A 57,671-nucleotide genomic window follows, 5' to 3' on the forward strand; every position below is an offset into this window, starting at 1 on the left:
GTTCGGCCACCGCGTGATGTTCGTCAAGGCCGACGACGTCGTGGTCTCCATCGCCTGAGCGTCCCGGGACGGCTCGGGCGGGACCGCGGGCCGGCCGGGGGACTTCCGCTCCCCCGGCCGGCCCGCCGGTCTCAACCGGCCGGTCCCCGGCTCAGCGCAGGGTGCCGTTGGTCATGCCCGCGGGCTCCTCCGGCACGGCCACCAGGCCCAGCTCGGAGGGGGCGACCACGAGAGGGTGGTCGGGGACGACCCGGACGGTGTAACCGAAGGACCCGGTGCGGTCCAGCGGGATGGTGCCGCTGAAGACCGCCTTGCCGTCGTCGCCGTCCGCCTCCAGCGTCAGGTCCGTGTAGGCCGGGCCGACCAGCTCGTCATGGAGCCCGACCAGGCCGTAGGCGGCCTGGACCCGGATGTCCTGGGGTTGCAGCTCGCCCAGGGCGATGGTCGCCCGCAGCTCCAGGGCCGCCCCCACCTCGGGGGTGTCGCCCAGGTTCGCGGCCTCCACGTGCTCGACCCGGATCCCCGGCCACGCCTGGCTCACCCGTAGCTTCCAGGCGGCGAAGCTCTTGGCCGGCTCGTAGCCGTCGGCCACCAGGGCACGCGCCGACCTGGCCGCCGGGGTGTAGAGGTCGACCACGTAGTCGCGGAGCATCCGGCCGGCCAGGACCTTGGGGCCGAGGGAGGTCAGGGTGTGCCGGACCATCTCCAGCCAGCGCAGCGGCAGGCCGTCGGAGGCGCGGTCGTAGAACCGGTCGGCCACCTCGTGCTCGATCAGGTCGTAGAGCGCGCCGGCCTCCAGCTCGTCGCGGCGGTCGGGGTCGGCGACACCGTCGGCGGTGGGGATGGCCCAGCCGTTGGTGCCGTCGTACCACTCGTCCCACCATCCGTCGCGGATGGACAGGTTGAGCCCGCCGTTCAGCGCGGCCTTCATCCCGGAGGTGCCGCTCGCCTCCAGCGGCCGGATCGGGTTGTTCATCCACACGTCGGAGCCCTGGACGAGCAGCTGCCCCAGGGCCATGTCGTAGTCGGGCAGGAAGACGATGCGGTGCCGCACGTCCTCCCGGTCGGCGAACTTCACGATCTGCTGGATGAGCTTCTTGCCGCCCTCGTCGGCGGGGTGGGCCTTGCCCGCGATCACGATCTGGACCGGCTTGTCCGGATCGAGCAGCAGCCCGCGGAGCCGCTCGGGATCGCTCAGCATCAGGGTGAGCCGCTTGTAGGAGGGGACCCGGCGGGCGAAGCCGATGGTCAGCACGTCGGGGTCGAGGGCGTCGTCGATCCAGCCGAGCTCGGCGCGGGAGGCGCCCCGGTCGATCCAGGAGCGGCGCAGCCGCTCGCGCGCGGCCTCGACCAGCCGCCCGCGCAGCTGCCCGCGGATCCTCCAGATGTCGGCGTCGGAGATCTTGTTGACGCCCTCCCAGCCCTGGGCCCGCTCGACCAGCGTGGGCAGCTCCCTGCCCGCCAGCTCCATGATCTCGCGGCCCACCCAGCTGGGCGCGTGCACGCCGTTGGTGATCGAGCCGATCGGGATCTCCTCGGCGTCGAAGCCCGGCCACAGCCCCTGGAACATCTCCCGGCTGACCGCGCCGTGCAGCTCCGAGACCCCGTTGACCCGCTGGGCCAGCCGCATGCCCATCGCGGCCATGTTGAACTTGCCCGGCTCCTCCTCGGCGCCGAGCGCCAGGATGCGCTCCACCGGGACCGTGGGCCACGCGTTGTCCCCGCCGAACTGGCGGGCGATCATCTCGGCCGGGAAACGGTCGATCCCCGCGGGGACGGGTGTGTGGGTGGTGAAGACCGTCCCGGCGCGGACCGCCTCCAGGGCCTCCTCGAAGGAGAGCCTGCTCTCGGTCAGCTCGCGGATGCGCTCCAGGCCCAGGAAGCCCGCGTGCCCCTCGTTGGTGTGGAACACCTCGGGCTCGGGATGGCCGCTGACCCGGGAGTAGGCGCGGATGGCGCGGACGCCGCCGACGCCCAGCAGCAGCTCCTGCAGCAGCCGGTGGTCGGTGCCCCCGCCGTACAGGCGGTCGGTGACGTCACGGGCGGCGGTGTCGTTCTCGGCCACGTCGGAGTCGAGCAGCAGCAGCGGGACCCGCCCCACCTGGGCCACCCAGATCTGGGCGTGCAGGACGCGCCCCTCGGGCAGGCCGAGGGCGATCCGCACCGGCGTGCCGTCCTCCTCCTTCAGGAGGGTCAGCGGCAGGCCGCCGGGGTCGAGGGACGGGTAGTGCTCCAGCTGCCAGCCCTCGGGCGACAGGGACTGGGTGAAGTAGCCGTGCCGGTACAGCAGGCCGACCGCCAGGATCGGCACGCCGAGGTCGCTGGCGGTCTTCAGATGGTCGCCGGCGAGGATGCCCAGCCCGCCGGAGTATTGCGGCAGGGCCGCGGCGATGCCGTACTCGGGCGAGAAGTAGGCGATGGCCCGGGGCGCGTCGGGGATGGTCTGGTACCACCTCGGCGCGGTCATGTATTCACGGAGGTCGTCCGCCGCGTCGGCGACCCGTCTCAGGAAACGGCGGTCGGCGGCCAGCTCGCGGAGCCGGCCCGCGTCGACCGCGCCGAGCAGGGCGACGGGGTCGTGGCCTACGCGCTCCCAGACGACCGGATCGACCTCGGCGAACAGGTCGATCGTCTCGGGATGCCATGACCAGCGCAGATTGTGCACAAGCTCGCCGAGGGAGGCCAGCTCCGGAGGAAGGACGGTGCGGACGGTGAACCTGCGGATTGCTCTCACGCTGCCAGACCCTAGTTACTCAGCGCCACGAGGGCGACCTAAACACTCACGCGTCTCCCCCTCACCGCTATCAATCAGCCCCAAACACATCAAAGCCGGGTTGATCACGTCTTCGGGCAACTCGCCGGAGAGTGAGAGGTCCCGCACTCTTCCACCCACACGCATGAAGATGGACTATTGGGGCAACGCATCTATGGGCCGCAATACTCCGCCTCCCGGAACCGGCCATCCACGCGGAGGCGGGACGTAGTCCTGCCCGAGGCCGGTCGCGGGATGTTTGAAAAAGCAAAGATCTTTTTACTGACTTTTTTCCGGCGGTACCGGGCGTGCCGTCGCTACCTTGAGACGCGATGATCGGACGAATCCCAATCCAGGACATCCAGCCCACGGTCGACTGCGGGCGCCGCCCCGCCAAGGCCGCCGCGGGCGAGACCTTCGAGATCACCGCCACCGTGTTCCGGGAGGGACACGACGCGGTGGCCGCCGGAGCCGTGCTGACCGGCCCGGACGGCGTGCGCGGACCGCTGCTGCGCATGAGGGAGCTGGCTCCCGGCACCGACCGCTGGGGCGTGGAGGTGACGCTGCCCGCCGAGGGCGACTGGCACTTCCGCGTCGAGGCGTGGAGCGACCCCATGGCCACCTGGTTCCACGACGCGGGCATCAAGATCCCGCGCGACATGGACGCCGAACTCATGTGCGAGGAGGGCGCCCGGCTCTTCGAACGCGCGGCCAAGGCCGTACGGCCCGCCGACTGTGGGAGCGTGGCCCGCAAGCCCGCGAAGGCGGCGGCGGGCGGCGCGACGGCGCCGGGCCCCCGGGCGGCCGGGCGGGAGGCGGTCACGGAGTTCCACGTCTGCGGGCACCGGGCCGCGCTGCTGTCGGTGGCGGCCAAGCTGCGCGACAAGGAGCTCGACCCGCGCGCCCGGTTCTCGGTGGCCCAGCTCCCGGACACGGCGGAGCTGCTGCGCGCGCACCCGCTCCGGGATCTGGTGACCAGGTCGGCCAGACACGTGATCAGGGTCGACCGGCGCAGGGCGCTGTTCGGCTCCTGGTATGAGTTCTTCCCCCGGTCCGAGGGGGCGATCGTCGACCGGGACACCGCCCCTAAATCTGGAAATTTCACGACTGCAGCGAGGCGGCTGCCCGCCGTCGCGAAGATGGGCTTCGACGTCGTCTACCTGCCGCCGATCCACCCGATCGGGCACAGCTACCGCAAGGGCCGCAACAACACCCTGACACCGGAGCCGTACGATCCGGGCTCCCCCTGGGCGATCGGCTCCGAGGAGGGCGGGCACGACGCCATCCACCCCGACCTCGGCACCTTCGAGGACTTCGACGCCTTCGTGGCCAAGGCCCGCGAGCTGGGCATGGAGGTCGCCCTCGACCTGGCCCTGCAGTGCGCGCCCGACCACCCGTGGGTCAAGGAGCACCCGGAGTGGTTCAACATCCGCGCCGACGGCTCGATCGCCTACGCGGAGAACCCGCCGAAGAAGTATCAGGACATCTACCCCCTGAACTTCGACAAGGACCCGGAGGGCATCTACGCCGAGGTCAAGCGGGTGGTGCGGCTCTGGATGGACCACGGCGTGCGGATCTTCCGGGTGGACAACCCGCACACCAAGCCGGTGGCGTTCTGGGAGCGGCTGCTGGCCGACGTCAACTCCACCGACCCGGACGTGCTGTTCCTGGCGGAGGCGTTCACCCGGCCGGCCATGATGCAGGCGCTGGCCAAGGTGGGTTACCACCAGTCCTACACCTACTTCACATGGAAGAACTCGCGGCAGGAGGTCGAGGACTACCTGGGCGAGCTCTCCCACGAGACGTCGCATTTCCTGCGGCCGAACGTTTTCGTCAACACCCCTGACATCCTCCACGAATACCTCCAACACGGGGGAGTCCCGGCATTCCGGATCAGAGCGGTCCTCGCGGCGATGGCGATGCCGACCTGGGGGGTGTATGCCGGATATGAACTTGCGGAGAATGTCCCAGTTCGACCGGGCAGCGAAGAATACCTAGATAGCGAGAAATATCAGTACAGACCTCGCGATTGGGTGGAGGCCGAGCGGGAAGGCCGTAGCCTCGCCCCCTTCATCACGCAACTTAATTTGTTCCGAAGAGCACACCCGGCGCTCCAGGAACTGCGTAACCTACGGTTCCATAGCGTCGACCATCCGGACGTGGTCTGCTTCTCCAAGCGGCTGCCCGGCGCCTACGACACGGCCACACGACGGCACGGCCTGGGCGATGTGGTGCTGACGGTCGTGAATCTCGATCCACACAACACCCATGAGGCGACGGTGTCGCTGGACATGCCGTCTCTCGGTCTCGACTGGCATGCCGAGTTCTTCGTCGACGACGAGCTGTCAGGCGAGTCCTATCGCTGGCGACAGAACAACTACGTGCGCCTCGATCCCCATATCCACCCAGCACACATCTTCACTTTGCGTGCCGCGACGGCGAACCAGCGGTGAGCCGGCCGGGTGCGCGATACCGGCAGAACAGCGGGGAGTCCACTGGTGAGTCAGCTACCTGAGCCAATCCCGAACACTTTCGACGAGGAGAAGCCGCGCGACCCGTACTGGTTCAAGCGCGCCGTCTTCTACGAGGTGCTCATCCGGGGATTCGCCGACTCCAACGGAGACGGCACCGGAGACATCCGTGGTCTCATCGACAAACTCGACTATCTCCAGTGGCTCGGTGTGGACTGCCTCTGGCTGCTGCCCCTGTACGAGTCACCGCTCCGCGACGGCGGTTACGACATCGCGGATTTCATGAAAATCCTTCCCGAGTTCGGCGATCTCGGAGATTTCGTGAAATTGGTGGATGAGGCTCACAAGCGAGGTATGCGAGTCATCGCCGACCTGGTGATGAACCACACCAGCGACCAGCACCCCTGGTTCCAGTCCTCCCGCCACGACCCCGACGGCCCGTTCGGCGACTTCTACGTCTGGAACGACGACGACGAGCGCTACAAGGACGCCCGGATCATCTTCGTCGACACCGAGACGTCCAACTGGACCTACGACCCGGTGCGGCAGCAGTACTACTGGCACCGGTTCTTCTCCCACCAGCCGGACCTCAACTACGAGAACCCGGACGTCCAGGACGCGATGCTGGAGGTGCTGCGGTTCTGGCTGGACCTCGGCATCGACGGGTTCCGGATGGACGCCATCCCCTACCTGTTCGAGCAGGACGGCACCAACTGCGAGAACCTGCCCAGGACCCACGAATACCTCAAGCGGGTCAGGGCCGAGGTCGACCGCCTCTACCCCGACCGGGTGCTGCTGGCCGAGGCCAACCAGTGGCCGGCCGACGTCGTGGAATACTTCGGCGACCCGGCCACCGGCGGCGACGAGTGCCACATGGCCTTCCACTTCCCGTTGATGCCGCGCATCTTCATGGCCGTCAGGCGGGAGTCCCGCTACCCGATCTCGGAGATCATGGCCCAGACGCCGAAGATCCCCGAGAACTGCCAGTGGGGCATCTTCCTGCGCAACCACGACGAGCTCACGCTCGAGATGGTGACCGACGACGAGCGCGACTACATGTACTCCGAGTACGCCAAGGATCCCCGGATGCGGGCCAACGTCGGCATCCGGCGGCGGCTGGCCCCGCTGCTGGAGAACGACCGCAACCAGATCGAGCTGTTCACCGCGCTGCTGCTGTCGCTGCCCGGGTCGCCGGTGCTCTACTACGGCGACGAGATCGGGATGGGCGACAACATCTGGCTGGGCGACCGCGACGGCGTCCGCACCCCGATGCAGTGGAGTCCGGACCGCAACGCCGGATTCTCCAACTGCGACCCCGGCCGGCTGTACCTGCCGGTCATCATGGACCCGATCTACGGCTACCAGGCGATCAACGTCGAGGCGCAGCAGAAGAGCTCCGGCTCGCTGCTGCACTGGACCAAGCGGATGATCGACATCCGCAAGCGCCACCCGGTCTTCGGCCTGGGGGCGTTCACCGAGCTGAACTCCTCCAACCCGAGCGTCCTGGCCTACGTGCGCGAGTTCGGCGACGACCGCATCCTGTGCGTCAACAACCTCTCGCGCTTCCCGCAGCCGGTGGAGCTGGACCTGCGCCGGTTCGAGGGCTCGGTGCCCGTGGAGACCATGGGCGGAGTTCCGTTCCCACCGATTGGCGAACTTCCGTATCTTTTGACGCTTCCTGGGCATGGGTTCTACTGGTTCACCCTGCCGCCCGTAACCCAGGAGGCGTAAAGCCGTGTTGACGCAGCTCCTTACCGGCTGGATCACCCATCAACGATGGTTCGCCGGTAAGGGGCGGCCGATAGACGAGCTCGGCATCGATTCCGACATCGAGCTCGCCCCCGGCCTGCGCCATCTGATCATCTCGGTCCACCAGGCCGGGACGCACGACCGCTACCAGCTCCTGCTCGGTACCGACGGGCACACCTCCGGCCGCTACAGCCACGCCCGGATCGGTGAGGGCTACTACGACGCCGCCTACGACCCCGACCTCACCGGCACCCTGCTCACCGGGATGGCCGACGGCCACGACCTCGGCCCGCTCCGCTTCCGCCACCTGGAGGGGGTGGAGATCGACACCTCCCTGCGGAGCCTGGTGCTCGGCGCGGAGCAGTCCAACACCTCCCTGGTGTACGGCGAGACCTACATCTGCAAGCTGTTCCGCCGCCTGATCCCCGGCGTCAACCCCGAGCTGGAGATCGTCACCGCCCTGGCCCGGCACGGCGCCCACCACATCGCGCAGCCGTACGGCTGGATCGAGACCGACCTCGACGGCGAGCCCACCACCCTGGCCATGACCCAGGAGTTCCTCGCCACCGCCAACGACGGCTGGGCCCTGGCCCTGGCCAGCGTCCGCGACCTGTACGCCAGCTTCGACCCCTCGGCCTGCGACGCGGGCGGCGACTTCAGCTCCGAGGCCTACCGGCTCGGCGTGGCCACCGCCGAGGTCCACCGCGAGCTGGCCACCGCCTTCCCCACCGACGTGATGGAGTCGCAGGACGTCAAACAGATGGTCGAGGACCACCGCCGCCGCCTGGCCGGCGCGATCGCCGAGGTGCCCCAGCTCGCCGCGTACGCGCCGGTGGCTCAGGAGGCCTACCAGCGGGTCGCCGACGTGGTCTCCGAGATCCCCGTCCAGCGCGTCCACGGCGACTACCACCTCGGTCAGGTGATGCGCACGACCACCGACTGGGTCGTCCTCGACTTCGAGGGCGAGCCCGGCCAGCCCCTCGCCGAACGCCGCGCCCTGTCCTCCCCGCTGCGGGACGTGGCCGGCATGCTCCGCTCCTTCGACTACGCCGCCCGCCACCTGCTGGCCGACCATCCCGACGCGGGCGAGCTGCGCCCCCGCGCCATCGAATGGGCCGAGCTCAACCGCTCCTCCTTCCTGGCCGGCTACTCCGCCGGCGGCGGCCGCCTGCAGGCCGAGGACGCCGTCCTGCTGCGCGCCCTGGAGCTGGTGAAGGCCGTCTACGAGGTCACCTACGAGGCCCGCAACCGCCCGGCCTGGCTGCCCATCCCGATGGCCGCCTTCCAGGCCGAGCGGTAGAGGGCCGCCGGGCGCCCCCCATCGGCGCCGCCTGTCAGGACCTGGCTCCGCGCCCCGCTTCCGCGCCCCGGTTGCGTGAGCCGTCCGGAAGGACCGGTCCCGGGAGCGGGCTTGCACTTGACGTAAGCGTCAAGCTTTAACGTCGTCGGCGACAGCCTTCAAATCCCGTGCGGGACTGTCCTGCGCGGCGTCCGGCCTGCCGAGGAGCCACCATGACCGTCGCCGTCCCAGCCACCCATCGCGAGGTACGCCTGGCCGCTCGCCCGGAAGGGGCGCTCAGCACCGATCACTTCCACGTCGTCGAGGTTCCGGTCCCCGAGCCCGGCGCCGGCCAGGTGCTCGTGCGCAACCGGCTCATGAGCGTCGTCGCCGTGATGCGCACCCTGGTGGGGGACGGCGCCGGCCTGCCCATGCCGCCGTACGGACTGGGCGAGACCCCGTGGGCCCCGGCCCTCGGCGAAGTGGTCGCCGCGCCGGGCGCCGGCCTGAGCGTCGGCGATCTCGTCACGCACAATCAAGGCTGGCGCGAGTACGCGGCCGTCGACGCGGCCGGCGCGCAGCGCGTCGACCCCGAGGCGCTGCCCGATGTGGCCGCCCATCTCTCGCAGGGATTCACCGCCTGGCTGGGCATCGTACGGGCTGCCGAGGTGCGGCCCGGCGACACGGTGTTCGTGTCCGGTGCGGCGGGCGGCGTCGGCTCCCTCGCCGGGCAGTTCGCCCGCCTGCGTGGCGCGACGCGAGTGATCGGCAGCACCGGTTCCCGGCTCAAGGGCCGCTATCTGGTCGAGGAGCTGGGTTACGACGCCGCCGTCATCCGGGGGGCGGGTCCCATCGAGGAGCAACTGCGGGAGGCGGCCCCCGACGGCGTCGACGCGGTCTTCGACAACGTCGGCGGCGAGCAGCTGTCGGCCGCGCTGGCGGTGGCCCGCCGCGGCGCCCGCGTCGCGCTTGTCGGCGCGCTGTCCAGCCAGCTGTCCGGGGGCTTCAACGCCCCGGTCGAGATCGACAGCGGCTCTCTCATCCTGCGAGGGATCACGCTGCGCGGAATGTCAGGCAGCGATCATCTGGACGCGATCCCGCAGGCGATGCGGGACCTGGGCCGTGGGCTGCGCGAGGGCACCATCACCTTCCCGCACGCCCGCCTGTCGGGCATCGACCAAGCACCGCGGGCGTTGTGCGAGTTGCTTGAAGGACGTCACATCGGTGCGGTACTGGTGGAGCTGTGAGCCAGCCCGAAAGGACCTGAAAATGCGCATCGGCGAGGCGGCGGCGGCCGCGGGTCTCACCTCCAGGGCACTGCGCTACTACGAGCAGCGGGGCCTGATCGCGGCCCGGCGCACGCCGTCGGGCCACCGCGAATACAGCCATGATGACGTCCACCGGCTGCGGGTCGTACGCGAGCTGCTGGAGGCGGGCCTGACGATCGGCGACATACAGGACTTCGTCCACGTCCTCGACATGCGGTTCCCGTCGGACGGTGAAGTCTCCGCGACCGTCACGGACGGATCGAGCCGCTGCCCGGTCGCCGAGGTCACCGGCCGGCGGCTGGCGGATCTCGACAGGCGCATCGAGCGGCTGACCGAGCTGCGCGCCCGCCTCACCGACGCGCTCACCCACCGGTTCGGCGAGCTGTTCCTCGGCCCCGGCCAGGCGCGTGACCACAGGCCGGACCAGGCAGCCTGATGATCGGCGGGGCGGGGCCGGGCGCGGCCGGCCGAGGGCCCGCGCCGGGCGGCGGACCCGCCGGGAGCCGGCCGTGACCGCCCGCCCCCGGCGGACGGCCCCGGGCACGGCGGACGGCCCCGGGCACGGCGGGTGTCCGGGACGCCGTGACGCGGGTGTCAGCAGATGACGAGCAGACCTGTGATGGCGGAGCAGGTGGCCGAGGCCGTGTCGTTGGCCGGCCGGGTGTCGGCCGGGGCGCTGTCGAGGCGTCCGGCCGTGACGGTGAGGCGGTTGCTGATGGTCAGCAGCTGGGTGTGCAGGCCCAGGGACCTGGTCACCGAGCCGCCCGCGGGCAGGGAGCCGAGGTCACAGGTGACGGTGCGGGCCCCGGTGTCGGCGGCGCAGCCCGGGGCCGCCGGCCGGGCGAAGCCCGCCGGGTAGGTGAAACGCAGCCGCGCCGCGGTGGCGGCGGCCGGTCCCCGGTTGGTGACGGTGGCGGTGAAGGTCGCGTAGACGACGCCCAGCCCCTTGGGGGAGGCCGCCAGCGAGACGGCGAGGTCGGCGGCGGGCGGGGTCTCGTTGATCGTCAGGTCGCCGAGGTCGGTGGTGACGGGGCCGTCGCCGAAGTTCTCGGTCAGGGTGGCGTGCAGAGGGACCTGGCCCGACGCGGTGGGCTTGAAAGGGAGATAGATCAGCGTGCGGTTCGTGTCGCCCGGATCGAAGTCGCCCCAGTCGACGGTGACGGTGCGGCTCGCGGTGTCGCCGGTGACGGCCCGCGTGTGGCCCTCCACATCGGACGACCACCAGGACAGGCCGCCCGCGTCGAGACTGCCGTCGGCCTCGGGGGCGAAGGTGATGGTCAGCGGGGCCGTCTCGATCCTGCGGTCCGAGGTGTTGGTGTAGACGAGGTCCAGCAGGGCCTCGGCGCCGGGGGCGACGGTCCTGGACGCGGTGAGCGTGATGTGTCCGGGCTGCCCGATGGTGATCGTGGTGGCCTCTTCGGCTGCGGCGCGCTGCGGGCCCGCCAGTCCGGCGGCGACCAGGAGCGCCAGCAGCAGGCCCGACACCACGGATGTCCGGTGCGCACGGCCTGGCGCGATGCCTGTCGTCGGGAACATGCCTTCTCCTTCATGGCTTCATGCGGCGAAGAACAACACCTGGATGATCGCCGGGCGGGGCCCGCCGGTCTCCGGTCGGCACGGGGCCGGGACAGACTGGCAGGACCGCTCCGTACAGGGCGATATGCAGAGTGTGACGGATCTTCGTGAAACATGAGGCGGTTCCGGCATATCAGATGAGATCAGCATGAATTCCGCTTCGGCCGGAGAAGGCCGCCCGGCCCGCCGTCGAGGCTGGTGAACCACTCGGCGCGGAGCGGGGTCAGCTGTCGGTCTCCTCCGCCGCCCCGGCCGCCAACGCGATCGCGGCCCGCCGTTCGATGGCGTTCTCGGCGACGTCCGCCTGGTCGGAGATGGCACCGCCCACGTCGAATCCGAGGTCGCGCAGCCCCTGGGCCTCCCGGGGACTCAGTACGGCGTGCACCTCGAAACCGCCGTCGACGGGCTTCTTGTACTCGGCGAGGTCGACTCCCATGGAGTTGAGCCGGTCGACGCCGGCCTGGTCGGGGACGACGACGCGGAGCAGTGCCACGCCGTGCTGCCCGGCGCCGGGCAGCCGGTCGGGCGCGACCTCGCCGGGTGGCGGGGACGGGTCGGCCAGGACGGGGACCGAGCTGAGACCGAGGGCGACGGGCAGGGCGAGCAGGGCCGCGAGGCGGCCGGCTCTCCTGCCGTTGCGAGAGCCCACATAAGAGATTCCTCCAGTTGGCGTACGGCCCCGGACAGCAGGTCACCCGGTAGGAAATGCGCAATCGGCAAGAATCTTCACAAAATGGTGGATCACCGTCAAGGACCGGAGTAAACGCGTCCGATGCCGGGTGCCGCCCCGCTCCCGGCGCTCGCGCGGCCGGCGGCGGCCTTCCACCCATCACCCGGATCCGCAGTTTATCCGCCACCGTGATCAATACGGCGGACAATCGCCGATGTCGCGGCCCGGACCGGCCGGATCCGTTATCCGGCGCCGATCACCTGACTCCGGAGGATGATTTCCGATCCACCACCGGATTTCCTGGAAAACTATTCAAAGCCGGGAGAGATCGACAAAATGGATCTTCTGGCTCCCCGCACGGTCCTGTCGGCTCCGGAAGAAGGCACGGTCCCGCATGTCTCCCACCCGCAGCGAGAATCCACCGGACGGCCACCCCGAGACCTCCCCCGACGACACTCGGGCCACGGCCCCGGCGAGGCCGGACCGCGTCACCACCTGGATCACCGTCGTGGGGACGGTCGTCGGGACGCTGATCACCGCCTCGGGAGCGATCTACGTCGCCGCCGTCAACAATCCCGGCAGGGCCGCCGAGGTGGCGGCCGGCGTGATCGGCGAGAAGGCGGTCGTGACGCGGAGCGTCACCGCGACGGTGACGGCCACGGCGACGGTCACCGCCCCGGCGGACGGGAGGCCGCAGGCGCAGAGCAGCCCGGCCCCGGGAGGCACCCCACTCAAGATCGGCGACGCCGCGGCCACCAAGGAGTGCGCTCCGGAGCACTACGGCCGGGGCTACTGGGAGGACGGGTCAGCGGCCCTCGCCGGGGCCGAGGACAAGTTCCCCGCGATGATCTGCACCGTGGAGGACCCGGGAGCGATCACCGGATGGCTCGACTACCCGGTGCCGGACGGGGCGACCGGACTGACCGCCCGCGTGGGCATCGACCGCCAGTCGCCCAATCCCACGGTGCGCCTGCAGTTCAGCGTCCTCACTCTGGACGGCAAGGCCCTGGTCAGGAAGGACGTCGACTACCGGACACCGACGACGATCGAGGCCGGCGTGTCGGGACAGCCGCGCGTGCGGCTCCAGGTCTCCCTGCTGGGCGGCGATGACATCGACGAGGGCAACGGCGCGACGGCCGCCTGGATCGACACCCAGTTCGTCTCCTGACGAGTCGGACGGCGGGAGCCCGCCGGTGAGAGGCCAGAGAGCGGGAGCGCGCCGGCGAGAGGCCGGACGGCGGCAGCCCACTCCCGTCCGTCCCGCCCAGGAGGCACGGCGCCCGGCCGGTCATCTCCGGAGAGCGGCCCTCCGCGATTCACGGTCACCCTCCACGGGCCGATGTGACATGAAATTCTCCTCACAACGCGCCCGGAGCACCTGTTGGATCCGAATCATCGAATTCGATCGCAGGAGAACCGTTCCCGCAGACAGGGCGCCGGGAACGCCGTCACCCGAATTACTCCGGACCGGTAAAACACAGCTCCCAATCCCGGCATACGGCAATGTTTAATATCGCCTTACTTTCCGTTAAGCGATCTGTCAAGCCATTGATTCCCCCATAACACCATGAAATACCGGATTCCTCACCTCAAACCCCGCAAGGAGGAAATCCCGGTGGAAACTCCCCCCACCATCGAATGGGCGAGCCGGTTCACCCGCCGTCTCGCGATCGCACTGGGAGCCACCCTGGTGGCCACGGCGATCGGTGGCGCTCAGGCCGCCGTCGCGCAGGAGCCCGCCAAGGACACCCGCACGCAGGCCATCGAGCAGGCCGGTCCGGTACCGGGCGGCTTCGCCTCGTGGAAGGAGCTGCTGGCCACCCAGGAACGGCTGGTCCGCGCCGCCGACCGCATCTCCGCGGCGACCCTGGAGCCGGGCGCCGACGGCTACGCCGGCATCATCGCCGCACCGGAGAACCACGGACTACGCCTTTACTGGAAGGGCGACATTCCCGAAGCGGTCGACGCCCTCCTCGGCGAGCTCCGCGGCGACGTCGCCGTCAGCGTCCTGCCGGCGCGCTACTCCGCGCGCGAGCTGGCACGCGAGACCGCCCGGATCACCCGGAAGGCCGGCGGTGTGATCACATCGGTCGCGCCCCAGCCCGACGGCTCCGGCCTGACCGTGACCGGCCTGAGCGCCAAGTCGACCCGCTCCGCCCTCACCGACGTGACGGTACCGGTCACCGTGGAGGTCGGCGTCCGCCCGACCCTGGCGACCCGCTGGGACGACTCGCCGCCGTGGTGGGGCGGGGGCGCCTGGCGCAACACCAGCGGCGGCGGCTGCTCCACCGGCTTCGCCGTCTCGCACGGAGGCGTGACCAAGATGCTCTCCGCCGGTCACTGCGGGGCGGTGGGCAACACGGCCACCGATCCGACCGGCCAGGTCATCGGGAACATCTCCGAGGACGACAACGGCCGCGACATGCTGCTGATCAACGCGGGATCGCAGGGCCGGGTCTTCAACAACGTCGTCGGCAACACCGCCAGCGAGTTCAGCAACCCGGTGATCGGCACCTTCGGCAGCTACGTCGGCCTGTGGGTGTGCACCTCCGGGGCCTACTCGGGCACCAACTGCAGCATCCAGGTCCAGCAGACCGGCGTGAGCATCAACGTCGGATACTGGATCACCGGCACCGTCCGGGCGGAGCAGTCCGCGCACACCAACGCCGTCGGGCAGGGCGACAGCGGCGGCTCGGTCGAGGTCATCAACTCCGCCAACACCGCCCAGGTGTACGCGGCGGGCGTCAACACCGCCATCGACGGCGGCACCGCGGTGCCGTGCACCGGCTACGTCACCAGCGGCCGGACCTGCGCCTGGCGGATGTACTACACCCCGTGGAGCAACGCGGTGGCCTCCTTCCCCGGAATATCGATCGTCCTGGGATGAGCCCCCGGCACGGCTGAGAGCAGGCGGGGCCGGTGCGACTCGCACCGGCCCCGCCCCCGCCCCCGCCCCGGCAGCCCGGCACCCTCATCCTGAGCAAAAGGCCCCGCCCAAGAAAGACCTCACCACCGGGCAATATTTCTTATCCGTTTATAACTTCGACGCCTATGGGCGACGGCCGCCTTCTCCGCCTGCTCCTCTTCGATGGAGCCGACCAGGCTCGCGCTGAATTGGATGGCCTCCGCCAGGTGCTCTATGGGGATATCGGCCCTTTTCCGATCCGTGCGTGGTCCGGTGTCCAGGAGGACCAGGGGCCACAGCGGGGTCAGGTTCAGGGAACACCGAGGTTTCACCCGATAGACGGCACACCGGGCCGTGCCGTCCGTGATTCGGGGATCCGCTCCGGAAGCGAGAGCGGGGCCCACCACGGCAGGGAACGCCGGGGCGAGCCCCTTGACCGGACGCAGGAGGTCCGATCCGATGCAGACCCTAGCCGAAGACCCAGGCCGATCCGGGGCCGTTGGTCCGCTGACCAGCCGCCGGTACGGCTCGGCCGCCGCCGGCGCGGGCACCGCCGTACGCCCACGAGGCCGCGAGCCTGCCGCACCGGGCCCGTCACGACCGGTCCGGTTATCGGTGGGCGCGGAGCGCCGCGATGAACCATTCGAACGCCGCGGCGCTGGGCGGGAACGGCGACAGGCCGTTGACGGCCCCGAGCAGCTGCCAGTACCGCTCCACCCGCCGGTCGGTGAACGTCTCCAGCTCGTCGGCCTGCCGGAGGCGTTCCCCGGCGGGGGTGTCCGCGCCGATGATCCGGTGCAGGACCGCCCCGCCCTCGGCGGACTCGGGGGCGATCCCGGCGGCCAGCGCGCCGCCGGCGTGCTCCAGGATCGGCCCGTGGTCGTAGTGCTGCGGCTGCTCGCCCGGCTCCGCGCCCGCCACCGCCATCTGGCGCACGCGCTGCCGGAAGGACTCGTCGGCGACGAGCTCGGCGAGCTCCACCCAGGCGTCCACCTGCTCGGCGGTGGGGTCGTCCGGCAGCTCCGCCGGCATCTGGCGCATCATCCGCGCGATGTGGGCCCCCGGCGCGTCAGGGTCGAGGCCGGCGAAGGTGTGGTCGACGAAGTCGTCGATGACGCGCTGCCGCTCCTGGGCGGACAGTCTGGCCAGTCTGTGCATGAGTCTCATCTCCTCGGTGGTGCTTCCTCGTCGGGCGACCGACCGCAGCACCGCGCGCCGCAGTTGCAGGACGCGGATCTCCGCGTCCAGGGCATCGGCGTGCGCTCCGGCGATCTCGGCGACGGTGCCCTGCCTGCGCAGGATCCGCTGGACCGTCTCCAGGTCCAGGCCCAGCTCGCGGAGCGTCCGCACCAGGTCCAGCCGGGCCACCGCCGTCACGTCGTAGAGCCGGTAGCCACCGGCCGAACGGCACGTCGGCGGGACGATCCCCAGGTCGGACCAGAAGCGGATGGTGCGCACCGGCAGAGCGGTACGGCGGGCGAGCTGCCCGATGGTGAACAGCTCGGTGCGGTCGTCCATGGGACCAGCTTCGACCTTCCAGCCGCTGGAGACTCAAGTCCTGAGGCCGACATCACTGTCGGTCACCGCGGTCGCGACGGGCTTCATCGGCAGGGGCCGCAGGACCACGGCCCGACGGCCGGGACGCTCACGGACCGGTCGCGTGGCCGGCCAGCGCGCGCAGGGCGTCGGCGGTGAATCTGTCGAGGGGGTAGAACAGCTCGATCGCCAGCTCCGACAGCGTCACATCGGCCGGAGCGCCGAACGTGGCCATGGTGCCGAACATCGACAGCTCGCCGTACGGAGTGCGGATTCTCAACGGCACCTGCACCGGGCTCGGCCGCTGTTCCGGGCCGCCGGTCTCCCCCGCCTCCTCGTCCGCGGGGACGGGGTAGCGGCACACCTCCTCGTAGAGCGCGCGCAGTTGCGCGTCTCCGGTGGCGTTGACCTGGCGGCGCAGCCGTTCGAGGGAGAGGGATCGGACCTCGCCCAGGTTGGCCAGGTGCGCGGCCAGCCCGTCGGGGTGCAGCAGCAGCCGGAACACGTTCGGCCGCGGCTCCAGCAGATGCGGCGGTATGCCGTCCATCAGGACGGACATGGCCCGGTTGCCGGTCAGCACGTTCCAGAGCCGGTCGACCACGACGGCGGGGTACGGCTCGTGCGCCGCCAGCATGGTGTCCAGAGCCGAGCGGATCGACGCCATGTATTCGTCGTCGAGGCTGCTCTCCCGGTAGGCCGGTGCGTAGTCGGCGGCCAGCAGCAAGGTGTTGCGCTCACGCAGGGGGACGTCCAAGGCGGCGGACAGGCGCAGCACCATCGCCCGGCTCGGGCGTGCCCGGCCGGTCTCCACATATGACAGGTGCCGCGCGGAGGTGTCGGCCAGGAGGGCGAGGTCGAGCTGGCTGAGCCTGCGGCGCTGCCGCCACTCCCGTAGCAGGGCACCCACCCGGGACGGTCGCTCCACATCCATGCCCGGGAGACTAGCCACCGTGAGGTCACCGCTGCCATCACCTCGGAGGTCATTGAGCCCATGACCGGGATGGTGGCAACGTCTCCTCCGGCCAGGGCCCGACCGGGCCCGTCCACGGAAGGAGACCTGTATGAGCAGCGTGACCAGGGCCGCCCGACCCCCGGCGGCCGGCGGTGGCGGGTCGGACCTGCTGCGCACGGTCCTGCGGATCGACGGCTGGAGCACCGCCGTCTTCGGCGTCGTCCTGCTCGCCGGCAGCGGGCCGCTCAGCGGTCCGCTCGGCCTGCCGACCACCTGGTCCGTCCCGTTCGGGGTCGCCATGCTGGGCGGGGCCGCCGCTCTCGGCCTCATCGCCGGCTACCCGCGGATCCCCCCGCGCCACGCCGCCTCCGTCGTCGCGGGCAACGCGCTGTCGTGCGCGGCGCTCCTGCTGCTCACCTTCGCGGGCGTGATACCGCTCACCGGCCTGGGGGTCGCCTTCATGCTCGTCGGAGCGCTGGTGGTCGCGGTCTACGCCGGGGTCGAGTTCATCGGCCTGCGACGCTCCATGAGAGCCGGCGACCGGGAAGCCATGGTCTGAGAGCCCGCCGGGGCCCGCATGCCGGGTGCCCCCGCAGCGCCGGTCCGCCGGGTGTGCCCCGGTCCGCCGGGGGCGCGGCGGTCGAGCGCCGGTAATGTCGGGCCCATGCTGCGCTGCGCCATTCTCGACGACTACCAAGGAGCCGCTCTCGGCCTGGCCGACTGGTCACCGGTGGAGGCGACGAGCTTCCGGGAGCACTTCGCCTCCCCGGACGACCTCGTGGACGCGGTCGAGGACTACGAGATCGTGGTGATCATGCGGGAGCGGACGCCGTTCCCCGCGTCGCTGTTCGCCAGGCTGCCGAAACTCAGGCTGCTGATCACCTCCGGGATGCGCAACGCCTCCATCGACCTGGACGCCGCCAGGGCGCACGGCGTGACCGTCTGCGGTACGGGGAGCGGCTCCACCCCGCCCACCGAGCTGACCTGGGCGCTGATCCTCGGCCTGAGCAGGCACCTGGTCTCCGAGAGCACCGCGATGCGGCACGACGGCCCCTGGCAGAGCACCGTGGGCATGGACCTGCACGGCGCGACCCTCGGGCTGCTCGGCCTCGGCAAGATCGGCGCCCAGGTCGCGAAGGTCGGTCAGGCCTTCGGCATGGACGTGACCGCCTGGAGCCGGAACCTCACCGAGGAGCGGACCGGCGAGCTGGGAGTACGGCTCGCGCCTTCGAAGGAGGCGCTCCTGGCCGAGGCCGACGTCGTCTCCGTCCACCTCGTCCTCGGTGACCGCACACGTGGCCTGGTGGGCGAGAGAGAGCTGGCCCTGATGCGCCCGACCGCCTACCTGGTCAACACCTCCCGGGCGGCCATCGTCGACCAGCGCGCCCTGGTCGAGGCGCTGCGCACGGGCCGGATCGCCGGCGCGGGGCTGGACGTCTTCGAGACCGAGCCGCTCCCCCACGGCCATGACCTGCGCACGCTGCCCAACGTGCTGGCCACCCCGCACCTCGGATACGTCACCCGGGCCAACTACCGCACCTACTTCCGCGAGGCCGTACAGGACATCGAGGCGTTCCTCGCCGGGGAGCCGGTCCGCCGCCTGGCCTGACCCGGTCCCCCCACATCGGAGGGCCTCACGCGGGGACCGCCTTCCGGGCTCGACCTGACCCGGCAATGTGCATCAACAACGCAATACACCTTTTGAACTGACCAGACGCCCCGGTGCGACTACACTGCGCGACCATAGGTCAACAATCAGTAAAGAAGGTGCTCGTGGGCCAACGGCGGATCATGATGGCGCTCGCGGGAGCGGGGGCGGCGGCCGTCACGGGGACGGCGCTCCTGCTGTCCGGCGGGCAGGGGTCGCAGGCGGCGGGGGCCGTGCCGGCGGTGCCCGCCCCGGGAGATCCGCTGACCGGCGAGGAGGTCACCAGGGCGGGCGACATCGCCTCGGCCGTCTCCCGGGCGCACCTGGCCGCCGGACGGGTCAAGCTGCTCTACGTCGAGCGCGACGACGGCAAGGACGCCGAGGAGCGGCGGCGGGCCGACGCCTACCTGTACGACTACGCCACCGACAGGCTGATCGTGCGGACCGTGGACCTCGGCCAGGGCAGGGTCGTGGCGGAGAGCGTGACGCGGGGCGTGCAGCCGCCGCCGTCCGGGGCGGAGGAGCTCAGAGCCGCCGAGCTGCTGCTGGCCGACCCGGAGTACGGCAGGGGCGTGCGCGAGTCCTATGCCAGGGCGGCCGGCCGGCCGCTGCGGTCCGCCTCCGACCTGGGACTCCGAGGGCTGATCTTCACCCCCGGCCAGGAGGGCGGGGCCCGCCGGTGTGAGACCCACCGCTGCGTGCGGCTGTTCGTCCGGCTCCCCGGCAACACCTGGCTGGACACCAGCCGGATCGTCGTCGACCTGTCCGCCAAGCAGATCTACACCCTGGAGTGGTGACCGTGTCCCTGCCGCCGGCCCTGTCCCGGTCCCCGCGCCTGGCCCTCGCCTGCGCCGTGCTGCTCGCCTGCGGTCTCGGTCCGGCGCCGGCCGCGCGGGCCGCGCCGGGCCCCCACTCCGCCCCCGCCCGCTCCGGGCCCGTCGCGCGGGCCTCCACCGCGCACGCCGCGCCGGCCGCGCAGCCCCCGTGCAGCGCGCCGTACCGGATCGACAGGACCCTGCCGAACGGCGCGCGCTGGCAGCTCTGCTGGGAGATGCGCAACATCGAGGGGCTGGTCCTCACCAAGGTCGTCTACACCCCCAGGGGCAACAGCCCGGTCAGCGTGCTGCGCAGCACCGCACTGGCCCAGATCCACGTCCCCTACGACAGCGGCAGCCCCCGCTACCACGACATCGGGGCCCTCGGCGACTCCGCCATCCCGCTGCAGGCCGCCGACTGCCCGGCCGGCGAGCGCCGCCTGCAGTACGTCTGCGTGACGACGCGGGCGCGCGGCCACGCCTACCTGAAGCCCGGTTACGAGGAGCCGAACATCTCGGCCCAGGGGCAGGATCTGGTGGTGTTCGCCGCCTTCCAGGTCGGCTGGTACACCTATCTGGCCGAGTGGGCCTTCTCCGACGACGGGGCGATCACTCCCCGCGTGGGCGCGACCGGCTCGCTGGCCGGGTCCACCACCACGCCCGAGCACGGCTGGCCGATCGGCGTGGGCAGCACGGACTTCGAGGAGAGCCACAGCCACAACATCTTCTGGCGTCTCGACTTCGACATCCAGGGCGAGAGCGGCGACGTCGTCGAGCAGTACGACTTCTCGGGGTCCGGCACGGCCAAGCGGAGTCTCACGCGCACGGCCTTCGCCCGGGAGGGCAAGGCCGTCAACGGCCGGATGCGCTGGTGGCGCGTGGTCGACCGCGGGGTCCGCAACGCCGACGGGCACCCCGTCTCCTGGGAGCTCAACAACTCCGACAGCGCCGAATACCGCGGCCCGGCCGGCGAGGCGTTCACCCGCGCCGACCTCTACGTCACCGACTACCGCTCCTGCGAGCGCCTGGCGACCACCAACCCCGCGCCCGGGTGCGCGGAGTCCGTCGACCGTTACGTCAACGGCGAGACGGTCACCGACCCCGTGCTCTGGGTCAACGTCGGCTTCCACCACGTCGCCCGCGACGAGGACGCCGACCCCATGCCGACCCACTGGCAGGGCTTCCGCATCACCCCCCGCGACGTCACGGCCAAGAACCCCCGTTGAGCCGCGCGCCCCATGGCGCTCCCGTGAAAGCCGGTCCTACGGCGCAGGCGGCCGGTCGGGCTCCCCGGAGCTCCGGCCCGGCTCGTCGGCGAGGAGGCCGAAGCGGGCCCGCCGGTCCGGGGGCACCAGATCGAGGTAGCCGGGGTGTCGCTGGATGTAGCCACGGATGAACGGGCAGAACGGCAGGACCGACATCCCGGCGGCGCGGGCGGCGTCGAGCGCGCCGCGCGCGAGGATCGAGCCGAGCCCGCGGCCTTCGAAACGAGGGTCTATCTCCGTGTGGGTGAACGACAGCTTCTTACCGGCCCGCCTGTACATGGCGGACCCGGCGGTCTCCCCGTCGACGACGATCTCGAACCGGTCGGCCCGAGGGTTGTCGACGACCTGCGGTTCCGTCTGGCCCATGCTCGCCGCTCCCAAGGTCGACATGTGTCCGTGCTCCTCTTCTCGCGGCGGGGTCAGGCGGCGATGGCCGCGTGCATCTCCCACACCAGGATCTCGGCGGGCTCGGTGGCGGTGACCCGCTGGCCGCCGGTGGCGGTGAAGCGGACGGCGTCACCGGTGCCCAGCGCCCCGGCGCCTTCGAGGGTGACCGTGCCTCGGGGCACGAACAGGTGCAGGAACGGCGCCTCGGGAAGCTCGACGCTCTGGCCGGGCCGCAGGCGGGCGGCGTGCAGGGCGGCGTAGCGGTTCTTGATGCGGATGGCGGAGGCTCCGTCGTGCTCGGCCATCCCGGACGCGACCGGCACCAGGCCGCCGGCCAGCAGTTCGTCCTCGATCTCCAGCTGCTCGTAGCCGGGGGCGATCCCGGGCTCGTCCGGCACCACCCACATCTGCACGAAGTGCACCGGCTCGTCGTGGGGGGCGTCGCCTCGCAGCCGCCAGGAGTCGTTCTTCTCCGAGTGCAGGATGCCGGTGCCGGCGCTCATGCGCTGGGCCAGTCCCGGATAGATGACGCCGTTGTGGCCCTCGGAGTCCTGGTGCACGAGGGAGCCCTGGAGCACCCAGGTCACGATCTCCATGTCGCGGTGCGGGTGGGTGTCGAACCCGGTGCCGGGGCGCACGATGTCGTCGTTGTTGACCAGCAGCACCCCGTGATGGGTGTTGCCCGCGTCGTAGTGGCCTCCGAACGAGAAGGAGTGCTTGGAATCCAGCCAGGCGATGTCGGTGACGGACCGCTCGTCGGCGCGGCGGACGTCCACGGTCGGGGTCGGCGGGAACACGGTCATGAGATGAATCCCCTTTCGGGTCCGGAAAGGCGCACGGGCGTGGAAGACGCGGGTGCCGGTGACGGCCGCGTCAGGCGTTCTTGACGGCGGAGACCTCGAACTCCAGCACGATCTTCTCGCTGACCAGGACGCCGCCGGTCTCGAGCGCGGCGTTCCAGGTGACGCCGTAGTCCTTACGGTTGATCGTCACAGCGCCCTCGAAGCCGACGCGCACGTTGCCGAACGGGTCGGTCGCCGCGCCCTCGTAGGTGAAGGGGATCGTCACCGTGTTGGTGACGCCCTTGATGGTCAGATCACCGGTCAGCTCGAAGTCGGCGTCGCCGGTCTGGCGGACGGCGGTGGAGACGAAGGTGATCTCCGGGTAGGACTCCATCGCCAGGAAGTCGTTGCTGCGCAGGTGCTCGTCGCGCTGGGCGTTGCGGGTGTCGATGCTCGCGGCGCTGATGGTCACCGTGGCGGTCGAGTTGGCCGGGTTGTCGCCGTCGAGCACGGCGGTGCCCTCGAACTCGTTGAACGCGCCGCGGACCTTCGTCACCATCGCGTGCCGGGCGACGAACCCGATGCGGGTGTGAGCCGGATCGATGGTGTAGGTGCCGGTGAGCTTGGCGAAGTCAGTGGCGGTGGTCGTCATGGCGGTCTCCTCCTGCGGTTCGGCCATCCAGTGGATGACGTGTCATCTATGCGCCTCAACTTACATGACGCATCATCTATTCCGCAATTTCCATGACACGTCATCCAGACTGGGTAGGGTGGAGGACATGAACAGCCCTCGATGGCTCGACGACGACGAGCAGCGCGCCTGGCGGGCCTACATACGGCTCCAGGGGCGGCTGACCGCCCGGCTCAACCGGCAGCTCCAGGCCGATTCCGGCCTGTCCCTGGCCGACTACGAGGTGTTGGTGCAGCTCACCGACATCCCGGACGGACGCCTACGCCCCTATGAGCTCCAGCGGGAAATACAGTGGGAACAGAGCCGCCTGTCACACCACCTGAGCCGGATGCAACGTCGCGGCCTGATCGACCGCGAAGAGTGCCCCGACGACGGCCGGGGAGCGTTCATCGTGATCACCGACGCCGGCCGCCACGCCATCACCGCCGCCGCGCCCGGACATGTGGAGACCGTCCGGCGACTGTTCTTCGAGGGGCTCACCCGCGACCAGATCGCCGCGCTGGAGCGGCTGTCGACTCAGGTGCTCGCCCGGCTCGACGCCGTCTCCGAGGACGCCCCCCAAGGGTGATCCGTCCCACCCCCGGCGTCGTGGAGATCGGTTCCCGGGAACCGGCCGAGGGCCGCTCTCGGTGCCATGGCACCGGCGGAGCCTCGCGCCGACCTTCCCGCTACGTCACGGCGGAGAACCCGCGCCGGCCCAGGCCCGGCGGCCCTCCTGACACCTGGTGATCCGCAGCACCACCGCGACCGCCAGGGCCGCCGCGACCAGCGTGAGAGCGAGGTCGTAGGCGTCGAACCCGGACCCGGGCCCGGAGGCGGGAGAGTCCGGGCCCCCCATCACGAGGAGCAGCCCGGCGGCCAGCGGCAGCACCCAGAACCCGAGCAGCCACGACACCCACCAGGCCCAGATCAGCCACGAGTGCACCTCCTTGCCGATGTGCTCGCCGCGCACGCCACCGGGCCGGGAGACCGCCCAGACGTCGTCCACGATCTGCTTGGGGATCCACCAGTTGAGGACCGGCAGGAACCAGCCCAGCACGGCGAGGATCCGGGGCCATCGGTGCGGGACCCGGCTCAGGGAATCGGCGTTCGCGCGGGCCCGCAGGAGCCAGACCACGAAGGCGGCCGCCGCGACGGCATGGGCCAGATACCGCAGCAGGAGGAACGTCGCGGCCACGGCCAGGCCGTCCGGCCCCTGCGGGTCCGCCTCCTCCACCAGCCTGCTCACTGTCGGGGCGAGGTCGGGCCCGCCGAGCACCCAGAAGATCTCGGCCGCGGCGGCGACCGCCAGCGTCACCACCGCCGCCGTGGCCGGTCCCCGTAGGGGGCGCAGGGAGTGGGGGTGCATCGCCGTCCTCTGTGTGATCAACCGGATCGGCGGACAGTATTTCCATAAGCGACATGCGATGACAATCAGGGTTTTCCTTACGGGCGGCTTCGCACGTTTTCCCAACACGCATGGTGATAGCGGACAGGGGCATGGGTTGGAGCGCCCCGATAGGGCAGGGTTAGGGGATACCGATCTACGGGAGTGAGCCATGAACGCGCACTTGGACCTGGAGCGCCTGGCAGGTGGGGCGCACCACGATCCGCACTCGATCCTCGGGGCGCACCCGGGGCCGGGGGGCGTGACCGTCAGGGCGCTGCGGCCACTCGCCGAGAAGGTCCAGGTCGTCACCGACGGCCAGGTCCACGACATGGAGCACCTCGCCCACGGGGTGTTCGCGGTGACGATCCCCGGGCTGGACAAGGTCCCCGACTACCGCCTCCGGGTCACCTACACCGGGGCCGAGCCGTACGAGACGGGTGACCCCTACCGGCACTGGCCCACGCTGGGCGAGATGGACCTGCACCTGATCGGCGAGGGGCGCCACGAGCGGCTGTGGGAGGTGCTCGGCGCGCGGGTCATGCGGCACGAGGACATGGACGGCACCGCCTTCGCCGTGTGGGCGCCGAACGCGCGCGGGGTCCGGGTGATGGGCGACTTCAACCACTGGGACGGCACCGCCTATCCCATGCGCTCGCTGGGCAGGTCCGGGGTCTGGGAGCTGTTCGTCCCCGGGCTGGGCGAGGGCGACCGCTACAAGTTCGGTGTCCTCGGCGCCGACGGGGTCTGGCGGGCCAAGGCCGACCCGATGGCCCGGCGCACCGAGACCCCGCCCGCCACCGCGTCGGTGATCGACAGGTCGGAGTACGGCTGGCAGGACGGCGAGTGGATGCGGCGGCGCGCGGAGCACAGCGCGGCGGCGGAGCCGATGAGCACCTACGAGGTGCACCTGGGCTCATGGCGGCCGGGGCTGTCCTATCGGGAGCTGGCCACCGAACTGGTCGACTACGTGGTGGACATGGGGTTCACGCACGTCGAGTTCATGCCGGTGGCCGAGCATCCGTTCGGCGGCTCCTGGGGTTACCAGGTGACGTCCTACTACGCGCCGACGGCCCGGTTCGGCACCCCGGACGAGTTCCGCCACCTGGTGGACCGCCTGCACGGGGCGGGCATCGGGGTGGTGGTCGACTGGGTGCCCGCGCACTTCCCGATGGACGACTGGGCACTGGCCCGCTTCGACGGGACGCCACTGTACGAGCACGCCGACCCGGCGCGGGGCGAGCACCCCGAATGGGGCACCTACATCTTCGACTTCGGCCGCAGGGAGGTGCGCAACTTCCTGGTCGCCAACGCGCTCTACTGGCTGCGCGAGTTCCACATCGACGGGCTGCGGGTGGACGCGGTCGCCTCGATGCTCTACCTCGACTACTCGCGGCGCGAGGGTGAGTGGACGCCCAACGAGTACGGCGGGCGGGAGAACCTCGACGCGGTGGAGTTCCTCAAGGAGATGAACGCGGTCGCCTACCGGGAGCAGCCGGGGATCGTCACCATCGCCGAGGAGTCGACCGCCTGGCCCGGGGTCTCCCGGCCGGTGCACCTGGGCGGGCTCGGCTTCGGGTTCAAGTGGAACATGGGCTGGATGCACGACACCCTCGCCTACCTCAGACACGAGCCGATCTTCCGCCAGTATCACCACCACCAGATGACCTTCTCCCTGATGTACGCCTACTCGGAGAACTTCGTGCTGCCGCTGTCGCACGACGAGGTGGTGCACGGCAAGGGGTCGCTGCTCGGCAAGATGCCCGGGGACGAGTGGCAGCGCTTCGCGAACCTGCGCGCGCTGTACGCCTTCATGTGGGCCCACCCGGGCAAGCAACTGCTGTTCATGGGCGGGGAGTTCGGTCAGGGCTCGGAGTGGTCGGAGTCGCGCGGGCTCGACTGGTGGGTGCTCGACTTCGACGGGCACAAGGGGGTCCAGCGGCTGGTCCGCGACCTCAACCGGATCTACCGGGAGACCCCCGCCCTCTGGAGCCTCGACACCTCCCCCGACGGCTTCCGGTGGATCGACGCCGACGACGCGCAGGGCAACGTCTTCTCCTTCCTGCGGCTGGCCCCGGACGGCTCGGCCGTCGCCTGCGTGGCCAACTTCTCCGGCTCGCCGCATGAGGACTACCGCCTCGGCCTGCCCGCCGCGGGCCCGTGGGAGGAGGCGCTCAACACCGACGCCTACGACTACGCGGGCAGCGGGGTGGGCAACCTCGGCGCCGTGGAGGCGGCGGAGGAGCCGTGGCACGGCCTGCCGTACTCGGCCCGCCTGCGCGTCCCGCCCCTGGGGGCGGTCTGGCTGCGCCACTCCGGCGAGCGCGTCAAGGAGGAGCCCGTCGCGGAAGCCGCGGCCGTGACGGCGGTGACCGTGGAGACCCCGGACGAGACCGCGGCCGGGGGCGCCCCGGACGGGGCCGCGACCGCGGACGCCCCGGACGAGACCGCGGCCGGGGGCGTCCTGGACGGGGCCGCGGCCAGGAGCGTCGCCACGGGAGACCTCAGCTAGATCACAAATCAACTCAAACCTCAATAATTTCCTTAAGCTCCCCTTAAGCTGGCGCCTCACAGTGCGCGCGAGCCTCGGCTCGCGCGCGCCTGTCGGCTGGTCAGCGGGTGGGGGGCGAGCGGGCCGTGACGAGCTCCGGGTGAGCTCGGGGCCGCTGTCCGTCGTGCCCGGCGACCACGACGACTCGGTCCCGTCCGGCTGAGGCCGGCCGGGGTCGCCTAGCTCGCCCCTGGCCGCGCCGTCGTCGGCGCGGTCTCTTCCCCCGGAGGACCAGTGAGACTTCGACGTCTCATGGCGGGAGCGGCCGTCCTGGCCGTGACCGCCACCACATTCGCCATCACGCCGGGGACCGCCTCGGCCGTCTCCGTGACGTCCCCGCAGGCGCTCCCTGGAACGTTCCCGCAGGCGTTCTCCGGAACGTTGCAGACAGCGCCGGAGGTCGACGAGCCCACCCAGGCCGAGACCAGGAAAGCCCTTGAGGCCTTCGAGAACAAGGTCCGCGTCATCATCGACACCAAGACCTCCTCCCAGGTCGGCGGCGTCGCCAAGGACCTGAAAGCCGAGGGCGACAAGGTCCTCCTGCAGGAGGCGGCGGAGTCCTTCCTGGTGGCGGTCGTCGACAAGACGGACGTCGCCCAGCTCAAGAAGGAGCCGGAGGTCGAGTCGGTCAAGGTCGACACCCTCACCTTCCCCTCACTGCTGACGAGCACCAAGGTGATCGGCGCGGACAAGGTCCACGCCACCGGCGTCACCGGCGGCGGCCAGGCGGTCGCGGTCATCGACACCGGCGTCGACCGCGACCACCCCTTCCTCGCGGGCCGGATCGCCGCCGAGGCGTGCTTCTCCACCTCCAGCATCAAGGACATCGCGATCTCGCTCTGTCCCAACTTCGGCTCCAAGCAGATCGGACCGGGCGCGGCCGACGCCGAGACGCCCAACTGCTACAGCCTGATCCCGCGCGGCAACCTCTGCTCCCACGGCACCCACGTGGCCGGCATCGCGGCGGGCAAGCTCACCCCGGGCGCCCCGGCCGACGGCGTCGCGCCGGGCGCGGGCGTCATCGCGATCCAGGTGTTCAGCAAGATTTACGACGGAGGACCCAACGGCTGCGGCAGCTGGGCCGAGGTCCCCTGCATCGGGGCCTACCAGTCCAACATCCGCCAGGCGCTCGCGCACGTCGAGACGCTGGCCGCGACGCACAAGATCGCCGCGGCCAACATGAGCCTGGGCGGCGGCAGCTCCGCCACGGACTGCGACCGCCTGCCGAACGGCCAGGAGACCCTCCCGGAGGCGGCCTCGCTCCGCGCCAGGGGTGTGGCGACCGTCGTCGCCGCGGGCAACGAGCACACCGTGGGCGCCGTCTCCTGGCCCGCCTGCGTCTCCAGCGTGGTCACCGTCGGCGCCACCGACGACAACGACGCGGTCGCGCCGTTCTCCAACCAGGGCAAGCAGCTTGAGCTGTTCGCGCCGGGCGTGGGGATCGAATCCTCGGTCCCCAGCGACAAGTGGTCGAGCCGGGGCCGCAACAACACCTACGACGTCTACAGCGGCACCTCGATGGCCGCCCCCCACGTCGCCGGCGCCTTCGCCCTGCTCCGCCAGAAGCGGCCGGACGCCTCGGTGGAGGAGCTGCTCACGCTGCTGCGGCGGACCGGTAAGCCGATCACCTATGACAGCGTCGAGACCGTCGACCGTGAGCCGGTCGCGGTCAAGGTCGTCACGCCGCGGATCGACCTCTGGGCCGCGCTGAACCCGGCCACCCCGACCCCGACCCCGACCCCGACCCCGACCCCGACCCCGACGCCGACCCCGACCGCCACGCCCACGGTGACGCCCACCGCGACGCCCACCGCGACGCCGACGGTCACGCCGACGAGGGAGCCGTCCGCCACGCCCAAGCCGACCCCGACTCCGACCGCCACCGGCAGGGGCCTGGGCGACGTGAGCCCGATCCCGGTGCCGGACCTGTGCGGGCGCGGCCGGGGCACCACCGCGCTGACCGCCGCCCAGTGGGCCGCGGAGTTCCGCAAGGGCGCCGGCAAGCTCTCCGACAAGACCCTGCTGTGCTACCTGAGCCTCGCCCAGAACGGCAGCAAGGTCTTCCCCGAGGCCACCGACTCCAACTCGCTGGGCAAGGCCTACAAGGTGCTCCGGGGCAAGGGCGCCCGGGCCACGCTGGACCGTGAGCTGCTGGCCGCCTGGCTGAACTGGGCCCACGGCGTCTACGACGGCTCCACCAAGGTCCACCGCACCACCACGCTCAAGAGCGCCGTCGCCGTCGCCGAGAGGCACCGCCTCAACGGCAAGGCGACCGCAACGCAGCTCTCCGGCGCCGCCAAGTATCTGAGCGCGTACGTCAACAAGGCGAAGTAAGTTTTCCCAACTGTAATCCCAACCGATCGGGCCGGTCACGTGGGACGTGACCGGCCCTTTCGCGTCCGGGGGCGGTACGGCGGGCGTCCGGCGGACCTTAAATCGGCCTTATGTCGCCCGGCAGGGCATTGACCACCCGGGAACGAGAACTTACGCTCTGAAAACTAATAGGAAACTTTCCTGTGAATTCGGGGGCTAGGAACTCTCTGACCTGGAGCGACCCTTGCGACGAATCACCATCGGCTCCCTAATCGCAGCGGCGGCGCTGCTCGTCCCCCTGGGGGTGAGCGCCGCGACGGCCGCCACTCCCGCCACCGCCACCTATTCGACCGACTCCGACTGGGGCTCAGGCTTCCAGGGCAAGGTCACCGTGAAGGCGGGGACGAGCGCGCTGACGAGCTGGAAGGTCGAGTTCGACCTCCCGGCGGGCAACTCGATCGCCTCCGCCTGGGACGCCGACCTCACCAAGAGCGGCAACCACTACACCTTCGTCAACAAGTCCTGGAACGGGGCGCTGGCGGCGGGGGCCTCGGTGAGCTTCGGTTTCACCGGCTCGCCCGGCGGGCTGTCCGGCGTGCTCAACTGCAAGCTCAACGGCGGCGCCTGCGACGGCGGCGGCAACCCGGACCCGACACCCACGCCCACCCCGACCCCCACCCCGACGGTCACTCCCACGGTCGACCCGACACCCACCCCCACCCCGACGGTCACCCCTGACCCCTCGGGCAAGAAGGTCGTCGGCTACTTCACCGAATGGGGCGTCTACGGCCGCAACTATCACGTGAAGAACCTGGTCACGAGTGGTTCGGCGGCGAAGCTGACGCACATCCTGTACGCCTTCGGCAACTCCGCCGGCGGCAGGTGCTCGATCGGCGACTCCTACGCCGACTACGAAAAGGCCTACACCGCCGACCAGAGCGTCGACGGCGTCGCCGACACCTGGGACCAGCCGCTGCGCGGCAACTTCAACCAGCTCCGCAAGCTGAAGAAGGCCTACCCGAACATCAAGGTCATCTACTCCATCGGCGGCTGGACCTGGTCCGGTGGTTTCACCCAGGCCGCGGCCAACCCGGCCGCGTTCGCCGACTCCTGCTACAAGATGGTCGAGGACCCGCGCTGGGCCGATGTCTTCGACGGCATCGACATCGACTGGGAGTACCCCAACGCCTGCGGCCTGACCTGTGACACCAGCGGCCCGGCCGCGTACAAGAACGTCCTGTCCGCGCTGCGCGCCAAGTTCGGCCCCACCGCGCTGGTCACCTCGGCGATCACCGCCGACGGCTCCACCGGCGGCAAGATGGACGTCGCCGACTACGCCGGCGGGGCTCAGTACCTCGACTGGATCATGCCGATGACGTACGACTTCTTCGGCAGCTGGGACGCCAAGGGCCCGACGGCTCCGCACTCGCCCCTGACCGCCTACCCCGGCATTCCGAAGGACGGCTACAACTCCGACGCCGCGATCCAGAAGCTCAAGGGCAAGGGCGTGCCCGCCAACAAGATCCTTCTCGGCATCGGCTTCTACGGCCGCGGCTGGACCGGCGTGACCCAGGCGGCTCCGGGTGGCGCCGCCACCGGCGCAGCCCCGGGCACCTACGAGGCGGGCAACGAGGACTACAAGGTCCTCAAGACCAAGTGCCCCGCCACCGGCACCATCGGTGGCACGGCCTACGCCTTCTGCAACGGCCAGTGGTGGGGCTACGACACTCCGGCCACCGTCACGGGCAAGATGACCTACGCCAAGAACCAGGGTCTGGGCGGCGCGTTCTTCTGGGAGACCAGCGGCGACACCGCCAACGGTGAACTCATCAGCGCGATCGCCAGCGGACTCAAGTAGCATTTCGAACACTCGGCCCTCCGTGCGCGTCACGCCGCGGGGGGCCGAGCCGTTTCTGAAAGATTCCTCAGAATCCGGATCAAGGTATTCACTCGGGACAAATGGCTGCTTAGACTCCCAATCGCCCGTTTGATCCCCCCGGAGGACGTGTGCGACTTCGAGCCCTCGTGGCCCTGGCGATCGTGCTCACTGTCGCCCCTGGCGTTCCCGCGCTCGCCGAGGAGGCGCCGGCACCACCTCCGGCGGCCGTCCAGGACTCTCCGGCACCCGGCACGGAGACGCCGGCACCCGGCGGGGAGACACCCGCCACGCAGACACCGCCACCCGGCGGGGAGACACCGCCCCCGGATGAGGGGACGCCCGTCCCGCCGCCCGCCGAGCAGTCGCCGGCCCCCAAGCTGGAGCCCGGGCTGGCCGCCGACGGCGACGGAGCCCGCGTCATCGTCGAGGTGACCGCCCCGGCGGAGGCCGCGCCGGTCGCCGGCGAGGCGGAGACGCTGTCCGGCACCGAGGTCGTCCTCCAGCCGCCGGACACCTCGTTCATCGTGGTCGAGGGCACGGGCGAGTCCCTGGCCGCGCTGGCCGACGACCCCCGGGTGGTGTCGGTCCGCCGGGACCGCACCTACTCCCCCAGCGACCTGGGCACCGGCCTCAGCGTGATCGGGGCGGACCAGGCCCACGCCGCGGGGTTCACCGGCAGGGGCCAGATGATCGCGGTCGTCGACACCGGGATCGACCGGGACCACCCCGCCTTCCGCGGCAGGGTCGTGGAGGAGGCGTGCTTCTCCGCCACGGACGACGGCGCGAAGTCCCTGTGCCCCGGCGGGAGCGACACGCAGATCGGCGCGGGGTCCGCCGACGCGGAGACCGCCATGTGCGTGAAGGACTCGGTCAACCTCTGCGACCACGGCACCCACGTGGCGGGGATCGCCTCCGCCGTCGCCCCCGACGCCGACATCATGGCGATCCAGGTCTTCAGCCGGATCGACGACGCCGAATCCTGCGGCGAGGAGTCCTGCCTGACCGCCTACGAATCTTCGATCCTGCTGGCCCTCGACCACGTCGCCAGGAGCACCCGCGACATCGCGGCGGTGAACCTCAGCCTCGGCGGCGGCCTCTTCAACGGGGCGTGCGACGCCGAACCCGCCCTCCAGGAGATGAAGGAGAGGATCGAGGCCCTGCGCGCCAAGGGTGTGGCCACCGTCGCCGCCGCCGGCAACGAGTACGAGACCGGCGCCGGGGCGCCCGGGTGCATCTCCAGCGCGGTGACCGTGGGAGCCACCGACGGCGGCGACGTCATCCCCGACTGGTCCAACCGCGGCCCGATCCTCGACCTCTTCGCCCCCGGCGTGGACATCGACTCCTCGGTGCCCGGTGGCGGCCGGCAGGTCTACAGCGGGACCTCGATGGCGACCCCGCACGTGGCGGGCGCCTTCGCGCTGCTGGCCCAGAAGTCGGCGGAGGCCACCCCGGACGCGCTCCTGGAGCAGCTCCGCAAGGCCGGCCGCCCGATCGTCTACGACGGGGTGACCACTCCCCGCCTCGACGTCTACGGCGCGCTCACCGACCGGGCCCCCTCTCCGCCGGCGACCCAGTCGCCGGGCTCGGGCGACTCCAGTCCGGACGATCCCGACGACGGTTCCGGTGACGACCCGAGCCCCGACCCGAGCTCCGGCCCGGTGCCGGCCCCCGGCCCGGCGGACCCGCCCGCCCCCAGCCCGGTCCCGCTGCCGACGGTGACGGTCACGGTGACCGTCACCGCCTCGCCCGCCACCGCGCCGGCGGTGTGCACCCGGGGCAGGGCCACCAAGACCCTGACCGCCGCCGGGTGGGCCACGGAGATGGCCCGGGACAAGGGAACGCTGACGGACGAGACGCTCGGCTGCTACCTGCGCCTGGTCGCGAAGGCCAGTGACGTCTTCCCCGAGCTCACCCGCGCCTCCACGCCGGGCACGGCCTACCGGGTCCTCAAGCCCACCAAGAAGACGAAGCTCACCAACAAGGTCAAGCTGGACAGCGAGCTGCTGGCCGCCTGGCTGAACTGGGCGCACGGCGGAGTCAACTTCACCGCGAAGGTCAACGGGTCGACCACCGTCAAGGAGGCTCTCGCCGCGGCGGAGCGGCAGCGACTGAAGGGTTCGCCCTCCACTGCATACCCCTCAATGCTGAAAAAGCGTGTGAACGAACGCCGTATCGCTTAAGTCCGAGATAGGTCGCTTAGGGTGATAGCCATGGACGCGACCAAGGTGATCATCGACACCGTCGACCGGTTCCGGCAGCGGCGCACCGCTCCACTGGTCCTTGAACTCGACCTCACCGAGGGCCTGACCGAGGGCCCTCCAGCCGATCCGCTGGGCGCGATCCTGTCCATGCGCAAGACGAGCCTGACCGACGTGCTGTCGGGGCTCAAGCGCGCCAGGAAGGACGACCGGGTCAAGGCGCTGATCGTCAAGATCGGCACCCAGCCGATGGGGCTGGCGATGGTGCAGGACCTGCGCGAGGCCGTGACCCGGTTCCGGGCCTCCGGCAAGCTGACGGTCGCCTTCGCCGAGACGTTCGGCGAGTTCGGCGCCGGCACCGTGCCCTACTACCTCGGCAGCGCCTTCGAGCGGGTCTACCTGCAGCCGTCGGGCGACGTCGGGCTGACCGGCGTCGCGATGGAGCAGCGCTTCCTGCGGGGGGCGCTCGGCAAGCTCGGCGTCGAGTACCAGATGGGCCAGCGGCACGAGTACAAGACCGCGGCCAACACCTTCACCCAGGACCACATGACCGACGCCCACCGCGAGTCGATGGGCCGCATCACCGAGTCGGTCACCGAGCAGGTCGTCGCGGGCGTCGCCGACGGGCGCGGGCTGGACCCCGCCAAGGTCCGCGAGCTCATCGACCAGGGCCCGTTCATCGGCGCCGAGTCGGTCGAGGCGGGTCTCGTGGACCGGCTCGCCTACCGCGACGAGGTCTACGACGAGGTCAAGCAGGCCGTCGGCGACGACGCCCTGCTGCTCTACGTGAGCCGCTACGCCAAGGGCCCGATCGCCAAGAAGCTCCCGCGCCCCGGCGAGCAGACCGTCGCGCTGGTCCACGGCCACGGCGCGATCCGGCTCGGCCGCAGCGGGCGGAGCCCGCTGGGCGGCGGCAGCGCGATGGGCTCCGACACCGTCTGCGCCGCCCTGCGCGCGGCCCGCCGCGACGAGCACGTCAAGGCCGTCGTCTTCCGGGTGGACAGCCCCGGCGGCTCGTACGTGGCCTCCGACGCCATCTGGCGCGAGGTGGTCCTCACCCGCAAGGCGGGCAAGCCGATCGTGGTCTCGATGGGCGACATGGCGGCCTCCGGCGGCTACATGGTCTCGATGGCCGCCGACACGATCGTGGCCCAGCCCGGCACGCTCACCGGCTCCATCGGCGTGTTCGGCGGCAAGGCGGTCATCAGCGGGCTGCTGGAGAAGATCGGCGTGTCCTCCGAGACGGTCGGCGAGGGCGCCAACGCCGGGATGTTCTCCTCCACCAACGCCTTCTCCGAGGCCCAGTGGGCGCGGGTCAACGCCTGGCTGGACCGGGTCTACGACGACTTCGTGAACAAGGTGGCCGAGGGCCGGGGCCTGTCCCGGGAACGGGCCCACGAGCTGGCCAGGGGCCGGGTCTGGACCGGCGCCGACGCCCACGCCGGCGGGCTCGTCGACGAGCTCGGCGGCCTGGAGGACGCCCTCATCCTGGCCCGCAGGCAGGCCGGCCTGGCCGCTGACGCCCCGGTGCGCGTCTACCCCAGGCTGAGCCCGCTGGAGCGCCTGCGCCCGGCGGAGTCCAGCGAGGACAGGACCGCCGCCATGGCACGGCTCCGCCTGGAGGCCTGGGGGCCGCTCGCCCATCTGGCCGCCGAGCTGGGCCTGCCGTCCTACGGCCCGCTCATGCTCCCCGGCGGGTGGACGGTCCGCTAGAGCGATCCCGGCGACGGCCGGCCGAGGGTCTCCCCGGCGGGCGGGTCTTCCCGCCGGCCGGTGGGGGCGGGCAGGTCCGCGCACATCCGCTGGAACGTCCGGCACCGGGTGAAGTCCTCCTCCCCGCACTCCAGCGCGTGCTCGACCAGCTGCTTGGACATCTGGGTCTGCTGGATCCGCAGCTCCAGCTCCGCCCGGTGCCGGCTGAGCAGCTCGCGCCGCTCGGCGGAGGTGGCTGCGTCGAGGATCTCGCGGAGCTGCTCCAGGCTGAGACCGCCGGCCTTGCCTCGGACGATCATCGTCACCCGTGACAGGTGGTCGTCGGTGTAACGACGCCGCCCGTTCGCCCTCCGCGCCGGGGTCAGCAGCCCCATCGCCTCCCAGTGCCGCAGCACGTGCGGGGCGAGGTCGAACCGCGCGGCGAGCTCTCCGATGGTCATCTCGGCCCCGGCACTTGACTTCATGTTCACATTAACTTGCAGAGTTGGTCCCGCTGTCAAGGAGCGGGGACCCGTCCCCGCCGCAGAGGAGACGACATGCTTGATGTGATCATCATTGGCGGCGGCCCGGCCGGGCTCGCCGCGGCCCTGACCCTGGGCCGCGCCCACCGCACCGTGCTGCTGTTGGACGCCGGCGAGGGGCGCAACGCGCCCGCCGGGGCCGTGCACAACTTCTTCACCCGGGACGGGACGCCGCCGGCCGAGGTGCGCCGGATCGGGCACGAGCAGCTCGGGGCCTACCCGTCGGTCCGGACCCGGGACGTCGCCGTGGACGAGGTGGACCACCTGCCCGGTGACGGATTCGAGGTCCGGCCGGCCGGCGGCGGCGCCGAGCGGGGCCGGCGGCTGCTGCTGGCCACCGGCCTGGCCGATGAGCTGCCCCCGATCAGCGGCGTCGAGGAGCTGTGGGGCCGCTCGGCCTTCCACTGCCCCTACTGCCACGGGTACGAGGTCAGCGGCGGGCGCATCGCCGTGATCGGCGCGGGACCGGACCGGGTACGTCTGGCACTGCACCTGAGCCGGTTCACCGACGACGTCGTGCTGTGCACCGACGGCTCCCCGCTGGAGCCGGCCCTGCGGGACCTGCCGGCCCGCAACGGGATCCCGGTGCGCGACGAACCGATCACCCGTCTGGCGGGCGAGGGCGGCAGGATCAGGCAGATCGTGTTCGAGGGCGCCCAGCCGCTGGCCCGCGACGCGCTGTTCGTCAAGACCACGCTGCGGCAGCGCTCCGGCATCGCCGGGAAGCTGGGGTGCGCCGTCTTCCCCGACGCCACCGTCGAGGTCGACGAGTTCGGCCGGACCAGCGTGCCCGGCGTCTACGCGGCGGGGGACATGGCCCGGCGGGCCACCGTGCCGATGCCGCTGGCCGCCGTCGTCGCCGCCGCGGCCGCCGGCACCGTCGCGGCCAGCGTGCTGGACCAGGACCTGCTCAGCGCGGACTTCGCGCTGCCCGCCCCGTTCCCCGTCGGGAAGGGCCAGGCATGACCGGCAGGACCGCCTCCCCCGACACCGGCACCGGCCAGAGCGGCCCGGCGGACGGCCACGGGGCCGGGAGCAGGAGGCTCCCCTTCGCCGTGGCGGGGCTCGTGCTGGGCATCCTGATGTCCGTCCTGGACCAGACGGTGGTCGCCATCGCCCTGCCGGACATCGCCGCCGACCTCGGCGAGGCGGGCTCCATCGGCTGGATCGTCACCGCCTACGTGCTCGCCTCCACCGCCACCGGCGCGGTCTACGGGCGGCTGAGCGACCGTTTCGGACGGCGTGCCGTCTTCCTGTCCGCGATCACCGTCTTCACCGTCGCCTCCGCCCTGTGCGGCCTCGCCCAGTCCATGCCCCAGCTCATCGCCGCCCGGACGCTGCAGGGCGTCGGGGCGGGGGCGCTGTTCACCGTCCCCAGCATCGCGCTCGCCGAGCTCTTCCCCCTCCGTCTGCGGGCCCGGGTGCAGGGCTACGTGGGCGGCGTCTTCGCCCTGGCCAGCGTGGGCGGCCCGCTCGTCGGCGGCTCCCTCACCGACGCCGCGGGCTGGCGCTGGATCTTCTACGTCAACCTGCCGATCGGCCTGCTGTCGATCGTCCTGGTCGCCACCTCGCTCCGGCTGCCCAGGAGCGGGGACGGCGCCCGCATGGACGTCGCGGGCGCGGTGCTGCTCGCCGGGGCCACGGTGAGCCTGCTGCTGGTCACCGAGTGGGGCGGGCGCACCTATTCCTGGACCTCGCCGGCCGTCCTGGGGCTCGTCGTGACCGCCCTGGCGCTGGCGGCGGCCTTCTGGTGGCAGGAACGGCGTGCCGCCGCCCCGCTGATCCCGCCGAGGCTGTTCGCCGGCCGTACGCTGCGCGTCGTGTTCCCGGCCACGGCGCTGCTCGGCGCCCTGCTGTACGGCTCGATCGTGTTCCTGCCCACCTACCTGCAGGTCGCCTTCGACCTCAGCGCCACCCAGGCCGGACTCGCCGGCAATCCGTACTTCATCACCTTCATCGTGGTCTCCGCGATCGCCGGCGGCCGGGCCGGGAGAAGCGGGCGTTTCACGCCCTATCTGCTCTCCGGCGCGGTCGTCGTGGTGCCGGGGCTGCTGCTGCTGAGCCGGGCGGACCTGGACAGCCCCTACGCGCTCGTGGCCGCGGGGATGGCGGTGCTCGGCGTCGGTTTCGGCCTGATCATGCAGAACCTCATGACCGTCGCGCAGAACGCGGTACGGCCCGCCGACCTCGGGGCCGTCACCTCGGCGGTGGTGACGGTCCGTGGGTTCGGCATGGCCATGGGGGTCGCCCTGTTCAACAACCTCCTCATCCGCCACGTGGGGGACGACCAGCGGCCGGAGGCGATCGCCGGAGCGGTCCCCGAGGTCCTGGTCTGGGGGGTGGCGCCGGCGGTCGTCCTCATCGCCCTCATGGCCGCCATGCCCAGGGCGGAGGCGCCCGAGAGGGCCGGGGCCGCTCCGGAGGCCGGCCGGCCGTCGTGACAGCGGTCACCGGGCACTCGCCGTGACAGCGGTCAGCCGACCGGGCGGTACCGGCCGCGGAGCCGTACGAGCGGGAGGGCTCCCGCGTCGACGTAGCTCACCTCGAGCACCCGGGCGATGTAGAGGGTGTGGTCCCCGGCCGGGACGACCTGGGCCGTCTCGGCCTCCAGGGCGGTCACACCGCCGTCCACGACGAGCGCCTCGCTCAGCTCCCCCCGGTGGTGGGGCACGCCCGCGAGCAGCAGCCGGGCACCGGGCCGGCCGGCGGTGGCGAAGCGGCTGGCGATCGCCTTCTGCCCGGCGGACAGCACGCTGGCGGCCCAGCGGTCCCGGCGCAGCAGCAGCTCATTGAGGTAGCCGGTGTTCTCCAGGCTCACCATCACCAGCCGGGGGTCGAGCGAGACGGAGACAAGGGTGCCCACCGTCGCCCCCACGTCGTCGCGCCCGTCCTTCACGGTGATGACCGTCACGGCGGTCGGCACCTGCGCCATGGCCTCGATGAACTCGTCCATACGGCAATCATTCCGGAAGGCCGCCGGTCCCAGGGGCCGGCGGCCGTCGGGGCCGGCCCCGGGAGCTCCGTCCCGGACCGGCCCGCCGCACCGTCACCCCCGGTTACGGCCGTTCCCGCGGCCCCATTCGTCCCCGATGTCCCAGCCGTTCCCCCGGTCCCGGCCGTTCCCGCGATCCCAGTCGTTCCCCCGGTCCCGGCCGCCCCCGTCGTCGGTGTCGCGTCCCCTGTCCCAGGGCTCGTTCCGGACTTCCCGGCTGTCGCCGTCCGACCGGTCGGGAGCGCAGTCCTGGCCGCAGCCGCCGAAGCGGGCGGAGTTGATCGGGTGGAAGGAGGTGGCCCTGACGCCCTTCAGCGCCGCCATCATGGTGTCCTTCCAGATCGGGCCGGGGAGGCTGGCACCGGCGACGATGCCGTAGTATCTGCCGCCGATGGTGACGCCGGTGAGCTTGTGCTCCGTCGAGCCTCGGGGGTCGCCGATGCTCACCGCGCCGGCCAGGTCGGGAGTGAATCCGGCGAACCACGCGGTGGCGTACGCGTCCGTGGTACCGGTCTTGCCCGCCGCGTCACGGCCGATGCCGCCCACGCCGCGCATGGTGCCCTTGGTGAACACCCCGGACAGGATGTCGGCCGTCGCGTCGGCGACCTCGGGGTCCAGTGCCTGGCGGCACTGCGGCGTGTAACGGGTCACCTTGCCGTCGCGGTCGGTGATCTGGGTGATGGCCATCGGCGCGCAGTACTTGCCGCGCGCGGCGATCGCGGCGTAGGCGTTGGCCACCGTCACCGGGTCCATCTCGTTGATGCCGAGGGTGAAGGTCTCGTACTCCTGCAGCGCCTGCCCGTCGGCCCGCTTGATGCCCAGCGACTTGGCGGTCTCCACCGTGTCACACAGCCCCACGCGCTGCTCCAGGGCGACGAAGAAGGTGTTGACCGATCCCCAGGTGCCGGTCTGCAGCGTCTTGAACCCGGGCGAGCCCTCGTCGTTGGTGACGGTGTGGTTCGGGTCGCCGATGCTCTCGCCCTTGCAGTTCTTGAAGGCCGCGTAGCCGGGGGCGCGGTAGCCGGCGCCGGTGGTGATGCCGTCGCTGACCTTCATGCCCTTCTTCAGCGCGGTGATCAGCGTGAAGGTCTTGAACGTCGAGCCCGCCTGGAACCCCACCCCGCCGCCGTGCGCCGCGTCGGCCACCACGTTGTAGGACATCTCGTTCCTGCGCTTGGCGATGCCGTACTTCCGGCTGGCCGCCATCGCCTTGATCGCACCGGTGCCCGGCTGCACGAGCGCCTGGGAGGCCATCGGGTTGTCGGAGGCGTACACCCGCCTCCTGATCGCCGCGTCGGCCGCGGCCTGCATCCTCGGGTCCAGCGTCGTTCTGATCGTCAGCCCGCCGCGGTTGAGGAACTGGAGGCGGGCCTCCTGGGTCTTGCCGAAGGCCGGGTTGCCGGAGATCTCGTTGCGCACGTAGATGCAGAAGTAGGGGTAGGGGCTGGCCTCGCACCCGCCCGGCAGCGGCGTGCCCTTGTAGCCCAGCTTCTCCTTCTTGGCCTCCGCGGCCTCCTCCGGCGTGATCTTCTTGAGCTGCGCCATCCGGTCGAGCACCAGGTTGCGCCGGTCCAGCAGCCGCTGCCGGGCCTTCTTGCCGGCCTCGGGGTCGGTGCTGTTGGGAGACTGCACGGCCGCCGCCAGGGTCGCCGCCTGCGGCAGGGTGAGCTTGGACGCCGGCACCCCGAAGAACCGCTTGGCCGCCGCCTCGACCCCGTTGGCCCTCGCCCCGAAGAAGGCGATGTTCAGGTATTTCTCCAGGATCTGATCCTTGGAGTATTTCTGCTCGACCGCCATCGCGTGACGCAGCTCGTTGAGCTTGCGCGCGTAGCTGGCCTCCAGCACCTTGTTCTTCTGTTTCTCGGTGACCGCCGCGTTGAGCAGCACCTGCTTGACGTACTGCTGGGTGATGCTGGAGCCGCCCTGGCTCACCCCGCCCGAGGAGAGGTTCTTGGCCAGGGCCCGCATGGTCCCTTCGAGGTCGATGGCGCCGTGCTCGTAGAAGCGGTAGTCCTCGATCGAGATGATCGCCGTCTTCATCACATCGGCCACCTTGCTGAGCGGCACGACCTCGCGGTAGACGTCCCAGAACTGCGCGATCTGGTTGCCCCGGGCGTCCAGGACCGTCGTCTTCTCCGCCAGCGGGGGCTCCTTGAGGTCCACCGGCCTGATGTTCAGCTCCTCCGAGGCGGTGACGACCACCGCCCCCGCGCCGCCCACGGCCGGCAGCGCGAGAGCGCTGGCCAGTAGCCCCGCGGCCACCGCCGCTCCGGCGAGCCGGGCGACCTTCCGGCCGGCCGATCCGCCGGCTCCGGTGTCGTGCGACCGGCGGCCGGTCCCCCCGGCGTCGGTGAACAGCCGCTCGACGGGCGCACGCATACAGTTCTCCCTCGTTACCCCTTTATGGCCGGTCTTTAACCTATATGTGGAATGAAGGGCATGCCGCTGGATGTCGCGGGGCAGGGGCCTCCCTGACGCCGTACGGTCCGCGTGGTCACGCGGATCTCGCCCACCTGATCGGCCGATCCGGGCGAGCACGACCGGCTCACGGACCGGCACGTGCTCCCGCGTCAGCGCCGTTGGGTGCGCAGGTGGATGCGTTCGCCCTGCTTTCCGAAGAGGCTGAGCACTTCGACGCTGCCGCGTCCGGCGGCGCCGAACCAGTGCGGGATCTGGCAGTCGAACTCGGCCGCTTCGCCGGCTCCCATGAGGAAGTCGTGGTCACCCAGTTTCACGCGGAGCTGTCCGCGGAGCACGTAGAGCCATTCGTAGCCCGCGTGCGTCCGCAGGTGGGGCTCCCCGTCGTGCGCCGGAATGGTCATCTTGTACGCGCGTGGTTCCCCCTGATGTCGCGACAACGGGATCAGCACCCGGCCGTCTTTTCTGGTGGGCTGCTGCGGCACGCGCGGATCGAGTATCCGGGGTACGGCGACGATCTCGTCGAGGGGGATGCCCAGCACCGCGGTGATCGGCAGGAGCAGCTCAAGGCTCGGCTTGCGCTGAGCCGACTCCAGCCGGGACAGCGTGCTGGTCGAGATGCCGGTGGCTCGCGCGAGGTCGGCCAGGCTGATGCCCTTCTTCTCACGGGCGCGTCGCAGCCGAGGAGCGATCTGCTCTATCACGGCGCTGACGCTCGGTTGCTCGTCCATGGGACGCAGTCAACCAATGTGTCCCGGAATCAGCAACGAAGTTTGTCGATTCCGCCCAAGTCTCCCGATCCTCTCCGTGGAGGTGATCCGAATGGACGCAACAACGGATCCAACGGGCGGATCGGGGTCAGAGGTGCTGTGGGACACGATCGTCGTCGGCGGCGGGGCCGCCGGCCTGTCGGCCGGGGTCGTGCTCGCGAGAGCACGGTTCGCGACTCTGGTCGTCGACGGCGGTGAGCCCCGGAACGGGCCCGCCGCTCACATGCACGGGTATCTGACCCGGGACGGCATGGCGCCGAAGGAGTTCCTCGCGACCGGGCGAGAGGAGCTCATCCGTTACGGCGGGACACTCGCGCGGGCATCGGTGATCGACGCGCGGCGCGCCCCGGACGGCACGTTCGAGCTGCGGCTCGACGACGACCGCGCCCTGCGCGCTCGGTCGGTGCTGGTCGCGACCGGGCTGACCGACGAACTACCCGACATCCCGGGGCTGTCCGAGCGGTGGGCGTCCGAGGTGCACCACTGCCCCCACTGCCACGGCTACGAGGTGCGGGGCCGCACCATCGCCGTGATCGGCAGCGCGATGGCGGCGGTATCGGCACATCTGGCCGCGCTGATGCGCCGCCACAGCTCCTCGGTGACCTTCTGCGTCAACGGCGCCGAGGTCGGCACCGCCCAGCGGCAGCGTCTCACGGCGTACGGCGTGCGCCTGATCGACGCGCGCGTCACACGGGTCACGGCGAATACCGGCACCGCAGGCGGGGACCCGGTCGCGATCGAGCTCGACAACGGCGGGACGGTCGCGTGTGAGGCCGTCTTCGTGGCCCCCCGCCCGGTGCCCCATGACGCGGTCCTGACCGCGCTCGGCGCGGGCAGGGACCCGGTGAGCGGACTCGTCGCCGTCGATCCCCAAGGCGCCACGGATGTCCCCGGGGTCTGGGCGGCCGGGAACGTGGTCAACCCCCGGGCGCAAGTCATCGCCGCCGCGGGCGCGGGCTCCACCGCCGCCATCAACATGACAGGCTGGCTGCTCGAACGGGAGCTGTCCGCTGCCCTCTCGCCCGACGGGCTCGACGCCGGGGGTGCGATCTGATGGCGGGCACCACCGCGGAGACGCCCCGGGACACTCCCTCCGGCAGGTTGCCCGCCGGTGTGTACCTGCTCGGTTTCAGCCTGTTCGCGATGGGGACCGCGGAGTTCCTGCTGGCCGGCGTACTGCCGGCGGTGGCCGCCGATCTGGACGTCACGCTCTCCTCGGCCGGGTTCCTGATCACCGCGTTCGCGCTGGGTGTCGTGATCGGCGGGCCGCCGTTCGCGGTGCTCAGTCTGCGTTGGCCCCGCCGCACCGCGCTGGTGGCCACCCAGGGCGTCTTCGCGGCCAGCATCGTCGTCGGACTGCTGGGCGACTACCAGGTCCTGCTGCTGACGAGGGTGGTCTCGGGCGTCGCCTACGCGGGCTTCTTCGCCGTCGCGTCGGTGACCGCGATCAGCCTGGTGACGCCGGACCGGAACGCCCGCGCCTCCGGAGTCGTGGTCAGCGGGCTCAGCGTGGCGATGGTCATCGGCGGTCCCGCGGGCACGCTGCTCAGCCACTTCTTCCAGTGGCGCGGCGGCTTCTGGGCCGTCGTGGCCCTGACGGTCGCCGGGATCGCCGGTTGCCTCCTCGGACTCCCCGCCGCCGGCTCGGGCGTCGACCGGCCCACCGGGCCGAGTGTTCCGCGGGAGCTCGCCACGATGCGGAGGCCGATGCTCTGGGGCATCTACGCGATCACGATCCTGACCACTGCGGCTTACATGATCACGTTCAACTACCTGGCGGCCATGCTCGCCGACATCACCGGCGTCCCCGAGGTCTGGATCCCGGCGATCCTCGCGCTCTTCGGGGTCGGCGCCTTCGTCGGACTGTCCGTCGGCGGCCGCGTCTCCGATCGGCGCCCTCACCTCGCGCTCCTCACCGGCGCGTCGGCGATCGTGATCCTGTCGGTCGTGCTGGCCGGGGTGATCCAGCAGGTCTGGGCGGTGGTGCCCACGGTTCTCCTGATCGGCGTCGCCGCGTTCGTGCTGAACCCCGCCCTCTACGGACGTGTCTTCGCCATCGCAGCCGATGCGCCGACCCTCGCCGGCGCCACCACCGTGTCGGCGTTCCAGCTCGGCATCAGCATCACCCCCGTCCTGGCGGCCGCCCCGCTCACCCAAGGGGTCGCTCTCACATCGGTCTGCCTGATCGGGGCCGCCCTCGCCGCGGCCGCCGTACCCCTCATCCTCCTGGACCGGGCACGACAGGACCGCCCGGCGCAACGCGCGCCGGCTGACACGGCCTCAGCCGCCGTCCGTCCGGCTCACGACGGGGCCGCCGGGGAGGCCCGGCCGGTGGCCTGACGCGGCGCGGCCCGCGCGGAGGTCCGCGCGGGCCGCAGGCGGTGCCGGAGTGCCTAGAGCAGGCTGTTCTGGGTCAGCCAGTCCTTGGCCACCGTGGCGGCGTCGTCCTTGTCGATCGCCACGCGCTTCATCAGCGCCAGGAGCCCGGCGGTGTCGAGCTTGGCGGAGACCGCGTCCAGCGTGGTCCGCACGGTGTCGTTCACCCCGGCCTTGTTGACCAGGGGAGCGATGTTGTCGGCGGCGAAGGCGTTCTTGGTGTCCTGCAGCGAGACCAGGTCGTTGAGCACGATCTTGGGGTCGGTGGTGAAGACGTTGCCGACCTGGACGGTGCCGTCCTTGATGGCGTCGGCGGTGGCGTCGCCGGTCTTCTTCCACTCCTTGAACTCAAGGCCGTAGGTGTCCTTGAAGTTCTTCTCCTGGCGGGACTGGAACTCCGGCGGGCCGCCGACCGCGTAGTTCTTGGCGACCTTGACCAGGTCCTCGATGGTGGTGAGGCCGTCCTTGGTGGCGGTCGCCTTGGTCACCGTCAGCGAGTTGTTGTCCTCGGCGGCCGCGGGCTCCAGCACCTCCAGCTCGGCCGGGAGCTTCTCCTTGAGCCCGGCGACGACGTCGTCCTTGGTCTTCGCCGTGGTCGTCTTGTCGACGAAGGCGAGCAGGGAGCCGATGTATTCCGGCAGGACCGTCAGGCCGCCGCTCTTGGCCTGGTCGAACAGGACCTCGCGGCTGCCGATGTTGAGCTTCTTCTCGACCTGGACGCCCTTGGCCTCCAGCGCCTGGGAGTAGATCTCGGCGAGCAGGACGTTCTCCGGGAAGTTGGCCGAACCGACGACGACCTTCCCCCCGGGGGCGGCCGCGGATCCCGAGCCCGCGGGGCTCGCGGACGCGCTGGTGAGCGGGTCACCACCACCACCGCACGCGGTAAGAGTGAGCGCCGCGGACAGGATGACTGCCGCGGTGCTGAAGAGGCGCTTCATCGTGCTTTCCCTTCTAAAACGGGGGGTAATAAGGAGATTACCGTACGGTCTGGCGCTGACTCACCCCCGGGGAGACCGTGACGCGTTGCACCAGAGCGAAACCCAGCTGGACGACCAGAGCCAGCAGCGCCACCAGGACGGCCCCTCCGATCGTGCGCGGGAAGTCCTTGGTCGCCAGACCGTCGACGATGTAGCGGCCGAGGCCGCCCAGCCCCACGTAGGCGGCCACGGTCGCGGTCGCCACCACCTGGATCGCGGCGATCCGCAGGCCGAGCAGGATGAGCGGCAGCGCGACCGGCACGAGCACCTTGCCGAGGACCTGGCCGCCGCGCAGGCCCATGCCGTAGGCGGCGTCGCGCAGGTCGGGATCCACCCCGCGCAGGCCCTCGTAGGTGTTGACCAGGATCGGCGGCACGGCGAGCGCCACCAACGGGATCAGCACCGGGACGATGGTGCCGACGCCCATCAGCAGCACGATGAGCACCAGCAGGCCCAGCGTCGGGAGGGCGCGGGCCGCGTTGGCGCTCAGGATCGCGAACAGCGCGCCCCGGCCCGTGTGGCCGATCCACAGCCCCAGCGGCAGCGCGATCAGCATGGCCAGCAGCAGCGAGAGCCCGGAGAACTCCAGGTGCTCCAGCAGCCGGGCGGGGATGCCGTCCGGGCCGGACCAGTTGGCCGGGTCCCCGAAGAAGTCGATCAGCCAGTTCACGCCGTCCCCCTCGCCCGCGACCACGGGGTGAGCAGCCGCTGCGCCAGGACCAGCAGCAGGTCGGCGACCGCCGCCAGCACCACGACCAGCACGATGCCCACGATGATCGGGGTGTAGAACTGCCGCTGCCAGCCGTCGATGAACAGGTAGCCCAGCCCGCCCCTGCCGACCAGCGCGCCCACGCTGACCAGGCTGATGCTGGAGACCGCCGCCACCCTGAGCCCGGCCAGCACGACCGGGACCGCGATCGGCAGCTCCACCCGCAGCAGCCTCCGCATCGGGGTGAAGCCCATCGCCACCGCCGACTGGCGCACGTGGTCGGGGACCGAGGTGAGCCCGTCCACGACGGCCGGGATCAGCACCGCCATGGAGTAGAACGTGAGCGGGACCATGACGGTCGTCCGGGTGGCCAGACCGGTGACCGGGATGAGCACGATGAAGACGGCCAGCGAGGGCAGCGAGTAGATCACGTTCATCACGCCGACGGTCGGCTGGTAGAGCCAGCGCCAGCGGACGCCGGCCAGCCCGAGCGGGAGCGCGATGAGCAGCCCGACGACGACCGGCACCAGCGCCATGACGACGTGGTCCTCCAGCAGGACCTGGATGGAGGCCCAGTTGCGCCCGATCCAGTCCCAGCGGATCAGCGGTTCCTCATGCACCGACGCCCCCGGCGACCTTGCCCAGCGCCTCGTCCAGCGCCTCGCGGGTGGCCACGCCCTCCACCCTGCCGTCCTCGTCCACCGCGATAGCGCTCCCGGAGGGGGACAGCAGCGCCGCGTCCAGCGCGCCGCGCAGCGAGTCGCGGCCCCTGACGAACGTCCCGTACGGCGCGAGCGGCACGTCCGCCACCGTGCCCGACTCCGGCAGGTCCTTGACGGCCGCCCAGCCCAGCGGCCGGTCCGCCCCGTCCACCACGGCCAGCCAGTCCTCGGCCGTGTCGCGCACCGAGGAGACCTCCGCGGAGGCCGGCACCGTCAGGTCGGTGCGCAGCCGCAGCCCCTCGTCGGAGACGAACGACAGCCGGCGGATGCCCCGGTCGCGGCCGAGGAACTCGCGGACGAAGTCGTCGGCGGGCCGGGCCAGCAGCGTCGGGGGGTCGGCGAGCTGCGCCAGATGTCCGCCGACGCGGAGCACGGCTACCCGGTCGCCGAGCTTGATGGCCTCGTCGATGTCATGGGTGACGAACACGATGGTCTTGTTGAGCTCGGCCTGCAGCCGGAGCAGCTCCTCCTGCAGGCTCGTCCGCACGATCGGGTCCACCGCGCTGAACGGCTCGTCCATCAGCAGCACCGGCGGGTCGGCCGCCAGCGCGCGGGCCACGCCGACGCGCTGCTGCTGACCGCCGGACAGTTGGAAGGGGTAGCGGTCGGCCATCTTGAGGTCGAGGCCGACCCGCTCCAGCAGCTCCATCGCCCGGTCCCGGGCCTTCTTCCGGTCCCAGCCGAGCAGGTGGGGCACCGTCGCCACGTTGTCGACGATCTTGCGGTGCGGGAAGAGCCCGGCCTGCTGGATGACGTAGCCGATGCCCCGGCGCAGGGTCGGCGGGTCGATGCTCTTGACGTCCACGCCGTCGAGGAGGATCTGCCCCTCCGTCGCGTCGATCATTCTGTTGATCATGCGCAGGGACGTCGTCTTGCCGCACCCCGAGGGGCCGACGAACACCGTTATCTCTCCCGTGGGCACCTCAAGGCTCAGACCGTCGACGGCGATGGTCCCGTCGGCGTAGCGCTTGGTCACCCGGTCAAATTTGATCATGCGCAACCTCTTGCTCCTCGGCAGGGCCGCGGCCCCCTGCCACAACTGCCCCATGATCTATCGCGGACCACCCTATGGCCCATGACCGACATTTCCGGTCTGTCTTCCCGGCTTCATCCGGAGGTCCCCGCAAGCCTCTCCAACCATCGCGATATCTATCAAATGGACATTCAATACTGCGGAGAACCTCAACGGACCGGCACGATTACCCATATCGTGGAGATTGACACCTTCAGTGCCACACGCACCACCGGCCCCAGGGCCTCCACTCTCCACCACGCTCGCTCGAACCTTCAGAGGAACCGGTCCCGTGCCCCAACCGCTCCTCGGTCAACACTCGCGCGGCGAACTGATCGCCGAGCTCTACGACCGTCACGCCGCCGGCCTGTTCGCGTACTGCCACGATCAGCTCGGCGATCCCGGCTCGGCCGCCGACGCGCTGAGAGCCGTCCTCGCCGCCGTCCCGGACCTGGAGCCCCCGCGCGCCGCCCTCTACGCGGCCGCCCGCCGGGAGATCTACCTGCGAGACGTGGTCCACGCCCCGCCCGCCGCCGGCGCCGACCCGGTCGCCGCCTTCGTCGAGCGCGTGCTGCGCGACCTGCGCCCGCACCAGCGCGAGGTGCTCTACCTGTCCGGCGTGCGCGAGATGGACAGCGCCGAGCTGTCCTGGGTGCTCGACGTGGCCGCCGACACCGCCGACGAGCTGACCGTGAGCGCCTGCCGGCGCTTCGCCCAGTCGCTGAACCTGGCCCTGGCCTCCACCAGGGTGCCGGACCACCTGGCCGAGGTGTTCGGCGCCCTCCCCGTCGCCCCGGTCCGCGACGTGCTGGTCCGCGCCCCCTGGGCCACCCCGCCCGCGGCGTTGCGCGCCATGACGCTGGGATCGCCGTCCCGTACGGCCGCCGCCCCGCCGCCGGCCGCCCTGCAGGTCAGGCAGCTCTGGCCGACGGCCCCGGCGTGGCCGCCGGCCGAGACCGGTACGCCGGCCGCCGCCGGCGTGTTCTCCCTGCCGGACCGCGCGCCCGACCCCTTCCCCGACCCCTTCGCCGCCCCGGATCCCGAGGTGGTCTCCACGCACGAGGCCACCACCGAGCCGATGCCCCGACTCAAGGACACGGTCCTGACGGCGCTCGACGACGTGCTCACCCGGCCCCGGCGGCCGAGGCCGCAGCGGCCGAGACCGCGTGGCGCGGCCCCCCTGCCCGCCCCGGCCGCGTCACCGCCGCCGGCCGCGCCGCCCCTGCCGGCCCCGCTCCCCGCCGACGTGCTCGACGACCCCCCGGCGCCGCCCGCCGGCCTCTCCCCTCCGCCGGAGGACCTGTTCCGCCCGCTCAGCCCCGAGGCGCGGGCGACCCGGGCCTACACCGACAGGCTGGTCGCCGCCGCGCCCCGTGCGGAGCCGGCCCCCGCCGCGTCCGAGAGCCGGCCCACGCCCGTGGAGCCGCCGGGCGCCTCGCCGTCCCCCGGCAGGCACGCCCGCACGGAGCCGCCCCTGCCGGGCTGGCCCCTGCGGCCGGAGGAGCTGGACGCCCTCCAGCCCCGGCCCGCCACCCACCCCGAGGAGACCGCCCAGTCCGGGGAGACCGCCCGGCCTGGAGACCTCCTCCACTCCGAGGAACCCTCCCGGCCCTGGGCACCCGCCCGGTCCGGAGACCTCCTCCACCCCGAGGAGCCCGCCCAGCCCCGGGAGACCGCCCAGCCCGAGGAACCCTCCCGGCCCTGGGCACCCGCCCGGTCCGGAGACCTCCTCCAGCCCTGGGAACCGGCCCGGCCGGAGAACCTCACCCGGTCCGGGGAGCCCGTCCAGCCCGGCGACCTCCTCCAGGCCGGGGGGCTCACCACTCCCGGCGCCGGTCCGGAGAAGGCCGCGTCCGGCGCCGCCGAGGCGGGCCGGGCGGAGAGCGGCCAGGCATCGGCTCCCCGACCGGCGCGGGCGGGCAGGCGGGCACGTCGCAAGCACCAGGCGTCCGCCACGGGCCGCCGTCACCGCGACTGGGTGTGGGAAGTGATCGGCTTCCTCATCTGCGTGGCGATCGCGATGATCGTCTTCTTCACGGTCCCGACGATCGTCACCCCGTAGGCCCGCCGGGCCGGCGCGGCCCAGCCAGGGTGGTCACGCACCCTCACCGCACACCAAGTTGTCATATTGGCGACATGTCATGTTTAGGGCAGGCTAGAAATCGTGACGCGGGGGGTCGTCATCGCCCACCCTCGTGATCGGTAGTACCGAATCACGGAAGGGCGCCCCCCTCATGCACTGGCTTGCCCGCCTCACCGCCGTCGGAGCGGTGTCCCCACTCCTCGCCCTGCCGGCCCTGCCGGCCGCGGGCGGGGCCGCCCCCGCGCCGCCCCCGGCGGCCCCCTCGCACCGGGTCACCCTCATCACCGGGGACGTGGTGACCGTCCGCCAGGCCGCGGCCGGGAAGTGGGCGGTGACGGTCGATCCCGCCAAGGGCCGGGAGAGGATCAGGTTCTCCACCCACGACATCGACGGGAAGCTGCAGGTACTCCCCGACGACATGGTCCCCTACGTGGCCGGCGACCTGATCGACAAGAGCCTGTTCGCGGTCGGCGACCTGATCGCCCAGGGGTACGACGACACCGGCAGCCCCGCGCTGCCGCTGCTGCTCTCCTACGACAAGGGCGCGCGGGCCGCGGGCGCGCTGCCCGGCGTCAAGCCGGTGGGCGAGCTGGAGAGCATCGACGCGCGGGCGGTGAACGCCGGCAAGGGTGAGCTGGCCGCGTTCTGGAAGGCCGTCGGCGCGGCGCCGGCGGCCCGCTCCAGCGAGCCCCGGCTCGCCTCGGGGATCAGGAAGATCTGGCTGGACGCCAAGGTGAAGGTCGACCTGGAGCGCAGCGTCCCGCAGATCGGCGCCCCCGAAGCGTGGAAGAGCGGGTTCGACGGCAAGGGCGTCAAGGTGGCCGTCCTGGACACCGGTGCCGACGAGAACCACCCCGACCTCGCCGGGAAGATCGCGGACAGGCGCAACTTCACCCCCGCCCCCTCGACCCAGGACGGTCACGGGCACGGCACCCACGTCGCCTCCACCATCGCGGGCCTCGGCACGGCCTCCGAGGGCCGTCGCAAGGGCGTGGCCCCCGGCGCCGAGCTGATCGTCGGCAAGGTGCTGGACGACGACGGCTCGGGCAGCTTCTCGCAGATCATCGAGGGGATGGAGTGGGCCGCGACGTCCGGTGCCGACGTCGTGAACATGAGCCTGGGCGGCGCGGCGACGGACGGCACCGACCCGGTCAGCACCGCCCTGAACACGCTGACCGAGCAGACCGGCACCCTCTTCGTCGTCGCGGCGGGCAACGAGGGGCAGGAGTACTCGGTCGGCACCCCCGGCGCCGCGACGTCGGCGCTGACCGTCGGCGCGGTCGACGCAGACGAGGCGCTCGCCCCCTTCTCCAGCCGTGGTCCGCGTCTCGACGACGGCGCCAAGCCGGACATCACCGCCCCGGGAGTGGCGATCGTGGCCGCGCGGGCCGAGGGCACCTCGATGGGCCAGCCCGCCGACGAGCGCTACACCGCCGCGTCCGGAACCTCGATGGCGACGCCCCACGTGGCCGGCGCCGCCGCGATCCTCAAGCAGCGGCACCCGGACTGGAAGGCCCGGCAGCTCAAGGACGCCCTGGTCTCGACCGCCAGGACCGCGCAGGACCTGACCGTCTACGAGCAGGGCGGCGGACGGGTGGACATCGCGCGGGCCGTACGGCAGGGCGTCACGGCCACCGGCGTGCTCGACCTGGGCACCCACAAGGACGGTGGCTCCACGAGTCCCTCCGGGACCGTCGCCTACACCAACTCCACCCAGGCGCCCGTCTCACTGACCCTGGCCGTCACCCTGAGCAACCTGGACGGTGACGCCCCCGCCCAGGGCGCGCTCACCCCGGGATCGACGGCGGTCACCGTCGGCGCCGGCGCCACGGTCACGGTCCCGGTGACCGCCGACCCGGCGAAGCTGGCGTACGGCCGGCACTCCGGTCACCTCACCGCGGTCACCGCGGACGGATCGGTCTCCCTGCAGACCACGCTGGCGCTCACCAGGAGTCCCCGCACTCACAAGGTGCACATCAGCGCCATCGGCAAGGACGGCAAGCCGGCGAGCGTGAGCAACATCTTCATGTTCGGCCCCGGTCGGCAGGACAATCTCCTCACCTACATCATGCCGTGGGAGGCCGAGGAGGGGAAAACCTTCGAGGTCTCCGAGGGCACCTACTTCGCGCAGGGTCATTTCGGCGAGGAGCGTCTGGGCGGGCACGTCGTCGACATCAAGATCGACATTCCCGAGTTCCAGGTGAACGACGACGTGGAGCTGGTGTTCGACGCGCGGAAGACACGGCCGATCGTGATCAAGACGCCGCAGCCGGTGGTCCAGGAGGGCATCTCCACGTTCGCCAGCTACCGCGACACCGGTTCCCGGAAGATCTCCTCGTCGTTCATGAACTTCCCCTCGGTCGATGAGCTGCACGTGGCCGAGACGCAGCCGGTCCGCAAAGGCGCCTTCGAGTTCACCTCGCGCTGGCAGTACGGCGCGCCGAGGCTGTCGTCACGCGTCGGCGGCCTCAAGGAGCCGCTGGACCTCTTCCCGATGGTGAGATCACCGGAGTGGACCGGCCGGTACCGGTGGGAGCTCGTCGACGGCGGTCACGGCACCCCCGAGGAGCTCCGCGCTCTCACGCTGCGCGGCCGGGCGGTCATCCTGTCGAGCACCTTGGACGGTCCCCAGTGGGACGAGATGATCGCGGCCGCCGCCGAGGCGGGCGCCGCGGCGGCGATCGCCGTGCCGACCAGCGACGACGGCTCGTGGCAGTACTGGTGGCCGGGCGAGGACAGGCAGGCGATCCCGGGCGCCTCGATCCCCTACGGGCAGGGGCAGAAGCTGCTGGAGCGGGTCCGCAAGGGCCGGGCCGTCCTCGACGTGACCGCGAACATGGCCATCCCCTATCTCTACGACATCTCGCAGGTCTCCAAGGGGCGGATCCCGGAGCAGATCGTCTACGAGGCCAACGCCTCCAACCTGGCCCGTGTGGACACCGGCTACCACGAGACCGGCGGCTTCGGCTGGGCCAAGGAGCAGCGGTTCGGCTGGCGGCCGTGGCAGGTCTTCGCCAACGAGGGGCAGCGCTGGGTCCGCACGGGGTCCGAGCGCGCCGAGTACGTCACCTCGGGTGACACCCAGTGGGAGCACGTGGCCCAGCACATGTTCACCTGGGAGTCGATGAGCCCGCTCACCCCCGGGCTCACCGGCGGGCTGCGCAGCTACGCCGCCGGCGAGAAGGCCGGCGAGCGGTGGTTCGGCCCCGTCGTGCGGCCGGCCGTCCCGCCGGGCAGGCCCGAGTTCACCCCGGTCCGGACAGAGGACACGCTGAAGCTCGACATCCCCGAGTTCGTCGACGCCGCCGGCCACTACGGCTACGCGTTCACCTCCGACGAGGAGGACCTGGTCTCCGCCCGCTTCTACCGCGACGGCGTGCTCGTCGCGGAGCCGCGACGGGCCATGGGGGACTTCCCCGCCGTTCCCGGGAAGGCCACCTACCGGCTGGAGCTGTCCACCAAGCGCTCGTCGGAGGAGTGGACGTACGCCACCGAGACCAGCACGGCGTGGACGTTCGGTTCCGCCCGGCCGGAGTCCGGCTCCGAACCGCTGCCGCTGCTCGGCGTCGACTACACCGTGCCCGCCGACCTGAACGGCCGGGTCCGCCGGACGCTGCCGGTCCCGCTGGACTTCGCCGTGCGGAGCACCGCGCCTGGCCTCGCCCTGCGGAAGGTCACGGCCGAGCTGTCCTATGACGACGGGAAGACCTGGAAGCGCCTGGTGCTGCTGCCCCGTGGCAAGGACCGCTTCTCCACCCTGGTCTCCCACCTCGCGGGCGAGGGCCGGTATGTCTCGCTGCGGGTCAAGGCGGAGGACCGGGCGGGGAACGCGATCGAGCAGACCGTGCTCCGCGCCTACGGCGTGAGGTGACGGGTCCGGGCGCCGGTACGGCACCACCCGTACCGGCGCCCGGTCCCCGGGCACGCGGCCGTCGCCCGGACCCGCCGGAGGAGGACACCGGTCCGCGGACCGCCGGCCGGGGCCGCCGGTCAGAGCCAGCGCTCCCGGGCGGCGTGCCAGGCGAGCTGCATCCGGGTCTGCGCGCCGGCCAGCTCCATGATGTGCGCCAGGCGCCGCTGCACGGTCCGCTGGCTGATCCCGAGCTGGCTGGCGATCGACTTGTCCGGCACCCCGGCGACCAGCAGCGACAGCAGGTACAGGTCGTCGGAGTTCAGTGGGCAGGGATGGGTCCCCTCGGCGAGGGCGCCGTCCTCGCCGATCCGCAGCGGCGTCGCCCGGTCCCAGTAGCTCTCGAACAGCGCGATCAGCGCCTCCAGCAGCTCGCCGCCCCTTATCAGCGCCGCCGTCGGCTCCGATATCCCGGCGTGCCGCACCAGCGGCATCAGACCGATCTCCCGGTCCACGACCATCAGCCGGACCGGCAGCCGGGGCAGGGCTCGGGCGAGCTCGCCCAGCCTGACGCCGTAGGCCACGTTGGCCTGCATCCCCGACTCCTCCAGCAGGTCGCGCTCGTAGATCACCCGGTAGACCACCCCGCGGCGCAGCGCGTCCAGCTCCGCGTCGTTCTCGGTCGAGTGCATCACGATCGCGCTTCCCCGGCAGAAGCAGAGGACCTCCTCGCGGGCGTTCTCCTGCAGGTGTTCGAGCTGCTCGCGCAGCGCGATCCGGTTGGGCAGCACCTCCACGAGCCGGCCGGCGTCACGGCGGCGGGCGTTGCCCCGATACTCCTCCGACAGCTGCTCCACGGTGCGCCGCGCCCAGTCGAGCGACTGCTGCTGGCGCAGCAGGCGCGCGCCCAGCACGATGTCGGGGGAGGCCGCGGTGAAGCGCCGCTCCGCCGCAGCGGCCGTCTCCGCGGAGGCCGTCCGGACCAGACCCCTGGCCTCCATGGACGACAGCACCGTCTCGACCGCGCCGACGTCGAGGTCCAGCTCCGCGGCGAGATCGACGACGCCCGCCTCGGCCGCCGTCACCAGGAACCGGTAGACGCGCTCCTCCACCGGATCCAGCCCGACCGTTTCCAGCATGTCGCAATAATGCCATCCAAAACACGCATAACGGACGCAACTTCACCTCACAGGACGGGACCACCGCGGGCACCGCCCATGGATGACGACGCCCGGCCCTCCCCGGCCACCGGTGCGGCCGTCACTCGGCTGACAGGATCAGGCCGCTGGTGGGCACGCCGGTCCCCGCGGTGACCAGGACGTTGCGGACCCCGGAGACCTGGTTCACCGAGGTGCCCCGGATCTGCCTGACCGCCTCGGCGATGCCGTTCATGCCGTGGATGTACGCCTCGCCGAGCTGCCCGCCGTGCGGGTTGACCGGCAGGTGGCCGTCGATCTCGATGCCGCCGTCGGCGACGAGGTCCCGCGCCTCGCCGCGCCCGCAGAAGCCGAGCTCCTCCAGCTGGGTGAGCACGAACGGGGTGAAGTGGTCGTACAGGATGGCCGTCTGGACGTCGGCCGGGCCGAGCCCCGACTGCTCCCAGAGCCGGCGGCCGACCACCCCCATCTCCGGCAGGCCGGTCATCTCGTCGCGGTAGTAGCTGGTCATCATCAGCTGGCCGGCGCCGGCCCCCTGGGCCGCGGCGGCGATCAGAGCGGGCGACCTGCGCAGGTCCCTGGCCCGTTCGGCGGAGGTGACCACCAGCGCCACCGCGCCGTCGCTCTCCTGGCAGCAGTCGAGCAGGTGCAGCGGCTCCACGATCCACTTGGACGCCTGGTGCTCCTCCAGCGTGATCGGGCGCCCGTGGAACCAGGCCGCCGGGTTGGTGGCCGCGTGCCGGCGCATCGCCACGGCCACCCGGCCGAAGTCCTCGGACGTCACGCCGTAGGCGTGCATGTAGCGCCGGGCGAACATGGCGACCCAGCCCGCCGGGGTCATCAGCCCGTACGGCACGTGCCAGCTCATCTCCAGGCCCTGGGAGGACGGCTCGCCGCCGATCCGGGCGTCGGGCTGGCCGAACCTGCGGCCCGAACGCTCGTTGAAGGCGCGGTAGCAGACCACGGTCTCGGCGGCCCCGGTGGCGACCGCCATCGCGGCGTGCAGCACGGTGCCGCACGCCGCGCCGCCGCCGTAGTGCACGCGGGAGAAGAACGTCAGATCGCCGATGCCCACCTCGCGGGCCACGGCGATCTCCTGGTTGGCGTCCTGGGTGTAGGTCACCAGCCCGTCGACGTCCGAGGGGCTCAGGCCCGCGTCGTCCAGCGCCGCGAAAACCGCCTCGGCGGCGAGCTGGAGCTCCGACCGCCCTGACTGCTTGGAGAACTCGGTCGCGCCGATACCGGCGACAGCCGTACTCCCCGGGAGGGAGACCACGGTGATGGGTGCCTTTCTGCGGTGGGGCGTGTGGGGGCGTGCCCGGCGTCCGGACGGGGCGGGCGCTCAGCGTCCGGGCAGGGCGAAGCGGACGGTGCCGGAGGCGTGGTCGCCGAGGCTGACCCTGCCGCGGACCTCGACCGTGAACTCGCCGTCGTCGTGGGCGACGACGGCGCCGGTGAAGGTCAGCGTGTCGCCCGCGTAGGCGGGGACGCCGAGCTTGACGTTGATGCCGCGGATCAGCGCCTCGGGGCCGGCCCAGTCGGTGACATAGCGCTCGACGAGGCCCATCGTGGTCAGGATGTTGAGGAAGATGTCCTTGGAGCCCTGTGCCCTGGCGCCCTCGACGTCGTGGTGGACCGGGGTGAAGTCCATCGTCGCCAGCGCCGTCGAGACGATCACGGTGGGGGTCAGCCCGATCACGAGTTCCGGGAGGACCGACCCGATCTCGACCTGGTCTTCGGTAAGCGTCCGCATCATGACTCCTGGGGGACCCACATCGGCAGGATCAGCTCGTCGTCCATCTGGCGATACGTCACACGCAACTGCATACCGATACCCACTTCTTCAGGCGGACAGTCCACGACATTGCCCACGATCCGCACCCCTTCCGGCAGCTCCACCACAGCGACCACATAAGGAGTGCTCAGCCCCGGGACCGGCGGGTTGTGGTGCACGACGTAGCTGTAGACCTCGCCCGTGCCGCCCGCCACGACGTGCGTCCGGTCGGCCGAACGGCACGACGGGCAGATCGGGCCCGGGGGGTGCCGGAGCTCTCCGCAGTCCGCGCATCTCTGGATCCGGAGCTCGCCCCTGGCGACACCTTCCCAGAAGAACGCGGTGTCCCTGTTGACCGCGGGTCTCAGCGGGTACGGCTCGCGTGCCTCGGGCGTGGTTTTCCGCTCCTGGGGGCGAAATTTCAGTACCCGGAACAGCATGTGGGCCACGGGCTCCTCCCCCGAGTACCACGTGACGTTCCAGGTGACGAAGTAGCCCTCGCCGAGCGCCGTCTTCTTCGGCCCGGAGAGCCCGGCGAACCGGGTGGCCGGCACCAGCCGTTCGCCGACCCTGAGGTAGCGGTGGTAGGTCTGCTCGCAGTTGGTCGCGACCACGCCGGTGTAGCCGCTGCCGTCCAGCGCCCTGAGCACGTCGTCGACCGGGGTGCGCTGCTGCCCGCGGTCCCGGTTCACGCCGGGCATGTTCCAGACCTGGATCATCGCCGGGGGCGCCACGATCTCCCCGTGCACGCTGCCCGCCGCGGCCTCCGCGTCGGTGTAGACGGGGTTGGCGTCCCCCATGGCGTCGGCCCAGTGCCGGATCATCGGGAGGTTGACCGGGTCCGCGGCGGCCGCGCCCCGGACCTCGCCGAGCTCGATCTGCCGCCCGGCCAGGGCCATGAGCCGGTCGTGGAGGGCGGGCTCCGCTGTCGCGGTCATCGGGGCGGCCTCGGCAGGCTCAGGCCGAGCATGGCGATGAGCTCGCGCTGGACCTCGTTGACGCCGCCGCCGAAGGTGAGCACGATCGCGCCCTTGACGCCGTGGTCGAGGCGGTCGACGAAGTCGGCCGTCTCCGGGTCGGCCGGGTCGCCGTAGCGGGCCAGGACGTCGCCGACGATCCTGCCGACCTCCTGCATCCGCTCCGATCCGTAGATCTTGGTGGCCGAGGCGTCGGGCGCGCCCAGCCAGCCCAGGTCCATGTTGGCCGCGACCTGCCAGTTCAGCAGCTCGTTGGTCCGGAAGCAGGCGTAGACCCGGCCGAGCGCCCGCCGTACGGCCGGCTCCTCGATGAGGCCGGTGCCGCGGGCCCAGCGCAGGAACCTGTCGTAGGTGTGGGCGATGTTGCCCGCCGGGCCCAGCGTGACCCGTTCGTGGTTGAGCTGGTTGACGATCAGGTCCCAGCCCTTGTTCTCCTCCCCCACCACCATGTCCACCGGCACGCGCACGTCGGCGTAGTAGGTGGAGTTGGTGTGGTGGCGCCCGTCCATGGTCGTGATCGGCGTCCACGAGAAGCCGGGGTCGGCGCAGTCGACGATCATCATCGTGA

Annotated in this window: 46 protein-coding genes (2 of these 46 cut by a window edge); 24 read left to right on the plus strand and 22 right to left on the minus strand. The window is 71.3% G+C overall.

The window, feature by feature from the left end; translation table 11 throughout:
• Window positions 1-58, plus strand: partial view of an N-acetylmuramoyl-L-alanine amidase gene (locus tag ACZ6R6_RS30185; RefSeq protein ID WP_470098972.1) — the end only. It extends 1,880 nt beyond the left edge of the window; the window shows 58 of its 1,938 coding nt (coding positions 1,881-1,938); the start codon falls outside the window, past its left edge; the stop codon is at window positions 56-58.
• A gap of 93 nt (window positions 59-151) precedes the next feature.
• Here the strand turns inward: ACZ6R6_RS30185 and glgP are convergent, their stop codons facing one another.
• Entirely contained in the window at window positions 152-2,734 is a 2,583-nt protein-coding gene (gene glgP, locus ACZ6R6_RS30190) for an alpha-glucan family phosphorylase (protein WP_470098974.1), read from the minus strand.
• A gap of 350 nt (window positions 2,735-3,084) precedes the next feature.
• On the opposite strand from glgP, the gene ACZ6R6_RS30195 reads away from it, so the two are divergent.
• The 5 genes from ACZ6R6_RS30195 (at window position 3,085) to ACZ6R6_RS30215 (ending at window position 9,955) form a co-directional block, all read left to right on the plus strand.
• Window positions 3,085-5,205, plus strand: coding sequence for an alpha-1,4-glucan--maltose-1-phosphate maltosyltransferase (locus tag ACZ6R6_RS30195; protein ID WP_470098975.1), 2,121 nt, complete (start codon window positions 3,085-3,087; stop codon window positions 5,203-5,205).
• Between the two features lie 45 nt (window positions 5,206-5,250).
• Entirely contained in the window at window positions 5,251-6,954 is a 1,704-nt protein-coding gene (gene treS / locus ACZ6R6_RS30200; RefSeq protein WP_306864703.1) for a maltose alpha-D-glucosyltransferase, read from the plus strand.
• A gap of 4 nt (window positions 6,955-6,958) precedes the next feature.
• A complete protein-coding gene (locus ACZ6R6_RS30205) occupies window positions 6,959-8,272 on the plus strand; it encodes a maltokinase N-terminal cap-like domain-containing protein (protein WP_470098978.1) in 1,314 nt (437 codons plus the stop codon).
• 212 nt (window positions 8,273-8,484) lie between these two features.
• Window positions 8,485-9,498, plus strand: coding sequence for a zinc-binding dehydrogenase (locus ACZ6R6_RS30210; protein ID WP_470098980.1), 1,014 nt, complete (start codon window positions 8,485-8,487; stop codon window positions 9,496-9,498).
• 22 nt (window positions 9,499-9,520) lie between these two features.
• On the plus strand, window positions 9,521-9,955 hold the full coding sequence (locus ACZ6R6_RS30215; RefSeq protein ID WP_470098982.1) for a MerR family transcriptional regulator: 435 nt from the start codon (window positions 9,521-9,523) through the stop codon (window positions 9,953-9,955).
• Window positions 9,956-10,113: 158 nt separating this feature from the next.
• On the opposite strand, the gene ACZ6R6_RS30220 is transcribed toward ACZ6R6_RS30215, so the two are convergent.
• Together ACZ6R6_RS30220 and ACZ6R6_RS30225 are read right to left on the minus strand one after the other, a co-directional pair.
• A complete protein-coding gene (locus tag ACZ6R6_RS30220) occupies window positions 10,114-11,055 on the minus strand; it encodes a hypothetical protein (RefSeq protein WP_470098984.1) in 942 nt (313 codons plus the stop codon).
• Between the two features lie 262 nt (window positions 11,056-11,317).
• The gene (locus ACZ6R6_RS30225; RefSeq protein ID WP_470098986.1) at window positions 11,318-11,743 is read right to left on the minus strand and encodes a hypothetical protein; all 426 of its coding nucleotides are present in this window, start codon (window positions 11,741-11,743) and stop codon (window positions 11,318-11,320) included.
• Window positions 11,744-12,158: 415 nt separating this feature from the next.
• On the opposite strand from ACZ6R6_RS30225, the gene ACZ6R6_RS30230 reads away from it, so the two are divergent.
• Window positions 12,159-12,932, plus strand: coding sequence for an NPCBM/NEW2 domain-containing protein (locus tag ACZ6R6_RS30230; RefSeq protein ID WP_470098988.1), 774 nt, complete (start codon window positions 12,159-12,161; stop codon window positions 12,930-12,932).
• A 447-nt stretch (window positions 12,933-13,379) separates the two neighbouring features.
• Complete coding sequence (locus ACZ6R6_RS30235; protein WP_470098990.1) at window positions 13,380-14,651, plus strand: chymotrypsin family serine protease; 1,272 nt, start codon at window positions 13,380-13,382, stop codon at window positions 14,649-14,651.
• Between the two features lie 627 nt (window positions 14,652-15,278).
• Here ACZ6R6_RS30235 and ACZ6R6_RS30240 read toward each other — a convergent pair.
• Together ACZ6R6_RS30240 and ACZ6R6_RS30245 are read right to left on the minus strand one after the other, a co-directional pair.
• A complete protein-coding gene (locus ACZ6R6_RS30240; RefSeq protein ID WP_470098992.1) occupies window positions 15,279-16,187 on the minus strand; it encodes a helix-turn-helix domain-containing protein in 909 nt (302 codons plus the stop codon).
• 127 nt (window positions 16,188-16,314) lie between these two features.
• Window positions 16,315-17,136, minus strand: coding sequence for a helix-turn-helix domain-containing protein (locus ACZ6R6_RS30245; RefSeq protein WP_470098994.1), 822 nt, complete (start codon window positions 17,134-17,136; stop codon window positions 16,315-16,317).
• A gap of 130 nt (window positions 17,137-17,266) precedes the next feature.
• Here ACZ6R6_RS30245 and ACZ6R6_RS30250 point away from each other — a divergent pair, with 130 nt between their 5' ends.
• From ACZ6R6_RS30250 to ACZ6R6_RS30265, 4 genes are all read left to right on the plus strand, one after another.
• Window positions 17,267-17,716, plus strand: coding sequence for a hypothetical protein (locus ACZ6R6_RS30250; RefSeq protein ID WP_470098996.1), 450 nt, complete (start codon window positions 17,267-17,269; stop codon window positions 17,714-17,716).
• Between the two features lie 105 nt (window positions 17,717-17,821).
• Window positions 17,822-18,766: a D-2-hydroxyacid dehydrogenase family protein gene (locus ACZ6R6_RS30255; RefSeq protein WP_470098998.1), complete on the plus strand. Its 945-nt coding sequence runs from the start codon at window positions 17,822-17,824 to the stop codon at window positions 18,764-18,766.
• Window positions 18,767-18,930: 164 nt separating this feature from the next.
• Complete coding sequence (locus ACZ6R6_RS30260; protein WP_470099000.1) at window positions 18,931-19,602, plus strand: hypothetical protein; 672 nt, start codon at window positions 18,931-18,933, stop codon at window positions 19,600-19,602.
• Complete coding sequence (locus tag ACZ6R6_RS30265) at window positions 19,599-20,846, plus strand: copper amine oxidase (protein WP_470099002.1); 1,248 nt, start codon at window positions 19,599-19,601, stop codon at window positions 20,844-20,846. The genes ACZ6R6_RS30260 and ACZ6R6_RS30265 overlap by 4 nt, the downstream gene beginning before the upstream one ends.
• A 36-nt stretch (window positions 20,847-20,882) precedes the next feature.
• Here the strand turns inward: ACZ6R6_RS30265 and ACZ6R6_RS30270 are convergent, their stop codons facing one another.
• The 3 genes from ACZ6R6_RS30270 to ACZ6R6_RS30280 all read right to left on the minus strand — a co-directional run bounded on the left by ACZ6R6_RS30270 (window position 20,883) and on the right by ACZ6R6_RS30280 (window position 22,706).
• Entirely contained in the window at window positions 20,883-21,275 is a 393-nt protein-coding gene (locus ACZ6R6_RS30270; RefSeq protein WP_470099004.1) for a GNAT family N-acetyltransferase, read from the minus strand.
• 29 nt (window positions 21,276-21,304) lie between these two features.
• Window positions 21,305-22,075, minus strand: coding sequence for a pirin family protein (locus ACZ6R6_RS30275; protein WP_470099006.1), 771 nt, complete (start codon window positions 22,073-22,075; stop codon window positions 21,305-21,307).
• A gap of 70 nt (window positions 22,076-22,145) precedes the next feature.
• A complete protein-coding gene (locus ACZ6R6_RS30280) occupies window positions 22,146-22,706 on the minus strand; it encodes a YceI family protein (RefSeq protein WP_470099008.1) in 561 nt (186 codons plus the stop codon).
• Window positions 22,707-22,833: 127 nt separating this feature from the next.
• On the opposite strand from ACZ6R6_RS30280, the gene ACZ6R6_RS30285 reads away from it, so the two are divergent.
• On the plus strand, window positions 22,834-23,313 hold the full coding sequence (locus tag ACZ6R6_RS30285; protein WP_470099010.1) for a MarR family winged helix-turn-helix transcriptional regulator: 480 nt from the start codon (window positions 22,834-22,836) through the stop codon (window positions 23,311-23,313).
• 105 nt (window positions 23,314-23,418) lie between these two features.
• Here the strand turns inward: ACZ6R6_RS30285 and ACZ6R6_RS30290 are convergent, their stop codons facing one another.
• Window positions 23,419-24,093, minus strand: coding sequence for a DUF4328 domain-containing protein (locus ACZ6R6_RS30290; protein WP_470099012.1), 675 nt, complete (start codon window positions 24,091-24,093; stop codon window positions 23,419-23,421).
• 190 nt (window positions 24,094-24,283) lie between these two features.
• On the opposite strand from ACZ6R6_RS30290, the gene glgB reads away from it, so the two are divergent.
• The 5 genes from glgB (at window position 24,284) to sppA (ending at window position 34,765) form a co-directional block, all read left to right on the plus strand.
• Window positions 24,284-26,623 (plus strand): 1,4-alpha-glucan branching protein GlgB, encoded by a 2,340-nt coding sequence (glgB, locus tag ACZ6R6_RS30295; protein ID WP_470099014.1) that lies wholly within the window; start codon window positions 24,284-24,286, stop codon window positions 26,621-26,623.
• Between the two features lie 273 nt (window positions 26,624-26,896).
• Complete coding sequence (locus ACZ6R6_RS30300; protein WP_470099016.1) at window positions 26,897-28,996, plus strand: S8 family peptidase; 2,100 nt, start codon at window positions 26,897-26,899, stop codon at window positions 28,994-28,996.
• Window positions 28,997-29,219: 223 nt separating this feature from the next.
• On the plus strand, window positions 29,220-30,833 hold the full coding sequence (locus ACZ6R6_RS30305) for a glycosyl hydrolase family 18 protein (RefSeq protein WP_470099018.1): 1,614 nt from the start codon (window positions 29,220-29,222) through the stop codon (window positions 30,831-30,833).
• A gap of 149 nt (window positions 30,834-30,982) precedes the next feature.
• Window positions 30,983-33,034, plus strand: a complete 2,052-nt coding sequence (locus ACZ6R6_RS30310; protein ID WP_470099020.1) for a S8 family peptidase — start codon at window positions 30,983-30,985, stop codon at window positions 33,032-33,034.
• Window positions 33,035-33,064: 30 nt separating this feature from the next.
• The gene (gene sppA, locus ACZ6R6_RS30315; RefSeq protein WP_470099022.1) at window positions 33,065-34,765 is read left to right on the plus strand and encodes a signal peptide peptidase SppA; all 1,701 of its coding nucleotides are present in this window, start codon (window positions 33,065-33,067) and stop codon (window positions 34,763-34,765) included.
• Here the strand turns inward: sppA and ACZ6R6_RS30320 are convergent.
• The gene (locus ACZ6R6_RS30320; RefSeq protein WP_470099024.1) at window positions 34,762-35,229 is read right to left on the minus strand and encodes a MerR family transcriptional regulator; all 468 of its coding nucleotides are present in this window, start codon (window positions 35,227-35,229) and stop codon (window positions 34,762-34,764) included. The two genes, sppA and ACZ6R6_RS30320, sit on opposite strands and share 4 nt — an antisense overlap.
• 72 nt (window positions 35,230-35,301) lie before the next feature.
• On the opposite strand from ACZ6R6_RS30320, the gene ACZ6R6_RS30325 reads away from it, so the two are divergent.
• Together ACZ6R6_RS30325 and ACZ6R6_RS30330 are read left to right on the plus strand one after the other, a co-directional pair.
• Window positions 35,302-36,252, plus strand: a complete 951-nt coding sequence (locus ACZ6R6_RS30325) for an NAD(P)/FAD-dependent oxidoreductase (protein WP_470099026.1) — start codon at window positions 35,302-35,304, stop codon at window positions 36,250-36,252.
• A complete protein-coding gene (locus ACZ6R6_RS30330; RefSeq protein ID WP_470099028.1) occupies window positions 36,249-37,727 on the plus strand; it encodes an MDR family MFS transporter in 1,479 nt (492 codons plus the stop codon). Before ACZ6R6_RS30325 ends, ACZ6R6_RS30330 begins: the two co-directional genes overlap by 4 nt.
• Before the next feature lie 32 nt (window positions 37,728-37,759).
• Here ACZ6R6_RS30330 and ACZ6R6_RS30335 read toward each other — a convergent pair whose 3' ends face one another.
• From ACZ6R6_RS30335 to ACZ6R6_RS30345, 3 genes are all read right to left on the minus strand, one after another.
• The gene (locus ACZ6R6_RS30335) at window positions 37,760-38,239 is read right to left on the minus strand and encodes a flavin reductase family protein (RefSeq protein ID WP_470099030.1); all 480 of its coding nucleotides are present in this window, start codon (window positions 38,237-38,239) and stop codon (window positions 37,760-37,762) included.
• Between the two features lie 93 nt (window positions 38,240-38,332).
• Entirely contained in the window at window positions 38,333-40,657 is a 2,325-nt protein-coding gene (locus ACZ6R6_RS30340) for a transglycosylase domain-containing protein (protein ID WP_470099032.1), read from the minus strand.
• A 191-nt stretch (window positions 40,658-40,848) separates the two neighbouring features.
• The gene (locus ACZ6R6_RS30345; protein WP_470099034.1) at window positions 40,849-41,427 is read right to left on the minus strand and encodes a helix-turn-helix domain-containing protein; all 579 of its coding nucleotides are present in this window, start codon (window positions 41,425-41,427) and stop codon (window positions 40,849-40,851) included.
• A gap of 91 nt (window positions 41,428-41,518) precedes the next feature.
• Between ACZ6R6_RS30345 and ACZ6R6_RS30350 the strand changes: the two genes are divergently transcribed.
• Entirely contained in the window at window positions 41,519-42,520 is a 1,002-nt protein-coding gene (locus ACZ6R6_RS30350) for an NAD(P)/FAD-dependent oxidoreductase (protein WP_470099036.1), read from the plus strand.
• Window positions 42,520-43,806: an MFS transporter gene (locus tag ACZ6R6_RS30355; RefSeq protein WP_470099038.1), complete on the plus strand. Its 1,287-nt coding sequence runs from the start codon at window positions 42,520-42,522 to the stop codon at window positions 43,804-43,806. Before ACZ6R6_RS30350 ends, ACZ6R6_RS30355 begins: the two co-directional genes overlap by 1 nt.
• Window positions 43,807-43,859: 53 nt before the next feature.
• On the opposite strand, the gene ACZ6R6_RS30360 is transcribed toward ACZ6R6_RS30355, so the two are convergent.
• The 4 genes from ACZ6R6_RS30360 to ACZ6R6_RS30375 are packed head-to-tail and all read right to left on the minus strand — an operon-like array spanning window position 43,860 to window position 47,244.
• Entirely contained in the window at window positions 43,860-44,780 is a 921-nt protein-coding gene (locus tag ACZ6R6_RS30360) for an ABC transporter substrate-binding protein (RefSeq protein ID WP_470099040.1), read from the minus strand.
• A 37-nt stretch (window positions 44,781-44,817) separates the two neighbouring features.
• Window positions 44,818-45,489: an ABC transporter permease gene (locus tag ACZ6R6_RS30365; protein ID WP_470099042.1), complete on the minus strand. Its 672-nt coding sequence runs from the start codon at window positions 45,487-45,489 to the stop codon at window positions 44,818-44,820.
• A complete protein-coding gene (locus tag ACZ6R6_RS30370; protein ID WP_470099044.1) occupies window positions 45,486-46,148 on the minus strand; it encodes an ABC transporter permease in 663 nt (220 codons plus the stop codon). Before ACZ6R6_RS30370 ends, ACZ6R6_RS30365 begins: the two co-directional genes overlap by 4 nt.
• Entirely contained in the window at window positions 46,141-47,244 is a 1,104-nt protein-coding gene (locus tag ACZ6R6_RS30375; RefSeq protein WP_470099045.1) for an ABC transporter ATP-binding protein, read from the minus strand. The genes ACZ6R6_RS30370 and ACZ6R6_RS30375 overlap by 8 nt, the downstream gene beginning before the upstream one ends.
• Window positions 47,245-47,554: 310 nt before the next feature.
• Between ACZ6R6_RS30375 and ACZ6R6_RS30380 the strand changes: the two genes are divergently transcribed.
• Entirely contained in the window at window positions 47,555-49,324 is a 1,770-nt protein-coding gene (locus ACZ6R6_RS30380) for a hypothetical protein (protein WP_470099046.1), read from the plus strand.
• A gap of 172 nt (window positions 49,325-49,496) precedes the next feature.
• A complete protein-coding gene (locus ACZ6R6_RS30385) occupies window positions 49,497-53,216 on the plus strand; it encodes a S8 family peptidase (protein ID WP_470099048.1) in 3,720 nt (1,239 codons plus the stop codon).
• Window positions 53,217-53,335: 119 nt separating this feature from the next.
• Here the strand turns inward: ACZ6R6_RS30385 and ACZ6R6_RS30390 are convergent, their stop codons facing one another.
• The 5 genes from ACZ6R6_RS30390 to ACZ6R6_RS30410 all read right to left on the minus strand — a co-directional run.
• A complete protein-coding gene (locus tag ACZ6R6_RS30390; protein WP_470099050.1) occupies window positions 53,336-54,334 on the minus strand; it encodes a helix-turn-helix domain-containing protein in 999 nt (332 codons plus the stop codon).
• Between the two features lie 121 nt (window positions 54,335-54,455).
• Window positions 54,456-55,628, minus strand: a complete 1,173-nt coding sequence (locus ACZ6R6_RS30395) for a lipid-transfer protein (RefSeq protein ID WP_470099052.1) — start codon at window positions 55,626-55,628, stop codon at window positions 54,456-54,458.
• Between the two features lie 66 nt (window positions 55,629-55,694).
• Complete coding sequence (locus tag ACZ6R6_RS30400) at window positions 55,695-56,108, minus strand: MaoC/PaaZ C-terminal domain-containing protein (RefSeq protein ID WP_470099054.1); 414 nt, start codon at window positions 56,106-56,108, stop codon at window positions 55,695-55,697.
• The gene (locus tag ACZ6R6_RS30405) at window positions 56,105-57,064 is read right to left on the minus strand and encodes a bifunctional MaoC family dehydratase N-terminal/OB-fold nucleic acid binding domain-containing protein (RefSeq protein ID WP_470099056.1); all 960 of its coding nucleotides are present in this window, start codon (window positions 57,062-57,064) and stop codon (window positions 56,105-56,107) included. Before ACZ6R6_RS30405 ends, ACZ6R6_RS30400 begins: the two co-directional genes overlap by 4 nt.
• Window positions 57,061-57,671, minus strand: partial view of an acyl-CoA dehydrogenase family protein gene (locus tag ACZ6R6_RS30410; protein WP_470099058.1) — the 3' portion only. 544 nt of this gene lie beyond the right edge of the window; the window shows 611 of its 1,155 coding nt (coding positions 545-1,155); its start codon lies beyond the right edge, outside the window; the stop codon is at window positions 57,061-57,063. Before ACZ6R6_RS30410 ends, ACZ6R6_RS30405 begins: the two co-directional genes overlap by 4 nt.

The organism is Streptosporangium sp. NPDC048886 (genome assembly GCF_055586905.1).

What these genes read in the sequence shown, in the direction of transcription:
- ACZ6R6_RS30195 (WP_470098975.1), top strand. Translation starts at nt 3,085, where the DNA reads ATGATCGGACGAATCCCAATCCAGGACATCCAGCCCACGGTCGACTGC.
- ACZ6R6_RS30210 (WP_470098980.1), top strand. Translation starts at nt 8,485, where the DNA reads ATGACCGTCGCCGTCCCAGCCACCCATCGCGAGGTACGCCTGGCCGCT.
- ACZ6R6_RS30215 (WP_470098982.1), top strand. Translation starts at nt 9,521, where the DNA reads ATGCGCATCGGCGAGGCGGCGGCGGCCGCGGGTCTCACCTCCAGGGCA.
- ACZ6R6_RS30220 (WP_470098984.1), bottom strand. Translation starts at nt 11,055, where the DNA reads ATGTTCCCGACGACAGGCATCGCGCCAGGCCGTGCGCACCGGACATCC.
- ACZ6R6_RS30230 (WP_470098988.1), top strand. Translation starts at nt 12,159, where the DNA reads ATGTCTCCCACCCGCAGCGAGAATCCACCGGACGGCCACCCCGAGACC.
- ACZ6R6_RS30240 (WP_470098992.1), bottom strand. Translation starts at nt 16,187, where the DNA reads ATGGACGACCGCACCGAGCTGTTCACCATCGGGCAGCTCGCCCGCCGT.
- ACZ6R6_RS30245 (WP_470098994.1), bottom strand. Translation starts at nt 17,136, where the DNA reads ATGGATGTGGAGCGACCGTCCCGGGTGGGTGCCCTGCTACGGGAGTGG.
- ACZ6R6_RS30250 (WP_470098996.1), top strand. Translation starts at nt 17,267, where the DNA reads ATGAGCAGCGTGACCAGGGCCGCCCGACCCCCGGCGGCCGGCGGTGGC.
- ACZ6R6_RS30255 (WP_470098998.1), top strand. Translation starts at nt 17,822, where the DNA reads ATGCTGCGCTGCGCCATTCTCGACGACTACCAAGGAGCCGCTCTCGGC.
- ACZ6R6_RS30270 (WP_470099004.1), bottom strand. Translation starts at nt 21,275, where the DNA reads ATGTCGACCTTGGGAGCGGCGAGCATGGGCCAGACGGAACCGCAGGTC.
- ACZ6R6_RS30275 (WP_470099006.1), bottom strand. Translation starts at nt 22,075, where the DNA reads ATGACCGTGTTCCCGCCGACCCCGACCGTGGACGTCCGCCGCGCCGAC.
- ACZ6R6_RS30280 (WP_470099008.1), bottom strand. Translation starts at nt 22,706, where the DNA reads ATGACGACCACCGCCACTGACTTCGCCAAGCTCACCGGCACCTACACC.
- ACZ6R6_RS30285 (WP_470099010.1), top strand. Translation starts at nt 22,834, where the DNA reads ATGAACAGCCCTCGATGGCTCGACGACGACGAGCAGCGCGCCTGGCGG.
- ACZ6R6_RS30290 (WP_470099012.1), bottom strand. Translation starts at nt 24,093, where the DNA reads ATGCACCCCCACTCCCTGCGCCCCCTACGGGGACCGGCCACGGCGGCG.
- glgB (WP_470099014.1), top strand. Translation starts at nt 24,284, where the DNA reads ATGAACGCGCACTTGGACCTGGAGCGCCTGGCAGGTGGGGCGCACCAC.
- sppA (WP_470099022.1), top strand. Translation starts at nt 33,065, where the DNA reads ATGGACGCGACCAAGGTGATCATCGACACCGTCGACCGGTTCCGGCAG.
- ACZ6R6_RS30320 (WP_470099024.1), bottom strand. Translation starts at nt 35,229, where the DNA reads ATGAAGTCAAGTGCCGGGGCCGAGATGACCATCGGAGAGCTCGCCGCG.
- ACZ6R6_RS30325 (WP_470099026.1), top strand. Translation starts at nt 35,302, where the DNA reads ATGCTTGATGTGATCATCATTGGCGGCGGCCCGGCCGGGCTCGCCGCG.
- ACZ6R6_RS30330 (WP_470099028.1), top strand. Translation starts at nt 36,249, where the DNA reads ATGACCGGCAGGACCGCCTCCCCCGACACCGGCACCGGCCAGAGCGGC.
- ACZ6R6_RS30335 (WP_470099030.1), bottom strand. Translation starts at nt 38,239, where the DNA reads ATGGACGAGTTCATCGAGGCCATGGCGCAGGTGCCGACCGCCGTGACG.
- ACZ6R6_RS30340 (WP_470099032.1), bottom strand. Translation starts at nt 40,657, where the DNA reads ATGCGTGCGCCCGTCGAGCGGCTGTTCACCGACGCCGGGGGGACCGGC.
- ACZ6R6_RS30345 (WP_470099034.1), bottom strand. Translation starts at nt 41,427, where the DNA reads ATGGACGAGCAACCGAGCGTCAGCGCCGTGATAGAGCAGATCGCTCCT.
- ACZ6R6_RS30350 (WP_470099036.1), top strand. Translation starts at nt 41,519, where the DNA reads ATGGACGCAACAACGGATCCAACGGGCGGATCGGGGTCAGAGGTGCTG.
- ACZ6R6_RS30355 (WP_470099038.1), top strand. Translation starts at nt 42,520, where the DNA reads ATGGCGGGCACCACCGCGGAGACGCCCCGGGACACTCCCTCCGGCAGG.
- ACZ6R6_RS30360 (WP_470099040.1), bottom strand. Translation starts at nt 44,780, where the DNA reads ATGAAGCGCCTCTTCAGCACCGCGGCAGTCATCCTGTCCGCGGCGCTC.
- ACZ6R6_RS30375 (WP_470099045.1), bottom strand. Translation starts at nt 47,244, where the DNA reads ATGATCAAATTTGACCGGGTGACCAAGCGCTACGCCGACGGGACCATC.
- ACZ6R6_RS30385 (WP_470099048.1), top strand. Translation starts at nt 49,497, where the DNA reads ATGCACTGGCTTGCCCGCCTCACCGCCGTCGGAGCGGTGTCCCCACTC.
- ACZ6R6_RS30390 (WP_470099050.1), bottom strand. Translation starts at nt 54,334, where the DNA reads ATGCTGGAAACGGTCGGGCTGGATCCGGTGGAGGAGCGCGTCTACCGG.
- ACZ6R6_RS30400 (WP_470099054.1), bottom strand. Translation starts at nt 56,108, where the DNA reads ATGATGCGGACGCTTACCGAAGACCAGGTCGAGATCGGGTCGGTCCTC.
- ACZ6R6_RS30405 (WP_470099056.1), bottom strand. Translation starts at nt 57,064, where the DNA reads ATGACCGCGACAGCGGAGCCCGCCCTCCACGACCGGCTCATGGCCCTG.